The following is a 57,671-nucleotide window of genomic DNA, read 5'->3' as shown; positions in this document are numbered from 1 at the left end:
GCGCCTGGTTCAACGACCCGATGACCAACCTCGAGGTCAACTTCGTGCCGCAGGGCATCGGCGCCGACCTCATCGCCACCATCGAGGGCTTCTCCCGGCGGGACGTCGACGAGTACGCGGCGCTCTCCCAGGAGCGGGCCGCCACCGCGATGAAGGACGGCCGTTTCGAGCGGTCCGTCGTCCCGGTCAAGGACCGCAGCGGCCTCGTCGTCCTCGACCACGACGAGTTCCCGCGCCCCGGCACGACGGCCGACTCCCTCGCCAAGCTCAAGCCGTCCTTCGCGGACATCGGCGAACTCGGCGGCTTCGACGCCGTGGCCCTCCAGCAGTACCACTGGGTGGAGAAGATCGACCACGTCCACCACGCGGGCAACTCCTCCGGCATCGTCGACGGCGCCTCGCTCGTCGCGATCGGCTCCAAGGAGGTCGGCGAGCGCTACGGCCTCACCCCCCGCGCCCGGATCGTCTCCGCCGCGGTCTCCGGATCCGAGCCGACCATCATGCTCACCGGCCCCGCCCCCGCCACCCGCAAGGCCCTCGCCAAGGCCGGACTGACCATCGACGACATCGACCTCGTCGAGATCAACGAGGCGTTCGCGGCGGTCGTCCTGCGCTTCGTGAAGGACATGGGCCTGTCCCTGGACAAGGTCAACGTCAACGGCGGCGCGATCGCGCTCGGCCACCCCCTCGGCGCCACCGGCGCGATGATCCTCGGCACCCTCGTGGACGAACTCGAGCGCCAGGACAAGCGCTACGGCCTCGCCACGCTGTGCGTCGGCGGCGGCATGGGCGTCGCCACCATCGTCGAGCGCATCTGACCCCCTCCCGACGGATCACACGGAGCACCTCCACATGAGCACTGAGTCCACCACCATCCGCTGGGAACAGGACCGCACCGGCCTCGTCACCCTCGTCATCGACGACCCCAACCAGTCCGCGAACACCATGAACCAGGCGTTCCGCGACTCGCTGGCCGCCGTCACCGACCGCCTGGAGGCCGAGAAGGACTCCATCCGGGGCGTCATCATCACCTCCGCGAAGAAGACCTTCTTCGCCGGCGGCGACCTGCGCGACCTCATCCGCGTCACGCCCGAGACGGCCCAGGAGCTGTTCGACGGCGGCATGGCCATCAAGCGGAACCTGCGCCGCATCGAGACCCTCGGCAAGCCCGTCGTCGCCGCCCTCAACGGCGCGGCCCTCGGCGGCGGCTACGAGATCGCCCTCGCCTGCCACCACCGCGTCGCGCTCGACGCGCCCGGCTCCAAGATCGGCTGCCCCGAGGTCACCCTCGGTCTGCTCCCCGGAGGCGGCGGCGTCGTCCGCACCGTCCGCCTGCTCGGCATCGCCGACGCCCTGCTGAAGGTCCTCCTCCAGGGCACCCAGTACAGCCCGCGCCGCGCCCAGGAGAACGGCCTCGTCGATGAGGTGGCCGACAGCCGGGAGGACATGCTCGCCAAGGCCCGCGCCTTCATCGACGCCAACCCCGAGTCCCAGCAGCCCTGGGACAAGCCGGGCTACCGCATCCCGGGCGGCACGCCGGCCAACCCCAAGTTCGCCGCGAACCTGCCCGCCTTCCCGGCCAGCCTGCGCAAGCAGACGAACGGCGCCCCCTACCCGGCCCCGCGCAACATCCTGGCCGCCGCCGTCGAGGGCTCCCAGGTCGACTTCGAGACCGCCCAGGTCATCGAGGCCCGCTACTTCGTGGACCTCGCGGCGGGCCAGACCTCGAAGAACATGATCCAGGCCTTCTTCTTCGACCTCCAGGCCGTCAACTCCGGCGCCAACCGCCCCCAGGGCATCGAGCCCCGCAAGGTCCGCAAGGTCGCCGTCCTCGGCGCCGGGATGATGGGCGCCGGCATCGCCTACTCCTGCGCCCGCGCCGGCATCGACGTCGTCCTCAAGGACGTCTCCCTGGAGGCGGCCCTCAAGGGCAAGGGCTACTCCGAGAAGCTGTGCGCCAAGGCCGTCTCCAAGGGCCGTACGTCCCAGGAGAAGGCCGACGCGCTGCTCGCCCGCATCACCCCGACCGCCGAGGCGCAGGACCTGGCCGGCTGCGACGCAGTCATCGAGGCCGTCTTCGAGGACACCTCCCTCAAGCACAAGGTCTTCCAGGAGATCCAGCACGTCGTGGAGCCCGACGCGCTGCTCTGCTCCAACACCTCCACCCTCCCCATCACCGCCCTCGCCGAAGGCGTGGAGCGCCAGGGCGACTTCATCGGCCTGCACTTCTTCTCGCCCGTCGACAAGATGCCGCTCGTCGAGATCATCAAGGGCGAGCGCACCGGCGAGGAGGCCCTGGCCCGCGCCTTCGACCTGGTCCGGCAGATCAACAAGACGCCCATCGTCGTCAACGACTCGCGCGGCTTCTTCACCTCCCGCGTCATCGGCCACTTCATCAACGAGGGCGTCGCGATGGTCGGCGAGGGCATCGAGCCCGCCTCGGTCGAGCAGGCCGCCGCCCAGGCCGGCTACCCGGCCAAGGTGCTGTCCCTGATGGACGAACTGACGCTGACCCTGCCCCGCAAGATCCGGGCCGAGACGAGGCGCGCGGTCGAGGAGGCGGGCGGCACCTGGACGGCCCACCCCGCCGAGGCCGTCATCGACCGCATGGTCGACGACTTCGGCCGCACCGGCCGCAGCGGCGGCGCCGGCTTCTACGACTACGGCGACGACGGCAAGCGCACCGGCCTGTGGCCCGGGCTGCGCGAGCACTACACCAAACCGGGGTATCGGATCCCGTTCCGGGACATGCAGGAGCGCATGCTGTTCTCCGAGGCGCTGGACACCGTCCGGCTGCTGGAGGAGGGCGTGCTGACCTCCGTCGCCGACGCCAACATCGGCTCCATCTTCGGCATCGGCTTCCCGGGCTGGACCGGAGGCGTGCTCCAGTACATCAACGGCTACGAAGGGGGCCTGCCCGGCTTCGTGGCACGCGCGCGTGAACTCGCCGAGCAGTACGGGGAGCGCTTCGACCCGCCCGCGCTGCTGGTGCAGAAGGCGGAGAAGGGGGAGCGGTTCAGCGACTCAGCCCGCGGCTGACCCGCCGGAGCCCGACGGCCCGGTGAGCCATTCGCCCAGCTCTTCCTTCAGCGACCGCTGAAAGGCGGTGAGGAGCGCCTGCACCACCAGAGGGTGCATGTGCGCGGACAAGGAGCGCACGTCCTGCGCGTCGCGCTCCGCCACCTCGCCGCGGAAGAGCTGGGACAGCTCCCGGGCCGCGGCGCGCGTGTGTTCGACGAGGACCTTGCGCGCCGCGAAGATCGCCTCCTGGGAGAGCGGCACGTCCAGTAGCCCGGCGCCGAGCCGGAGCAGGCCGAGGTCGGCCTCGTACCCGCCGTCCGCGGGCCGGATCACGCCCATCGCGACGAGCCGCTCGACGTCCTCGTCGCCGAGCATCCGTCCGGCCCGCCGCTCCAGCTCCGCCCGCGTGACCGTCTCGACGCTCTCCGGCGCCCAGGAGGCCACCACGGCCCGGTGGATGGCGAGGTCGTGCGCGCTCAGGTCCGACGGCAGCTGCCGCAGGTAGCGCTCGATGCCGGCCAGCGTCATGCCCTGCTGCTGCAACTCCTCGATCAGCGCCAGTCGCGCCAGATGCTCACGCCCGTAGTGCCCCACGCGCCGCGGACCGAGCACCGGCGGCGGCAGCAGCCCTTTGGTGCCGTAGAAGCGGACCGTGCGCACCGTGACGCCGGTCCGGGCGGCCAGCTCGTCGATCGTGAGGGTCGGCTCCTCGGTGTCGGTCGTCATGTGCAGCAGTATCGCTGTCTCACCAGTGCTGTGAAACCTCCGGCGCCGAACGTGAAGGCCCTGTGAGAAGTAGCGCTCTGTGACGTGTGCCATCGCGTGAGCCGCGCAGGGCGGGGGAAGGTGGCCCCTTGGTCTGTGCCCTGACAGAGGGCCCAGACCTTATGTACGTCCGGAAGCCGAGCGTGACCCGCTCGGGCGCACCAGAGAAGTGGATCCACCGTGAGCAAGGACGCCGTGAACACGGCTGCGGCCACGCCGCGTACCGATGCGGCCGCAGTGCCCGCGGACGCGGGCGACGCCGGCTACAGCAAGGACCTCAAGGCCCGCCACGTCAACATGATCGCCATCGGAGGCGCGATCGGCACCGGGCTCTTCCTGGGCGCGGGCGGCCGCCTGCACAACGCGGGCCCGGCGCTGGCGATCGCCTACCTGGTCTGCGGCATCTTCGCCTTCTTCGTGGTCCGGGCCCTCGGTGAGCTCGTGCTCTACCGCCCCTCCTCGGGTTCCTTCGTGTCGTACGCGCGCGAGTTCCTCGGCGAGAAGGGCGCATACATCGCCGGCTGGATGTACTTCCTGAACTGGTCGACCACCGGCATCGCCGACATCACCGCGATCGCGCTCTACACGCACTACTGGAGCATGTTCACGGACATCCCGCAGTGGGTGCTCGCGCTGGTCGCCCTCGCGGTCGTCCTGGCGGTGAACCTGATCTCGGTGAAGTACTTCGGCGAGATGGAGTTCTGGTTCGCGATCATCAAGGTCGCCACGCTCGTCGGATTCATGTTCATCGGCATCTTCCTGCTCGCCACACAGCACGAGGTGGGCGGCCAGACCCCGGGCCTGGGCGTCATCACCGACAACGGCGGCGTCTTCCCGCACGGCATGATGCCCGTCGTCCTGGTCATGCAGGGCGTGATCTTCGCGTACGCCGCACTGGAGCTGGTCGGTGTCGCCGCGGGCGAGACCGCCGAGCCGGAGAAGGTCGTCCCGCGCGCGGTGAACTCGATCATGTGGCGGGTGGGTCTCTTCTACGTGGGCTCGGTCGTCCTCCTCGCCCTGCTCCTGCCCGGCTCGGTCTACTCGGCCGACCAGAGCCCCTTCGTCACGGTGCTGTCGAAGATCGGCGTCCCGGCCGCGGGCGACGTGATGAACCTGGTCGTCCTGACGGCCGCCATGTCCTCCCTCAACTCCGGCCTGTACTCCACGGGCCGCATCCTGCGCTCCATGGCGATGGCGGGCTCCGCCCCGAAGTTCACCGCGCGCATGAACCGCAGCCAGGTCCCCTACGGCGGCATCCTGCTGACCTGCGGGGTGTGCGTGCTCGGCGTCGGCCTGAACTTCCTCGTGCCGGCCCAGGCCTTCGAGATCGTGCTGAACGTCGCCTCCCTCGGCATCATCAGCACCTGGGTGATCATCATGGTCTGCCACCTGGTCTTCGTCCGCCGCGCCAAGGACGGCCAGGTCACCCGCCCCTCCTTCCGCCTTCCCTTCAGCCCGGTCACCGAGATCACCACGATCGCCTTCCTGCTGGCCTGCCTCGGCATGATGTGGAACGACCCCGAGGTCGGCCGCAAGACCCTCCTCCTCATCCCCCTGATCGCGGCCATGCTGGTCGCGGGCTGGTTCGGCATCCGCCGCCGCGTCTCCCGGGCGGCGGACCAGGAGCTGTCGCAGCTGACGAAGTAGCGGGTCGCGGCCTGTCGGGCGCCCGGCGCTGTCGGGCCCCGGCGCGGAGCGGGCCGGCTCAGCCCTGGCTGTCGAAGGCCCGTACCAGGCAGTCGACGAGGCGTCGGGCGAGGCTGCCGTCGGGGTCCAGGCGGGGGTTGAAGATCGCGACGGTGAGGCCCGCCGCCCCGCCGCCCGTCAGCGCCGTGCGCAGGACGGTCTCCAGCTCCTGCCAGGTCAGCCCGTCCGGCTGCCGGTAGTCGACGGCCGGCATGATCGCGTCGTCCAGCACGTCGACGTCGAGATGGATCCAGTACCCGGCACCTGTGCCGTCACCGGTCAGCACCCGGACGGCGCGCCGGGCCGCCTCGGCCGCCCCCAGGGCGCGCACGGTGTCCAGCTCCAGCGCGTGCAGCGCCGACGGCAGCGGCTGCATCCCGTACCCCGCCGACTCCTCCGCGTCCCGGAACCCCAGGGCGACGACGTCCGCGTCGCGCACGAGCGGGCCCCGGCCCTCCAGGTCGGCCAGCACCCGCGGTCCGCGCCCGGTGGCCAGGGCGAGCTCCATGGAGGCCACCTCGCCGGCGGGCTCCGCGGCTGGTAGAAGTCGGTGTGCCCGTCCAGGAAGAGCAGGCCGTGCCGGTCGTCGCGGCGGCGCAGTGCCAGCAGGGTGCCGAGCAGCACGCTGCAGTCGCCGCCGAGCACGACGGGGAACCGGCCGTGGCCGAGGACGGTGCCCACGGCGTCGGCCAGCGCGACGGAGTACGCGGCGATGCCGCCGGGGTTCAGGAGCCCCGTCGCCGGATCCCGCTCCGGGTCGTACGGGGGCGGCTCGACCCGGCCCGAGTGCCGCGCACCGAGCCCTTCGGCCAGCCCGGCCCCGAGGAGCGCCGCGGGCAGGTCCTCGACGCCGGTGGGGCGCAGCCCGAGCACGGACGGTGCCTCGACGATCGCCAGCTTCCGCACGTCCGGCTCCCTCGTCAGCAGCCTCGCCCTCACACGTCACGGTGTACGGGCCCCACCGTAGACGGCGGGGCCCCGTTCGGCAGGCCGGGCGTCACCCTGACGGGGCAGCGCATCGGCGCCCCCGTGCGGGAGCCGCCCGCCGCCCGGTCGAGCGGGGCGGCGGTCCGTGCGGCGGGCTTACCGCCGCCGGGTCGCGCCGGACGCCTCAGTGCCGGGCTTCCCGCCGCCGGGTCGCGCCGGAGGCCCCTGCGCCGGATGCCCCCTGCGCCGGGCTTCCCGTCGGCGTGTCGCGCCGGGCACCCCCGCACGACACGCGGGTGTCAGTGCCCGCGCACCTCCGCCGATACGCGGGGGCCAGCGCCCGCGCCCCCGCCCGACCCGTGGATATCAGTGCCCGTGCACCCCGTTCGTCGCGGCGATCCGCTTCCACGACCTGGGCTGGGACACGCCCTTCGCTCCCTTGGCGCCCTTGGCCACCGCGGCGGCCCGGGCCGCCGGCACCCCCGGCTTCGACGGCTGGAACAGCCACGTGTCGAAGAGCGCGGCCAGCGGCTTGCCCGAGACCTCCTCCGCGTACCGCCGGAAGTCCGCCACCGAGGCGTTGCCATGGGCGTACTTAGCGGGCCAGCCCTTGAGGATCGCGAAGAACGACTCGTCACCGATCTTGTTGCGCAGCGCCTGGACGGCCAGTGCGCCACGGTCGTAGACCGCGATGTCGAACTGGTTCTCCGGGCCGGGGTCCCCGGGCTTCACCGTCCAGAACGGGTCGTCGGCCGGATGCGAGGCGTACACGTAGTCGGCGAGGTCCTGCGCCGTGCCCTCGCCCTCGTGCTCGGACCACAGCCACTGCGCGTACCGCGCGAACCCCTCGTTGATCCAGATGTCCTTCCAGCCCTTGAGCGACACGTCGTCGCCGTACCACTGGTGGGCCAGCTCATGGACGACGACCGACACGTTGGACCCGTTCGCGAACTGCCGCGGGCTGTAGAACGGCCGGGTCTGGGTCTCCAGCGCGTACCCGGTGTTCGTGTTCGGCACGTATCCGCCGAGCGCGCTGTAGGGGTACGGCCCGAAGTAGCCGGCCAGCCAGTCCGCGATCTCCCCGGTCCGTTCGATGCTCGCCCGCGCCGCCCCGGCGTTCGCGCCGAGGTCCTTGCTGTAGGCGTTGAGGACCGGGATGCCGCCCTCGGTCGTGCCGGTCGTGATGTCGAACTTCCCGACCGCGAGCGTGGCGAGGTACGTGGCCTGCGGCTTGTCGGACCGCCAGTTCCAGCGGGTCCACCCGAGCTTCGAACTCGTCGACTGGAGCGTGCCGTTGGAGATGGCCTGCGTACCGTCCGGGACCAGCACGGAGACGTCGTAGGTCGCCTTGTCCAGCGGATGGTCGTTGGCCGGGAACCACCACGCGGCCGCCTCGGGCTCGTTCGCCGCGACACCGCCGTCCGGAGTGCGGTGCCAGCTGGTGAAACCGAAGGCCTGCTTCGACGACGGCACCCCGCGGTAGCGCACGACGACCGTGACGGGCGCGCCCTTGGCCAGCGGGGTCTTCGGCGTGATCTCCAGTTCCTGCTCGCCCGAGGTCCGCAGCGACGCCTTCGCGCCGTTGACGCGGACCTCGCCGACGTCCAGCAGGAAGTCCAGGTTGAAGCTCGTCAGGTCCTGCGTGGCGCGGGCCACGAGGGTCGCCGTGCCCTCCAGTTCGTCCGTGGCCGGCTGGTACTTCAGCCGGAGGTCGTAGTGGGAGACGTCGTAGCCGCCGTTGCCGTAGGCCGGGTAGTAGGGGTCGCCGATACCCGGCGCGCCGGGGGAGTGGGGGGCGGCCGATGCCGGGATCGCCAGCAGGAGAACGGCCGCTGCCAGGGCTCCCGGCGCGATGATTCTGCGGTGCACGCAAGGCTCCAAGTCGTAGGGTCCCGGGGTCTGTCCGGGATCTGTCCGGGGTCTTGTCCGGGGTCTGTCCGGAGCCTATTGACTCCCTGTGCCTCTGATCATGTCCATGGCCCCTGCTGTCACACGATCGCCATTCGGCCGACATGAGACACCCGGCCCGCGGGCGCGTCGATGACACGCCGGTCCGTCAGCTGCCCTCTTCTGAACAGGAGTTCACCGATGTACCGTCCGGCGCATGCCGAAACGCACGCGCTTCACGACCTGGAGACCGCTCGCGACGGCGGCCACGGCCGCCCTCTTGGCCACCCTGCTCACCCCGGTGGCCGCACAGGCCGCCCCGCGCGGGAGTGAACCCGTCCACTCCTACGAGGACGCCATCCGCGAGGCCGTCTGGGTGGACACCGGTCTCGACGAGGACCGGGACGGAAAGCCCGACCGGGTCGCCGTCGACATCGTCCGCCCCCGCGAAACCGCCCGGCAGGGCCGCAAGGTCCCCGTCATCATGGACGCCAGCCCGTACTACTCCTGTTGCGGGCGCGGCAACGAGAGCCAGAAGAAGACCTACGACGCGCAGGGCCGTGTCGCACAGATGCCGCTCTACTACGACAACTACTTCGTCCCGCGCGGCTACGCCTTCGTCGGCGTGGACCTGGCCGGAACCAATCGATCCGACGGCTGCGTGGACGTCGGCGGCCGCTCCGACGTCCAGTCCGCGAAGGCCGTCGTCGACTGGCTGAACGGCCGCGCGAAGGCCTACACGACCCGCACCGGCGCCACCCGCGCCCAGGCCGGCTGGACCAACGGCCGCACCGGCATGATCGGCAAGAGCTGGGACGGCACCATCGCCAACGGCGTCGCCGCCACCGGCGTCAAGGGCCTGAAGACCATCGTCCCGATCAGCGCCATCTCCTCCTGGTACGACTACTACTTCCAGCAGGGCGCCCCCCTCTACGACTCCGGCCCCGAGTGGCTGTCGGACTACGTCGACAGCCCCGATGCCCGCGCCAAGTGCGCAGCCGTTCAGCGCAAGCTCGTCGACGGCGCACCGCGCACCGGCGACTGGACCCCGCTGTGGAGCGAGCGCGACTACGTCAAGGCCGCGCGCAAGGTCAAGGCCAGCGTCTTCCTGGTCCACGGCATGCAGGACCTCAACGTCCGCATGAAGCACGTCGGCCCGTGGTGGAACGCCCTCGCGAAGAACGGCGTCGAGCGCAAGATCTGGCTGTCCCAGACCGGCCACGTCGACCCCTTCGACTTCCGGCGCGGCGCATGGGTCGAGACGCTGCACCGCTGGTTCGACCACGAACTCATGGGCATCGACAACGGCATCGACCGCGAGCCCATGGCCGACATCGAGCGCGCCCCCGGCCAGTGGGACACCTCCCGGGTCTGGCCGCCGAGCGGCACCCGCACCGCCACCCTGCGCCCCGACCGGGGCACCCAAGCCGGCGTCGGCACCCTCGGCCTGCACCGCGGCCACGGCACCGCGAGCTTCACCGACGACCCGAAGCTGAGCGAGACTGACTGGGCCGCGCAGATCGACAAGCCCACAGCGGAGAAGGCCGGTTTCACCACGCGGACGCTCACCCGGGACCTGCGCGTGTCCGGCTCCTCCGAGGTCACCGTCACCGCGACGCCCTCCACCCCGACGGCCCACCTCTCCGCCGTCCTCGTGGACCTCGGCCCCGCCACGATCCGCGACTACGCCGACGCGGGCGAAGGGATCACCACCCTGACCGACCGCACCTGCTGGGGCGCGAGCACCACCGCGGACAGCTCCTGCTTCAAGGAGACGAAGGCGAGGACCGCCGACGTTGACTACACGGTCGTCAGCCGCGGCTGGGCCGACCTCGGCAACCACGCCTCCGACCACAAGGGCTCCCCGCTCACCCCGGGCAAGCGGTACACGATCACCCTCGACCTCGCGGCGACCGACCATGTCGTTCCGAAGGGCCACCGCCTGGCGCTGATCGTCGCGGGCACCGACCAGGGCCTCATCGATCCTCCCGCCGACAAGCCGAAGCTCACCCTCGACCTCTCCCGCACCTCGGCGCGCGTCCCGTTCACCGGCGGAGCCACCGCCTTCGCCCGCGCCACCACGGGCGCCGCCACCGCCACCCCCGGCGCCACGTTCCTGGACGGCGTTCGGGAGCCGCGCACCACCCACCGTGTCCCGGAGGCGAGTCAGTGATCCGTGCAGGCGCCCTGATAGCGACCACCGCGGCCCTCACGGCCTCCCTGGTCGCCGCACCGGCCCAGGCGGCCACCGACACCCTGCCCCGCACCGGCTTCGAGCAGTCGAACGGCGCCCGCTGGACCACCCAGCCCGAGGAGCAGGAGTTCCTCAAGGCCGTCGACCGGGCCGGCGCCCGCGTCTCCATGACCCGCTTCGGCACGACGAAGCAGGACCGTCCGCTCCAGCTCGTGCGGATCGGCAACCGTGCGAGTCACAACAAGGTGCTGCTCGTGTGCAGCCAGCACGGCGACGAGCCCTCCGGCCGCGAGGCCTGCCTGACCACCGTCCGCGACCTCGCGTACGCCCACGACAGCCGCACCCGGCGCTTCCTGGACCGCACCACGGTCCTGGTCGTGCCCACCGCCAACCCGGACGGCCGGGCCGCGAACACGCGCGGCAACAGCGACGGCGTCGACATCAACCGCGACCACCTCGCCCTGAAGACCGCCGAGGGGCGCGCCCTGGCCGCCGTCATCCGCGACCAGCGCCCCGACATCGTCTACGACCTGCACGAGTACGGCGCCACACCCCGGTACTACGACAAGGACCTCTTCGACCTGTGGCCGCGCAACCTCAACACCCACGAGGCGGTCCACGACGAGGCGCGGACCCTGTCCGAGGCGTACGTCCGCCCCGCCGCCGAGCGGGCCGGCCACTCGACCGGCACCTACGGAATCTGGACCGACCCGGAGACCGGTGAGCCGGTCAAGCAGGTCGCCGGAGACGGACAGGAGCGCATTCTGCGCAACATGTCCGGTCTGAAGCACTCCGTCGGGCTGCTCATCGAGAGCCGGGTGGACCCGCTCACCGACGAGGAGAAGGCGGACCCGGCCCTGAACAACCGGCGCCGGGTCACCTCCCAACTCGACGCACTAAAGGGGCTGTTCGGCTACACCGGCCAGCGCCGCGCCCGGATCGAGACGGCGACGGCCCGGGCCCGCCTCTCGGGCTGGACCGCGACCGGCCCGATCTACACCGGCGGCGCCGACAACGAGGCCCCCGAACCGGATGAAATCATCCTGAACCCACCCTGCGGCTACCGGCTCACCGCCGCCCAGTACGCCGAGGTGGGCGACGAACTCGCACTGCACGGAGTGCGCGTGCGCAAGGACGGCGAGGGCGTGCTCGTGCCCCTGCGCCAGCCCCTGCGGGCGCTCGTGCCGCTGCTGCTCGACGACCGGGCCGAGTACCACCTGACAGGAGGTTCATACGAAACCGCATGTTGAGAGGGGTGAAATTCCGCCACACGTGGTAGCAGCGTTTACGGAGGACCTACATCCTCCTTCGCTGTCCCGATGAAAGGTTCCGCCTGTGACGCAAGAACGACCAAGCGACAAGGACTCCCCGGAGGGAGCCGCGCTGCCGGGGTCGGAAGCGGGGCTGCCAGGTCAGGACCGCCCGCAGACCGACCGCATCGTCTTCGGCGTCACGGCGGTGCTCACCCTCGCCTTCGTGGTCTGGGGCGCCACCGCGACCGACTCGCTCGAAGACGTCTCCACCACGATGCTCAGCGGGCTGATGCACAACGGCGGCTGGGCGTTCATGCTCGCGGCCTCCGGCTTCGTCGTCTTCGCCCTCTGGCTCGCCATCAGCCGCTACGGCCGTATCCACCTCGGTGCGGAGGGTGAGGAGCCCGAGTTCCGCACCGTGTCGTGGGTCGCGATGATGTTCAGCGCCGGCATGGGCATCGGCTTGATGTTCTACGGCGTCAGCGAGCCGCTGTCGCACTACGGCACGCCCCCGCCGGGGACCAACCCGGCCGACTCCGGCGATCGCATGGAGACGGCCATGGCCACCACCCTGTTCCACTGGACGCTCCACCCCTGGGCGATCTACGCGGTGGTCGGCCTCGCCATCGCCTACAGCACCTTCCGCAGGCGGCGCAGGCAGACCATCAGCGCCGTCTTCACGCCGCTCATCGGCAAGAAGAACGCCAACGGCGGCATCGGCCGGGCCATCGACGTCCTCGCGATCATCGCGACCGTCTTCGGCTCCGCCGCCTCCCTGGGGCTCGGCGCGCTCCAGATCGGCTCCGGCGTGCAGGAGCTGAAGTGGATGGACAAGGTGAGCACCGGGCTGCTCGTCACGATCATCGCGGTGCTGACCCTGGCCTTCGTCGCGTCCGCCATCTCCGGCGTGGAGAAGGGCATCCAGTGGCTGTCCAACACCAACATGGTGCTGGCACTGATCCTCGCCCTGTTCGTGTTCGTGGCGGGCCCGACCATCATCGTCCTGGACCTGCTGCCCACCTCCGTCTTCGCCTACCTCGGCGATCTGCCCCAGCTGGCCGGCCGGACCGAGGCGAGCGGCGGCGAGGGCGTCGCCGACTGGCTGGGCAGCTGGACGGTCTTCTACTGGGCGTGGTGGATCTCCTGGACGCCGTTCGTCGGTATGTTCATCGCCCGCATCAGCCGGGGCCGTACGATCCGCCAGTTCGTCGGCGGTGTCATCCTCGTGCCCAGCACGGTCAGTCTGATCTGGTTCGCGATCTTCGGCGGCTCGGCGATGAAGATGCAGGCGGAGGGGCAGCTCGGCAAGGAGGCCACCCCGGAGGGCCAGCTCTTCGACGTGCTCCAGCAGTTCCCCATCGCCACCGTCACGAGCCTGCTCGTGATGGTCCTCGTCGGCATCTTCTTCGTCTCGGGCGCCGACGCGGCCTCCATCGTCATGGGCACCCTGTCGCAGAAGGGCGCTCTCGAACCCGGCCGCTTCGTGGTCGTGTTCTGGGGCGTGGTCACCGGTGCGGTGGCCGCGATCATGCTCATGGTCGGCAGCGGTCAGGGCGACGCACTGACCGGTCTGCAGAACCTCACGATCCTCGCGGCCGCGCCGTTCGTCATCGTGATGATCTTCATGTGTGTCGCCCTCATGCGCGACCTGCGCCGCGACCCGGTGATCGTGCGCGAGCAGATGGGCTCCGAGGCCGTTGAAATGGCCGTGATGGAAGGCCACAAGAAGTACGACGGCGAGTTCGAGTTCCGCGTCGGCCCGGGCCGCGGCCCGGACGTGGAGGGAGACCCGATCGGCAAGCACTGATCCGAACGGCGTGGGGCGGCCCGGGTTCCTGAAACCCGGGCCGCCCTCGCGTTTTGGCCGGAGGCTCGCGCCTGGGCCCGTGGCTGGCGCCGGGCGGCTCGGCATGCGCGGCGCGCCGCCGAGCTGCAGGATCCGCACTCGTGCCTGAGCTTGCGGCTCGCGCCCGGGCCTGCGTCTGGCGCCGGGCGGCTCAGCATGCACGGCGCGCCGCCGAGCCGCAGGATCCGCACCCGGGCCCGAGCCTGCGGCTCGCGCACGGGCCCGCGGCTGGCGCCTTGATCTGCGGCTCGCGCCTGGGTCTGCGTCCCGAGCTTGGGTCTGCGTGCCGCGCCTCGGCCTGCGCCCCCCGCCTCGGCCCGCCTCGACCGCCTCAGCCCGAGACCAGCCGGGCGGCCTCCTCCGCGCATCCCCAGGCCACGGTGACGCCCGCGCCGCCGTGGCCGTAGTTGTGCACCAGCAGCCGTCCGTCCGGCAGGGCGTCGCGCTCCAGCCGGACCGACGGCCGGGTGGGCCGGAGCCCCACCCGGTGCTCCAGCACCCGGGCCCCGGCGATCTCCGGCCTGAGTGCCGCACAGCGGCGGATGATCGCCTCGGCCGTCGCGGGGTCGGGCTCCAGCGACCACGCGTCCTCCTCGGACGTACCGCCGAGGACGAGTCCGCCCGGCTGCGGGAACAGGTACGCGTGCTCCCCGGCCGCGTCGGTGGTGACCAGCCAGGTGTCGATCCCGGGGTTCTCCACGACGACCAACTGGCCGCGCACGGGCCGTACGGAGGGGTCGGGCACGAGTCCCCGCGCGGCGAGCCCCGCGCAGTTGACCACGACCGGCGCGTCCACCTCGGCGAAGGAGGACACCGTACGCGTCTCGATCACGCCGCCCGCGGCGACGAACCGCTCCCGCAGCCACGGCAGATGGGCCGGCATGTCGATGAGCGGCAGCCGTGCCCGGACGCCCGTACCCGCGTACTCGTCGGTCGTGGACGCCCGCAGCCCCGGCACCCGGCCCGCCAGCCACCCGTCGGCCTCGTCGAGGCCGGTCTCGCCCAGTACCCCTTCGACCATGCGTACGCCGGCCGGCGCGGCCCGTGCCACCAGGTCCTCGTACACCTCCAGGGACCGCAGCGCCCACGCGCGTGCCGCCGCGACCGGTTCGATCCGGTACGGCCACCACAGCGCGCCCGCAACGGCGGAGGTGGTCGCCTCGACGGCGTCCCGCGTCCACACCCGCACCGACGCCCCCCGCTCCGCGAGAATCAGGGCGGTCGTCAGCCCGACCACCCCACCGCCGACCACCACGATCTCGCCACGCGACTCACTCGTCATGCCCGGACCGTAGCGGAATGTGTCATGCCGTGCTCACATCACGCGCAGTGTGGGGATACTCACCGTATGTGTGCCGAGTACGCGACCTTCGGCCTGGCTCCCGCGATGCGAGCCGGGGGAGTCCTCAACGACGGCGGTTACCAGGTCCACCGGGACTTCGTGGACTTCATCGTCGACGGACGCCCACTGCTGTTCCAGCTCTCCGACCTCGACGCGGTCTCCCCGCTCGCGTCCGACGTCCCGCCCGCGATCTTCACCGCGCAGGTCCGCAGCCTGCTCCTGGAGAGCCCGGCCCCGTTACCGGGCGGCCGGTACGTCGTCTACGGCTGCCCCGAGTGCGAGGACCTGGCCTGCGGCGCCGTCACCGCCGTCATCCAGGGCGACGGTGAGGACGTCATCTGGCGGGACTTCGCCTGGCAGACCGACGACCAGGCCGACCTGGAGCTCAACGGCTACCACGGCATCGGCCCGTTCCGCTTCCGCGGCGCCGAGTACCGCACGGCACTGAGCGCCCTGCTGAACGGCTCCGCGCCCGACCCACGGCGCCGCGTCCTGCTGATCGGCGCCCGCGTCGCCGTCCTCGCCAAGCTCGCCGCGGCCCTGCGCACCATCGGCGTCGGCGCCGACATCGCCCATGACGCCGACGGCGTACCCGCCGACGAACTCCGCGGCTACGGGGCCGTCGCCTTCGGCCACGCGGCCGGCGAGCAGGAACGTGCCGCCGTCCGCCGCGCCTTCGAGCGCGCCGGGGTCCCGGTCGCCCATGTCGACGGCCTCGCCCCGATCGTCCCGCTCCTCGTCGCCCAGATCGAACACGCCCTGGACCGCAGCCCGGCCGACCGGCGCCGCCTCACCGGCCTCACCGCGACCGACGACGGCGCGGACATCGAGGTCACCTCCACCTGCCGCGTCACCCTCACCGCGTACCGCCTGGACCGGCTCTCCCGCACCCACACCCACGAGATCTTCGACGGCGTCCTCGAAGCCGGCCGACACCCCGTCGTCCTCGACGCGAAGGCCGTCAGGGGCCGGTCGTTCGTCGTGGCGCGCACGTCCGGAAGCGTCCTGGTGACGGCCGTGAACCACTGAGCGGCCCGGCCGTTAGGATCGGCGCTCTGATGACTGCCACCCTCGTCGCCAAGAACCTCGCCGCCGGCCACGGCGACCGCTCCCTGTTCACCGGACTCGACCTCGTCGTCGCGCCCGGCGACGTGATCGGCCTGGTCGGGGCCAACGGCGCGGGCAAGTCCACCCTGCTCAGGATGCTCGCCGGACTCATCGCGCCCGAGCAGGGCGATCTGCGCCTGTCCCCGCCGACCGCCACCGTCGGCCACCTCCCGCAGGAGCCGGACCGCCGCCCCGGTGAGACCGTCCGGGAGTTCCTGGCCCGCCGCACCGGCGTCGCCGAGGCCCAGCGGACCATGGACGAGGCCACCCAGGCTCTGGTCGACGGGGCACCCGGCGCGGACGACGCCTACGCCACCAGCCTGGAGCGCTGGCTCGGCCTCGGCGGCGCCGACCTCGACGAACGCGCCGAGGAAGTCGCCGACGGCCTCGGCCTCGCCGTCGGCCTGGACCAGCCGATGACGTCCCTGTCCGGCGGCCAGGCGGCCCGCGCGGGTCTCGCCTCCCTGCTCCTGTCCCGCTACGACGTCTTCCTCCTCGACGAGCCGACCAACGACCTCGACCTGGACGGCCTGGAGCGCCTCGAACGCTTCGTGAGCGGCCTGCGTGCCGGCACGGTGGTCGTCAGCCACGACCGCGAGTTCCTCACCCGCACCGTCACCAAGGTCCTCGAACTCGACCTGGTCCAGCGGCAGATCAACCTCTTCGGCGGTGGCTACGAGGCCTATCTGGAGGAGCGGGACGTCGCCCGCCGGCACGCCCGCGACGAGTTCGAGGAGTACGCCGACAAGAAGGCGGCCCTCCAGGACCGCGCGCAGATGCAGCGCTCCTGGATGGACAAGGGCGTGAAGAACGCGCGCCGCAAGGCGAGCAACGACAACGACAAGATCGGCCGCAAGTTCCGCAGCGAGGCCAGCGAGAAGCAGGCCGCGAAGGCCCGCCAGACCCAGCGCATGATCGAGCGGCTCGACGTCGTCGAGGAGCCCCGCAAGGAGTGGGAGCTGCGCATGGAGATCGCGTCGGCCCCGCGCTCGGGCGCCGTCGTCGCGACCCTGCGGGACGCCGAGGTGCGCCGCGGCGGCTTCGTCCTCGGCCCCGTCTCCCTGCAGATCGACTGGGCGGACCGGGTGGCGGTGACCGGCGCGAACGGCGCCGGCAAGTCCACGCTGCTCGCCGCCCTCCTCGGCCGCGTCCCGCTGGACGCCGGGCACGCCGCGCTCGGCTCGGGCGTCCTCCTCGGCGAGGTCGACCAGGCCCGCAAGCTGTTCCACGGCGAGGAGTCCCTGCTCGACGCCTTCCGCGCGGCCGTCCCGGACACCGAACCGGTCGAGATCCGCACGCTCCTGGCCAAGTTCGGCCTCAAGACGGAGCACGTCCTGCGCCCCGCGGCCAGCCTCTCCCCGGGCGAGCGCACCCGCGCCGCCCTCGCGCTGCTCCAGGGCCGGGGCGTCAACCTCCTGGTCCTCGACGAGCCGACCAACCATCTCGACCTGCCCGCCATCGAGCAGCTGGAGTCCGCCCTCGACGCCTACGAGGGCACCCTCCTGCTGGTCACCCACGACCGCCGCATGCTGGACGCGGTGCACGTCACCCGCCGCCTGGAGGTGGCGGACGGCAAGGTGACGGAGCGCTAACGGGCCGTCAGGCGCGTGGCCAACTGCGGGTAGTCGGCGACGAAGCCCTCCTCGTCGAACTCCAGATCGCTGCGGAAGTCGCCCGAGGTGAAGCGGACGCGCCCCGGTCGCAGATGCGTGTAGGTCTGCCGCGACGGCCGCACGGCCAGGTCCGGCACCGACACCCAGGCCATCAGGAACTCCCGCTCACCGGGCCCGCGATGGAGCCCGTGCCGCAGCACCGGCATGGTGTTGGTGAGCGGACACAGCCCGAGATCGCAGTCGAGAGCACCGTCGAGGTCCGGGAGAGGGTCGCCGTTCGCGGTCCAGCCGCCCCCACCGTCGTGGAGCAGATCGAGCGTGCGGCTGCCGTCGGCGGACTCGACGGTCACCCGGAGCCGACGGGTCACGAAGCGGTCGGCCGTGTCGAGTTCGTACGTGACCCAGTAGGGCTCGGGATCGGTGCCGACAGCCCGCCCACGCGCCCGCAGCACGGCTTCCCCGAGCTCCGGCCAGGCGGTCTCGAACCCCCTGCTCGCGAACACTTCCCAGGTGATGGCAGACATGCCCTCACTCTAGGTCTGAAAGGGGAGCGAAGCTCCCTTTCCAGGGGCGCGGGGAACTGCGCGACCAGCCACGACGGACCCGCAGCTCCCCACGACATGAACGGGCATCACGCCCCGGCGAAGCCGTCAGCGACGCCCGTTCTTCGGATCGGCCAGACCCGCCCGACGCAACGCGTCAGCCATCGCACTGTTGGCCGGCGGCGGAGCCTGCCGCTGACCCCCGCGACCGCCGCCGCCCTGGCCCCCACGGCCACCGCCCTGCCGCTGCTGCGGCGGACGCCCCCCGCGCTGCCGCCGCTCACCCGAGCCGCCGCCACCCTGCTGTCCCTGCCGGGCCGCCTCGTCCTCCAGGCGCAGCGTCAGCGAGATCCGCTTGCGGGGGATGTCGACGTCGAGCACCTTCACCTTGACGATGTCGCCGGGCTTCACCACGTCCCGCGGATCCTTCACGAACGTCTTGGACATCGCGGAAACGTGCACCAGACCGTCCTGGTGGACGCCGATGTCGATGAACGCCCCGAACGCGGCGACGTTCGTCACGACGCCCTCCAGGATCATCCCGGACGACAGGTCGGAGATCTTCTCCACGCCCTCCTTGAAGGCGGCCGTCTTGAAGGCCGGGCGCGGGTCGCGGCCGGGCTTCTCCAGCTCCTTCAGGATGTCGGTGACGGTGGGCAGACCGAACGTCTCGTCCACGAAGTCCTGCGGCTTCAGCGAGCGCAGCACCCCGGTGTTGCCGACGAGCGAGGCGACCTCCTGCCCGGCGGTCTTCACCATGCGCCGGACCACCGGGTACGCCTCGGGGTGCACGCTCGACGCGTCCAGCGGGTCGTCGCCGCCGCGGATCCGCAGGAAGCCCGCGCACTGCTCGTACGCCTTCGGGCCGAGCCGCGCCACCTTCTTCAGCTCACCGCGGGCCTTGAACGGTCCGTTCTGGTCCCGGTGCGCGACGATGTTCTCGGCGAGCCCGGAGGTGATGCCGGAGACCCGGGCGAGCAGCGGGGCCGACGCCGTGTTGACGTCCACCCCGACGCCGTTCACACAGTCCTCCACCACCGCGTCCAGCGAGCGCGACAGTTTCACCTCGGACAGGTCGTGCTGGTACTGGCCGACGCCGATGGACTTCGGGTCGATCTTCACCAGCTCGGCCAGCGGGTCCTGGAGCCGGCGGGCGATCGACACGGCGCCGCGCAGCGACACGTCCATGTCGGGCAGCTCCTGGGAGGCGAACGCGGACGCCGAGTACACGGACGCCCCGGCCTCGGACACCATCACCTTCATGAGCTTCAACTCGGGGTGTTTGGTGATCAGTTCTCCGGCGAGCTTGTCGGTCTCGCGGGACGCCGTGCCGTTGCCGATGGCGACCAGCTCGACCGCGTGCTCCTTCGCGAGCCGGGCCAGCTTGGCGATGGCCTCGTCCCACCGGTTGGCCGGCACGTGCGGGTGAATGACGTCGGTGGCGACGACCTTGCCGGTGGCGTCGACCACGGCGACCTTCACACCCGTGCGGAAGCCGGGGTCCAGGCCGAGCGTCGCGCGCGTGCCCGCGGGGGCGGCCAGCAGCAGGTCGCGCAGGTTCGCGGCGAAGACCCGCACCGCCTCGTCCTCGGCGGCCGTGCGCAGCCGCAGCCGCAGGTCGATGCCGAGGTGGACGAGGATGCGGGTGCGCCACGCCCAGCGGACCGTGTCCTTCAGCCACTTGTCACCGGCGCGGCCCCGGTCGGCGATGCCGAACTTGTGGGCGACGATCCCCTCGTACGAGGAGGGGCCGTCCGTCTGCTCCTCGGGCTCCAGGACGAGGTCGAGGACCTCTTCCTTCTCGCCGCGCAGCATCGCGAGGATACGGTGCGAGGGCAGGTCGGTGAACGGCTCGGCGAAGTCGAAGTAGTCGGAGAACTTCGCCCCCGCCTCCTCCTTGCCGTCCCGCACCTTGGCGGCCAGCCGCCCGCGCACCCACATGCGCTCGCGCAGCTCGCCGATCAGGTCGGCGTCCTCCGAGAACCGCTCGGTGAGGATCGCCCGGGCACCGTCCAGGGCGGCCTGCGGATCGGCGACGCCCTTGTCGGCGTCGACGAACGCGGCGGCCGCGGCGAGGGGCTCGACCGACGGATCGCCGAGCAGCCCCTCCGCCAGCGGCTCGAGTCCGGCCTCACGGGCGATCTGCGCCTTGGTGCGCCGCTTGGGCTTGTACGGGAGGTAGATGTCCTCCAGGCGCGCCTTCGTCTCGGCGCCCCGGATGCTCGCCTCCAGCTCCTCGGTGAGCTTGCCCTGCTCGCGCACCGAGTCCAGGATCGCCGCCCGCCGCTCCTCCAGCTCCCGCAGGTAGCGCAGCCGCTCCTCGACGGTGCGCAGCTGCGCGTCGTCGAGCATCTCCGTCGCTTCCTTGCGGTAACGGGCGATGAAGGGCACCGTAGAACCGCCGTCGAGCAGTTCCACGGCGGCCCTGACCTGCCGCTCCCGTACGCCGAGCTCCTCGGCGATCCTGCCTTCGATGGACACTGCGTTGATGGACCCGATGGACCCGGGTGTCGTCACGATCCCGTACCGCCTTCTCCGCTGAGGTTGCGCGGCAATTGTGGCAGGTGGCACCGACACTCGGGGATCAGGGCGGCTTCCGGCAGGTCGGAATCCGGATCAGGCCCTGCGGCTGCGGGTGGAGGACGAGGCCCCGCCGAACAGCCGGGCCAGGGCCCGGAAAGGAAGCGTCACGACGGTGGCGATAGCGCCGCCGATCTGGCGCAGCACGTCTGCGATAGCACGGAACACGAAATTCCCCTTTCTCCACTCCCGGCCGCGACGGCCGGTGGAGAGCGGGTACCTCAGAGACGCGTCACTATGCGTCACCCTTGCCGATCAGATCCGCCGGGTAGGCCCCGGCCACGAGCGCGGCGTGGGCGAACACCCCGCCCAGCTCGGTCAGCCGGGCCACTCCCTCCGGGCCCAGGTGCTCGTAGGGGGCGCGGTCCAGGCGGTCCGTCTCGTCCTCGATCTCCCGGCGCAGGGCGACGCCCCGCTCGGTGAGGTCACCGGAGGCGTCCAGCAGCCCGCGTTCCCGCAGCCGCTCCGTCGCCGCGTCCCAGTCCTCCCGGCTCCAGCCCCGGGTGGCGCACACCCACTTCGGGGTCATGCCCTTGCCCGTCGCCGTGTGGGTCACCATCGCCTCCAGGCCGTCGAGACCCGCGGACATCAGGGCGGCCAGGTGCCCGTCGCCCCGGTGCTCGCGCAGCAGGGTCGCCGCGTGCCAGTAGGCGAGGTGCGGATTCTCGGGAACGGGCAGGTCGGCGTGGGCGGCGTACAGCGGCCGAGCCGCGCGTGAGCAGGCCTCGGCGGCGCGCAGCGCGAGCCGCGCGGCCTCGGTCATCTCGGCCGACGCCAGGGCCTCCTCGCCGAGCAGACGGCGCAGGGTCGCGTCGACCGCACGCGCACGTGCCGCGAGGACCTGCGCGGGTGCCGCGGTCTCCCACACCGCCGGCACGTGCCGCGCCACCAGCTCGTACTTGTAGTTGTAGAAGGCCGCCGCCACCGGGCCGGCTCCGACCGGACCGAAGGCGGCGGCCCGCACGGCGAAGTTCACGGCACGCGGATCGGTGACCCCGAGGGCGCCCAGCTCCCGCCCGAGATCGGGGGAGAAGTAGTGCGTCGAGTGCAGGGAGTTGAGCATGTTGTGGCAGCGTCGGCCGGCGCGCGGCTCCAGGGCGGCAGTCGTCATGCCCGGCAGGTTACCAACCGCTTGGTATGTCCTCCACGGCCCGTCGTCTCCTGGCAGAAAAGGTGGGGTACTCGTCCTTGCCGCCATACTCCGCACCCGCGAAGAATCGACGGCATGGTCCAGCGCACGGTTCTCGCCGTCCTCTTCGACGGCCTGCAGAGTCTCGACGTCACCGGGCCCGTGGAGGTCTTCGCGGGCGCGGAGCTGCTCTCCCCGGGCGCGTACCGGATCCGCACGGCGTCCCTGGAGGGCGCGCCCGTGCGGACCACCAGCGGCCTGACCCTCGTCCCCGACGAGTCCCTGACCACCGCAGCGGACCCGGACATCCTCCTCGTCCCCGGCGGAACGGGCAGCCTGCGGCCCGACCCGCGTCTGGTGACCTGGGTGCGCGAGCGGGGGCCGCGCGCCGGCCGCCTGGTCTCCGTGTGCACCGGCGCGGCCGTGCTGGCCGCGGCGGGCCTCCTGGACGGCCGCCGCGCCACGACCCACTGGGCGTACTGCGACCGGCTCGCCCGCGAGCACCCGGCCGTCGAGATCGACCCCGACCCCGTCTTCGTGCGCGACGGGCACATCGCCACCTCGGCCGGTGTCACCGCCGGCATCGACCTCGCGCTCGCCCTGGTCGAGGAGGACCTGGGCCGGGACGCCGCCCTCACCATCGCCCGCCACCTGGTGGTCTTCCTGCGCAGGCCCGGCAACCAAGCCCAGTTCAGCGCCCAGCTCGCGGCCCAGACCGCACAGCGCGAGCCCCTGCGGGACGTCCAGCGGTGGATCACCGACCACCCGGACGCGGACCTCTGCGTCGACACCCTCGCCGCCCGCGCCCGCCTCTCGCCCCGCCACTTCGCCCGCGCCTTCCGCGCCGAGACCGGCATGACACCGGGCCGCTACGTGGACCGCGTCCGCCTCGAACACGCCAGGCGTCTCCTGGAGGACACCGCAGGCGGCGTCGAGGAGATCGCCCGCACCAGCGGTTACGGCACGCCCGAGGCCATGCGCCGGGCCTTCGTCAGGACCCTGGGGACGCCCCCGGCCGAGTACCGCCGCCGCTTCCGCCCCACCACCACAGCCTGAACGCATCGACATCAGCCGACCGAAAGGACCCCATGCAGATCGCCATCGTCCTCTACGACCGCTTCACCGCCCTCGACGCCATCGGCCCCTACGAGACCATCGGCCGGCTCCCGGACGCGGAGACCGTCTTCGTCGCCGAGGAGGCCGGCCCCGTGCGCAACGACTCGGGGAACCTCGCGCTCATCGCCGACCGGACCCTCGCCGACGTGCCCCGCCCCGACATCATCGTGGTCCCCGGCGGCCCGGGCCCGCTCCCGCTGGCGACGGACGGGCCCCTGCTCACCTGGCTGCGCACCGCCGACGCCACCAGCACCTGGACCACGTCCGTGTGCACCGGCTCCCTGCTGCTCGCCGCCGCCGGACTCCTGCGGGGACGCCGCGCGACCTCCCACTGGCTGGCCCTGGAGGAGCTGAAGCGCCACGGCGTCGAGCCGACGGGGGAGCGGGTCGTCACCGACGGCAAGTACGTCACCGCGGCCGGCGTCTCCTCCGGCATCGACATGGGACTCACCCTGCTCGGCCGGATCGCGGGCGACGACCACGCGCAGCTCGTCCAGCTCGGCACCGAGTACGACCCGCAGCCGCCCTACGACGCCGGTTCACCCGAGAAGGCCCCCGCGCACCTCGTCGCACTCTTCCGCGAGCACTCCGGCGTCATCCTGACGTAGGCACGCTCCAGCCGAACCGCGGCTGCCGGCGCTCCAGGAACGCGGCGACACCTTCCGCGGTGTCGCCGCTCCCGCGCGCCTGTCCGGCCCAGTACGCGTCCCGGTCCGTACGCCCGTCCGCGAACTCCTTGGCCGCCGCCTGCGTCAGCTGCGAACGCGACACCAGCACCCGGGTGAACTCCGCGACCCGCTTGCCGAGTTCACCCTCCGGCAGCACCTCGTCCACCAGCCCGGTGCGCAGCGCCCGCTGCGCGTCGATCAACTCCCCGGAGAACAGCAGGTACTTGGCGGTGGCCGGCCCCACCAGGGACACCAGCCGCCGGGTCGAGGACGCCGGGTACACGATGCCGAGCTTCGCGGGCGTCACACCGAACAGCGCGCCCTCCTCGGCGAACCGCAGATCGCAGGCCGCCGCCAGCTGCGCACCGCCGCCCACGCAGTGCCCCCGGATCGCGGCCAGCGTCGGCTTCGGGAACGCGGCCAGCGCCTCCTCGGCCCGCACGGCCAGCCCCTGCGCCTCCTCCGGCGAGCCCCGCAGCGTCGAGATGTCGGCCCCGGCGCAGAACGTCCGGCCCTCACCGGTCAGCACCAGCGCCCGTACCTCCGGGTCCCCCGCGAGCTCCTCCAGCAGTGGGGGGAGGGAGCGCCACATGGCGGCCGTCATGGCGTTGCGCTTCTCGGGATGACGTATGACGACCGTCGCGACCGAGTCGGTCACGCGGTGCTCCAGCTGCGGCTCCATGCGCGGGATGCTATCCGCATGCCAAACCCGTACAACCCGAATAGTTCGCCGAGACGGCACAACAGGGACAGGACCAGTCCCACAACTGACCGTGTCATACGCCAACGGTCAGAAGTGCTCGATAGTTGCTGACTTCTGTTCAGTCCCGGGGTGTGAGGCGCATCGTTACCAACACTCGAGGTGTGGCGACAATCGAGCGCGAGGGTGGCGACCGGACGATGGACGACGACGGGCGTGGGTTCGGTCCGCGCCCAGAGGGCGGCGCGGCGCCCCTCGGACCCGGGCCCGCGGATCCGCTGCCGTACGAAGGGGTCTGGAGGTTCACCGCACCGGCGGTCGAGGCCTCGGTCCCCCAGGCACGGCACGCCGTACGGGACCTGCTGCTGCGTCAGGGGGTGCCGGTCTCGGACGACCTGGCCCAGGGACTGCTGCTGATCGTCTCGGAGCTGGTGACGAACGCCGTGAAGCACGCGGCGGTGCTGTCCCCGACGATCGCCGTCGAGCTGGCCGTCGGCGCCGAGTGGCTCCGGGTGTCCGTGGAGGACAACCATCCGTACCGGCCCACCGCCCTGGAGACCGACCACGGCCGGACCGGCGGGCGCGGACTGCTCCTGGTGCGCGAGGTCACCCGGGAGGCAGGCGGTCTGTGCGACGTGGAGTACACCGCGAGCGGCGGCAAGGTGATCTGGGCCGCCCTGCCGCTCAAGCCCGCACGCTTCGCCTGACCCCCCGTTCCGCCGGTGCCGGGATCACCAGCCGGCGGACGGGCCCGTCAGCTCCCTGATCGCCGGCCGGGCCGCGTCCAGGACGGTCATGAACCAGGCCGAGAAGGTGTCCTTGGCGTGCCGCTCCGCCAGCTCCGGCGGGGTCACGAAGACCGTCGACGCGACCTCCTCGGGGTCCGGCCGCACCACGGCCTGCACCATGCCGACGAAGAGGTGGTTGTACTCCTGTTCCACCAGACCGGACTCCGGGTCCGGGTGGTTGTAGCGGACCGTGCCCGCCTCGGCCAGCAGGGACGGCGAGGCGCCGAGCTCCTCGAACGTGCGCCGTGCCGCCGCCGCGAAGGGCGCTTCGCCGGGGTAGGGGTGGCCGCAGCAGGTGTTGGACCACACACCGGGGGAGTGGTACTTGCCCAGCGCGCGCTGCTGGAGCAGCAGCCGGCCGTACTCGTCGAAGAGGAACACGGAGAACGCGCGGTGCAGCTGTCCGGGCGGCTGGTGGGCGGCGAGCTTCTCCGCGGTGCCGATCGTCACGCCGTCCTCGTCGACCAGTTCCAGCAAAATCGCGTCTGCGGTGCCGTTCGACGGGTTGTGCGTCGCGGTGGCAGGTGTGATCGGCATACCCATCCTTCACATCGGTCTTCGCGCCCCAAGTCTGCCGTACGAATCCGGCACTCCCGGCACTTCGCGGCACGCCCGCATGTCCCGCGCGGTGACGCGGACCGCGGCCGGCACCGGTCCGACACCGGAAAAGGGACCCGGTAGATGATCGTGCCCGGCCAGGCAGGCGGAAAATCGTCCCCACCGGAGCTGTGGGGCTCAGGACGTGGGCGTACGGCGGAGGGTTGCGTTCCCCGGCGCACTCTCATCGGCGTGCGCCCCACCTGTTCTCACGCACCCCGGAAGCCACCCACGTCAGTGGCAGAGCCGTGCCTCGTGCTCCGCGTGCCCGACCGGTTCCAGCTGGAAGGTGCAGTGCTCCACGTCGAAGTGGTCGCCGAGGCAGCCCTGGAGTTCGTGGAGCATCTTCTCGTGGCCTATGGCGTTCAGGGCCTCCGAGGTGACGACGACGTGCGCCGACAGCACGGGCATGCCGGAGGTGATCGTCCAGGCGTGGAGGTCATGGACGTCCTCCACGCCGTCCGTCGCGAGGATGTGCGAGCGCACCTCCGCCATGTCGACGCCCTGGGGAGCGGCCTCCAGCAGCACCGACAGCGTCTCCCGCAGCAGCTTCCACGTCCGGGGCGCGATCATCAGCGCGATCACGAGCGAGGCGATCGGGTCGGCGGCCTGCCAGCCCGTGAGCATGATCACCACGGACGAGACGATCACCGTGACCGAACCGAGTGCGTCGGCCGCGACCTCCAGGAACGCGCCGCGCACGTTCAGGCTCTCCTTCTGCCCGCGCATCAGCAGCGACAGCGACACCAGGTTCGCGACCAGGCCGATCACACCGAACAGCAGAGCCAGCCGGCCCTCGGTCTCCGCGGGCGTGATGAAGCGCTGGACCGACTCGTAGACGACGTACCCGCCGGCCCCGAGCAGCAGCAGGCAGTTGGCCAGGGCTGCGAGGATCTCGGCCCGGGCGTAGCCGAAGGTGGCCCGCTCGCTCGGCGGACGGTTCGCGAAGTGGATCGCGAGCAGCGCCATGCCCAGGCCCAGGGCGTCCGTCGCCATGTGCGCCGAGTCCGCGACGAGCGCGAGCGAGTCGGCGAGGGTGCCACCGACGATCTGCACGACCACGATGCCGAGCGTGATCGCCAGGGCCGCCCGCAGCCTGCCGCGGTACGCCGAGGTCGCCGTACCGCCGGCCGCGCCGTGCGCGTGCCCAGCCCCCATGAGAAGTCAGCCTCCTGTGTCCGCGTGATCGTGCCCGGGCACCCCAGTGAACTACGGGGAGGGGGTATGTGCAACGCGGCACTGAACACCGTTGTCATGTGCCCTGACCTGCGGAAACGATGCGCAGGTCAGAGCGGGTCGGCGGGTCAGGAGCCGTGGTGCAGCAGCCAGCCGCGCCAGGCCGACTCGGTCATCTCGCGCACCCCGCGCCGGGCAGTCCAGCCGAGCTCATCGGCCGCCCGGGCGGCCGATGCCACCGCCCGCGGGGCGTCGCCCGGGCGGCGCTCCTCGACGAGCGGGGGCCGGCGGTCGCCCGTGACCTCGCCGATGACCGTGATGAGCTCGCGGACCGAGACACCCTCGCCGCGGCCGATGTTGACCGTCAGGTCGCCCGTGATGCCGCCGCCGGCCAGTCGCCGGGCCGCCGCCAGATGGGCCTCGGCCAGGTCGGCGACGTGAATGTAGTCACGGACACAGGTGCCGTCCGGGGTCGGGTAGTCGTCGCCGAAGATCCGGGGCGCCTCGTCGCGCGTCAGCCGGTCGAAGACCATCGGGACGATGTTGAAGACACCGGTGTCCGCGAGTTCCGGCGCGGCGGCACCCGCCACGTTGAAATAGCGCAGACATACGGTGGAGATCCCGTGCGCCTTTCCCGCCGCCCGCACCAGCCACTCCCCGGCGAGCTTGGTCTCGCCGTAGGGATTCACCGGCGCGCAGGGCGTGTCCTCCGTGATGAGGTCCACACCCGGGTCGCCGTACACGGCCGCCGACGAGGAGAACACGAAGCGCTCGATCCCGGCCGCGGCGACCGCGTCCAGCAGGGTCACCAGACCGCCGACGTTCTCCCGGTAGTAGCGCGTGGGCTGCGCGACGGACTCGGCGACCTGCTTGCGCGCCGCGAGGTGCACCACACCCGTCACGCCGTGCTCGGCGAAGACCCGCTTCAACAGCTCCCCGTCCAGCGAGGAACCCCGCACGAGGGGGACCTGTGCCGGGAGCCGCGCGGGCACCCCGGCCGACAGGTCGTCCAGGGCGAGGACGCGCTCCCCGGCCTCGGTCATGGCCCTGGCCACATGTGCTCCGATATAGCCGGCACCGCCGGTGATCAGCCACGTCATGGTCGCCCACCCTATGCGGACACGGTGGCCGCCTGTGCAATGTCCCCGATGTCCGCATAGGAGGGGCACGGTTTGTGGGGCGGCCCCCGGATCCACGATGATGATCGCGGCAAGGGCTTGTGCGAACCACGTCGATCCATCCGCCGAACGGGCGGTGAACGTGGCCTTCCCTGCATCCGATAGCCTCTGCCGACATGCCGCCCGGGAGCCACCGGAGAAGGCGCCCCCACCATGCACATCACCGGCGCGGACGCGTCGGTACCCAGGGAGTGAATTCGGTTGTCGACCGCCATCCTCACCGGCCAGCCGGTCCCCGGATCGTCGATCGAGGCCGACCTGCGATCCCTCGGGTTCGATCTCCGGACCGCGGCCGACGCCGCCGAGGCCGAGACCCTCCTCGCCGAGGTGCCGGGCGACGAGCGGGTCGCCCTGGTCGACGCACGCTTCGTGGGGCACGTGCACGCGCTGCGCCTCGGCCTCACCGACCCCCGCTTCCCGCTCGCCGGGATCCCCGGTGCCGTCACGGCCCAGCCCGCCGGGCGCCAGGCCCTGACCCGGGCGATGGCCCGCGAGAACTCCGCGGGCGGCGGGACCACCCTGGTCGACAGCCTCGCGGACCGCATCCTCAGCGCCCTCGACGCCGACGGCACCGGCGTGCACCGCCCCGAGCTGGGCAGCCTGGTCGCCGCCGTCCCCGCCGACCCGCAGGCCCGCAACGAGGCGCGTCAGTCGGTGGCGGACGTCGACGACGAGGCCGTCCGCCTGAAGTCGGCCGTGAAGGCCCGCGACGGTTTCTTCACCACCTACTGCATCAGCCCCTACTCCCGCTACATCGCCCGCTGGTGCGCCCGTCGCGGCCTGACCCCCAACCAGGTCACCACCGCCTCGCTGATCACCGCCCTCATAGCGGCGGCCTGCGCGGCCACCGGTACCCGCGGCGGCTTCGTCGCGGCCGGCGTCCTGCTGATCGCGTCCTTCGTGCTCGACTGCACCGACGGCCAGCTCGCCCGCTACTCCCTGCAGTACTCCACGCTCGGCGCCTGGCTGGACGCCACCTTCGACCGGGCCAAGGAGTACGCCTACTACGCGGGCCTCGCCCTCGGAGCGGCCCGCGGCGGGGACGACGTATGGGCCCTCGCCCTCGGCGCCATGGTCCTGCAGACCTGCCGGCACGTCGTGGACTTCTCCTTCAACGAGGCCAACCAGGACGCCACCGCCAACACCAGCCCCACCGCCGCCCTCTCCGACAAGCTCGACAGCGTCGGCTGGACGGTCTGGGTCCGCCGCATGATCGTCCTGCCCATCGGCGAGCGCTGGGCGATGATCGCCGTGCTCACGGCGGTCACCACCCCCCGCATCACGTTCTACGCGCTGCTCATCGGCTGCGCCTTCGCCGCGACGTACACCACGGCCGGCCGGGTGCTGCGCTCCCTGACCCGCAAGGCCGGGCGGACCGACCGGGCGGCCGGGGCCTTGGCCGATCTCGCCGACAGCGGCCCGCTCGCCCAGGGGTTCGCGGAGGCGCTCAAGAAGCCCGCCCGCAGGCTGCCGGGCTTCACCGCCCCCGTCATCGCCCTGCTCGGTGGTCTGGCCGTCGTCCTCACCGCGGCGCTGACGGACTTCGGCGGCCCCTGGCCGGTCATCGCGGCCCTCGGCTACGCCCTGACCTCGGGCCTCGCCGTCGCCCGCCCCCTCAAGGGCGCCCTCGACTGGCTGGTCCCCCCGATCTTCCGCGCCGCCGAGTACGGCACCGTCCTGGTCCTGGCGGCCAAGGCGGACGTGAACGGGGCCCTCCCCGCGGCCTTCGGGCTGGTGGCCGCGGTCGCCTACCATCACTACGACACCGTCTACCGCATCCGCGGCGACGCCGGAGCGCCCCCGGCCTGGCTGGTGCGCTCCATCGGAGGGCACGAAGGACGGACGCTGCTCGTCACCGTCCTCGCCGCGCTGCTCACCGCCTCGCAGTTCAAGGTCGCGCTCACGGCACTGGCCGTGGCCGTGGCCCTGGTGGTGCTCGTCGAGAGCATCCGCTTCTGGGTCGCCGCCCATCAGGGTGGCGCACCCGCCGTACACGATGAAGGAGAACCCGCATGATCGGCCTCGTGCTCGCGGCCGGCGCCGGACGGCGTCTGCGCCCCTACACCGACAGCCTCCCCAAGGCACTGGTGCCGGTGGGCCCCGCGGGCATAGAAGGCGAACCCACGGTCCTCGACCTGACCCTCGGTAACTTCGCCGAGATCGGTCTCACCGAGGTCGCGATCATCGTCGGCTACCGCAAGGAGGCCGTGTACGCGCGCAAGGAGGCCCTGGAGCAGAAGTACGGCCTCAAGCTCACCCTCATCGACAACGACAAGGCCGAGGAGTGGAACAACGCCTACTCCCTGTGGTGCGGGCGTGACGCCCTCAAGGACGGGGTGATCCTCGCCAACGGTGACACCGTCCACCCGGTCTCCGTCGAGAAGACGCTGCTCGCCGCCCGCGGCGACGGCAAGAAGATCATCCTCGCCCTCGACACGGTCAAGGACCTCGCGGACGAGGAGATGAAGGTCGTCGTCGACCCCGAGAAGGGCATGACGAAGATCACCAAGCTGATGGACCCCGCCGAGGCCACCGGCGAGTACATCGGCGTCACGCTGATCGAGGGCGACGCCGCCCCCGAGCTCGCCGACGCCCTCAAGGCCGTGTGGGAGACCGACCCGCAGCAGTTCTACGAGCACGGCTACCAGGAACTGGTCAACCGCGGCTTCCGCATCGACGTGGCGCCGATCGGCGACGTCAAGTGGGTGGAGATCGACAACCACGACGACCTCGCCCGCGGACGGGAGATCGCGTGCCAGTACTGACCCGTCTCATCCCCTCGCCGCTCGTCGTCGACATCCGCCCGGGTGCCCTCGACGACCTGGCCTGCGTACTCGCCGATGAGCGCATCTCGCCCTCCGGCCGCCTCGCCGTCGCCGTCAGCGGCGGCTCCGGCGCCAGGCTGCGCGAGCGCATCGCGCCGAGCATGCCCGGCGCCACCTGGTACGAGGTCGGTGGCGGCACCATCGACGACGCGGTCCGGCTGGCGAGCGAGATAAAGGCCGGCCACTACGACGCCGTCGTGGGCCTCGGCGGCGGAAAGATCATCGACTGCGCCAAGTTCGCTGCGGCGCGGGTCGGCCTCCCCCTGGTCGCCGTCGCCACCAACCTCGCGCACGACGGCCTGTGCTCGCCGGTCGCCACCCTGGACAACGACGCGGGCCGCGGCTCCTACGGTGTGCCGAACCCGATCGCGGTCGTCATCGACCTCAACGTGATCCGTGAGGCCCCCGTCCGCTTCGTGCGCTCCGGCATCGGCGACGCCATCTCCAACATCTCCGCGGTCGCCGACTGGGAACTCGCCAACCGCGTCAAGGGCGAGAAGGTCGACGGCCTCGCCGCGGCGATGGCCCGCCAGGCCGGCGAGGCGGTGCTCCGGCACCCGGGTGGTGTCGGCGACGACGCCTTCCTGCAAGTGCTGGCCGAGGCACTGGTCCTCACCGGTATCGCCATGTCCGTGTCGGGCGACTCCCGCCCGTCCTCCGGCGCCTGCCACGAGATCAACCACGCCTTCGACCTGCTGTTCCCCAAGCGGGCTGCCGCCCACGGCGAGCAGTGCGGACTGGGCGCGGCCTTCGCGATGTACATGCGCGGCGCCCACGAGGAGTCGGCGTACATGGCCGAGGTGCTGCGCAAGCACGGGCTGCCCGTGCTCGCGGAGGAGATCGGCTTCACCACGGACGAGTTCGTCAAGGCCGTCGAGTTCGCCCCGGAGACCCGACCCGGCCGCTACACCATCCTCGAACACCTCGACCTGAACACCGAACAGATCAAGGACATCTACGCCGACTATGTCAAGGCCATCGGTAGCTGAACTCCGTCCCGTCGTTCACCCCCCGGGGGTGAAGGACCGGCGCAGCGGTGAGCACTGGATGGGACGCCTCTACATGCGTGAGGTGTCCCTGCGGGTCGACCGTTACCTGGTCAACACCAGGGTCACGCCCAATCAGCTCACCTACCTGATGACCGTCTTCGGTGTGCTCGCGGCCCCGGCACTGCTCGTGCCGGGGATCGCGGGCGCCGTGCTGGGCGTGGTGTGCGTCCAGATGTATCTGCTGCTGGACTGCGTCGACGGCGAGATCGCGCGCTGGAAGAAGCAGTACTCCCTCAACGGCGTCTACCTGGACCGGGTCGGCGCCTACCTCACCGACGCCGCGGTGCTCACCGGCTTCGGCCTGCGCGCCGCCGACGTGTGGGGCAGCGGGCGCATCGACTGGCTGTGGGCCTTCCTCGGCACCCTGGCCGCCCTCGGCGCCATCCTGATCAAGGCGGAGACCGACCTCGTCGGTGTCGCCCGGCACCAGGCCGGCAAGCCCCCGGTCAAGGAGGCCGCCGCCGAGATGCGCTCCTCCGGCATGGCGCTGGCCCGCAAGGCCGCCGCCGCCCTGAACTTCCACCGCCTCATCCTCGGCATCGAGGCGTCCCTGCTGATCCTCGCGCTGGCGATCGTCGACCAGGTCCGCGGCGACCTGTTCTTCTCCCGGCTCGGCGTCGCCGTGCTCGCCGGCATCGCGCTGGTGCAGACCCTGCTGCACCTCGTGTCCATCCTCGCCTCCAGCAGGCTGAAGTGAGCGGCATGAAGGTCGGCGCCGTCATCATCACCATGGGCAACCGGCCCGAGGAGCTGCGCGCCCTGCTCGACTCCGTCGCCAAGCAGGACGGCGACCGCGTCGAGGTGGTCGTCGTCGGCAACGGCTCGCCCGTCCCGGACGTCCCCGAGGGCGTCCGCACCATCGAGCTGCCCGAGAACCTCGGCATCCCCGGCGGCCGCAACGTCGGCATCGAGGCCTTCGGTCCCGCGGGCCGGGACGTCGACGTCCTGCTCTTCCTGGACGACGACGGACTGCTCGCGGCCCACGACACCGCCGAGCTGTGCCGCAAGGCGTTCGAGGCCGACCCGAAGCTCGGCATCGTGAGTTTCCGCATAGCCGACCCGGAGACCGGCGTCACCCAGCGCCGCCACGTCCCCCGGCTGCGCGCCGCCGACCCGATGCGTTCCTCGCGCGTGACGACCTTCCTCGGCGGCGCCAACGCCGTCCGCACCCGCGTCTTCGCCGACGTCGGCGGACTCCCGGACGAGTTCTTCTACGCCCACGAGGAGACCGACCTGGCATGGCGGGCCCTCGACGCGGGCTGGATGATCGACTACCGCTCCGACATGGTGCTCTACCACCCGACGACCGCTCCCTCGCGGCACGCGGTCTACCACCGCATGGTCGCCCGCAACCGCGTCTGGCTGGCCCGCCGCAACCTCCCCGCGCCGCTCGTCCCCGTCTACCTCGGCGTGTGGCTGCTGCTCACTCTGGTGCGCCGCCCCTCCCGCAGTGCGCTGCGGGCCTGGTTCGGCGGATTCCGTGAGGGCTGGACCACCTCGTGCGGCCCCCGCCGGCCCATGAAGTGGCGTACGGTGTGGCGGCTGACCCGGCTGGGCCGGCCCCCCGTCATCTGACAAGCTCGTATCCGGGAAATCCCGGGAGCCCCCGGGCCGTACCCTGGCCCCGGCTCATGCCGGACCCGGCACAGGCCGAGCATCTCGAAGACGAAAGTTTCCACTAGTGAGTGAGACAACGCACGACGCCACGGTCGCGATGAGCGCGCCCGCGGCGCCCGACGAGGGCCTCACGGCGAGGGAACTCGCCGCCAAGCACGGGCTCACCGTGAGCGGCGCCCGGCCGACCCTCATCGAGTACGTCCGTCAGCTCTGGGACCGGCGGCACTTCATCCTCGCCTTCTCCCGGGCGAAGCTGACCGCCCAGTACAGCCAGGCCAAGCTCGGCCAGCTGTGGCAGGTGGCCACGCCGCTGCTCAACGCGGCCGTGTACTTCTTCATCTTCGGCCTGCTCCTGGAGGCCGACCGGGGCCTGCCCCGCGAGGTGTACATCCCGTTCCTGGTCACGGGCGTGTTCGTGTTCACCTTCACGCAGAGCTCGGTGATGGCGGGCGTGCGCGCGATCTCCGGCAACCTCGGCCTGGTCCGGGCCCTGCACTTCCCGCGCGCCTCGCTGCCGATCTCCTTCGCGCTGCAGCAGCTCCAGCAGCTGCTGTTCTCGATGATCGTGCTGTTCGCCGTCGCGGTCGGCTTCGGCCACTACCCGGATCCGTCCTGGCTGCTGATCGTGCCGGTGCTGGTCCTGCAGTTCTGCTTCAACACCGGCCTCGCGCTGATCATGGCCCGGGCGGGCGCCAAGACCCCCGACCTCGCGCAGCTGATGCCGTTCGTGATGCGGACGTGGATGTACGCGTCCGGGGTGATGTTCTCCATCCCGATCTTCCTGGAGGGCAAGCCCCAGTGGATCGCGAACGTCCTGCAGTGGAACCCCGCGGCGATCTACATGGACCTGATGCGCTTCGCCCTCATCGACGAGTACGACTCGACGTACATGCCCGACCACGTCTGGGCGGCCGCGGGCGGCTGGGCCGTGCTGTTCGCCATCGGCGGCTTCGTGTACTTCTGGAAGGCGGAGGAGAGGTACGGCCGTGGCTGAGCAGCAACAGGACGCACGCATTCCCACCGTCGTCGCGGACGACCTCCACATCGTCTACCGCGTGAACGGCGCCAAGACCGGCAAGGGCAGCGCCACCGCCGCCCTCAGCCGCATCATCAAGCGCGGCGAGGAGCGGGGCGTGCGCAAGGTGCACGCCGTGCGCGGTGTCTCCTTCGTGGCGTACCGCGGTGAGGCCATCGGCCTGATCGGCTCCAACGGCTCCGGCAAGTCGACCCTGCTGCGGGCCATCGCCGGACTGCTCCCCGCCGAGCAGGGCAAGGTCTACACCGACGGCCAGCCGTCGCTGCTCGGTGTCAACGCGGCCCTGATGAACGACCTCACCGGCGAACGGAACGTCATATTGGGCGGGCTCGCCATGGGCATGTCCCGCGAGGAGATCAAGGAGCGCTACCAGGAGATCGTCGACTTCTCCGGCATCAACGAGAAGGGCGACTTCATCACCCTGCCCATGCGCACGTACTCCTCCGGCATGGCGGCCCGGCTCCGCTTCTCCATCGCCGCGGCCAAGGACCACGACGTCCTGATGATCGACGAGGCGCTGGCGACGGGCGACCGCAAGTTCCAGAAGCGCTCCGAGGACCGCATCCGGGAGCTGCGCAAGGAAGCCGGCACGGTGTTCCTGGTCAGCCACAACAACAAGTCCATCCGCGACACCTGCGACCGCGTCCTGTGGCTGGAGCGCGGCGAGCTGCGCATGGACGGCCCCACCGACGAGGTCCTCAAGGAGTACGAGAAGTTCACCGGCAAGTAGTCCGGATTCGGCCAGGGCCCCGACGGAACTGCTCCGGCGGGGCCCGGCGTCTGCAAAGGAAACGTCAACTCCGGCCCATCTCAGGAATCTTGGGGCCAATCGGTGTGTTCTCGTGATGTGTCGGAACACCCTGACGAACCGTGTCGCGTTGTACAACGTAAGCTGTACCGGTCCCGAAACACGGCAATCAGGGCAATAATGCGCGACACCGCCCGTCGGACCACCGTGCGGACGGCTGGGCGGCGTGTCCGAAATAGTGTGTATTGGGTCGGCAGTGTAGAACGGGAGATGTGACGGCGATGGCTACGGAAACTCCCCAGCTCCACGCAGCACGTGCCGTCCCCGCGCCGGGCAGCCCACGGTGACGGGAACCGGCACGGCGCGCCCCCTCGATGCGGAGCGCGGCACGCTCGACAAGGCCGCCGGCGAGAACTTCCCGGTGGCCCCCTTCTTCCTGCCCCGGGCCTGGCGCACCGACCTCATGGCCGTCTACGGCTTCGCCCGCCTGGTCGACGACATCGGTGACGGCGACCTGGCCCCCGGCGGCACCGACGCCCGCCTGCTCGGTGTGTCCCCGCGGGAGGCCGAGGACCGCCTGGTCCTGCTGGACGCGTTCGAGGCCGACCTGCGCCGCGTCTTCGACGCGACCCCGCGCCATCCCCTGCTGCGCCGTCTCCAGCCAACCGTGCGCCGCTGCGCGCTGACCCCCGAGCCGTTCCTCGGCCTGATCGCCGCCAACCGCCAGGACCAGCTGGTCGGCCGCTACGAGACCTACGACGACCTGCTCGCCTACTGCGAGCTCTCCGCCAACCCCGTCGGCCGCCTCGTCCTCGCCGTCACCGGTGCCTCGACGCCCGAGCGGATCCGCCGCTCCGACATGATCTGTACGGCCCTCCAGATCGTCGAGCACCTCCAGGACGTCGCCGAGGACCTCGGCCGCGACCGCGTCTATCTGCCCGCGACCGACATGAAACGCTTCCACGTCCAGGAAGCGGATCTCGCCACGAAATCCGCCGGAGCGTCGGTCCGTGCGCTGATTGCGTACGAAGCGCAAAGGGCCCGGGATCTCCTGAATGAAGGCGCCCCCCTGGTGGGTAGCGTCCACGGCAGGCTGAAACTGCTGCTCGCGGGGTTCGTGGCGGGGGGAAGGGCGGCCGTCCACGCGATCGCCGCCGCCGAGTACGACGTACTTCCCGGCCCGCCCAAGCCCGGCAAGCTCCGGTTGCTGCGTGAGGCGGGCGTGACTCTGCGAGGAGAGGGGTGATCCGGACCGTGGAGTCGGAACCACACGCGTCCCCACCGGTACTCGCCGCCTACAGCTACTGCGAGGCCGTCACCGGGCGGCAGGCCCGCAACTTCGCCTACGGCATCCGGCTGCTCCCGACCCCGCAGCGCCGCGCGATGTCGGCGCTGTACGCGTTCTCGCGGCGGGTCGACGACATCGGGGACGGCGCGCTCGCCGACGACGTCAAGACGGCCAGGCTGGAGGAGACCCGGGCGCTGCTCGCCCGGATCCGCGAGGAGGAGGTCGGCGAGGACGACACCGACCCGGTAGCCGTCGCCCTCTCGCACGCGGCCGGGCACTTCCCGATCCCGCTCGGAGGTCTGGACGAGCTCATCGACGGCGTCCTGATGGACGTCCGCGGCGAGACCTACGAGACCTGGGACGACCTGAAGGTCTACTGCCGTTGCGTGGCGGGCGCCATCGGGCGTCTCTCGCTCGGCGTGTTCGGCACGGAACCGGGGGCGTGTGGCGTGGACCGCGCGCCGGAGTATGCCGACACGCTCGGGCTCGCGCTCCAGCTCACCAACATCCTCAGAGACGTCCGCGAGGACGCCGTGGGCGGGCGGACCTATCTGCCCGCCGACGATCTCGCCAAGTTCGGCTGCTCGGCAGGCTTCAGCGGGCCGCGGCCGCCGGAGTGCTCCGACTTCGCGGGCCTCGTGCACTTCGAAGTGCGACGGGCCCGCGCACTGTTCGCCGAGGGCTACCGGCTGCTCCCCATGCTCGACCGGCGCAGCGGCGCCTGTGTCGCCGCCATGGCCGGCATCTACCGCCGCCTCCTCGACCGCATCGAACGCGACCCGGAGGCCGTGCTGCGCGGCCGGGTCTCCCTGCCCGGGCGGGAGAAGGCCTACGTCGCCGTGCGCGGTCTGTCCGGTCTCGACGCCCGGCACGTGACCCGGCGGACCGTCAGGAGGCGTGCGTGAGGGACACACGTGCCGCCGTCGGCGGAAAGCGGCGGGCAACCCTCCGGCGCGGGGCCGCGTCCCTGACGGAGACGGCCGGCCGTGCACCGTGCGAGGAGCGCGCTCCGGCCATGGGGGAGGGTTCGCGATGACCCACGGCACACGGCCCGGGGGACCGGCGGCACAGGCGCGGCACACCGTCGTGGTGGGCGGCGGGCTCGCCGGTGTCACCACCGCGCTCGCGCTCGCCGACGCCGGAGTGCGCGTCACCCTGCTGGAGGGCAGGCCGCGGCTCGGCGGGCTGGCCTTCTCTTTCCAGCGCGGCGATCTCACCGTCGACAACGGCCAGCACGTCTACCTGCGCTGCTGCACGGCCTACCGCTGGTTCCTCGACCGCATCGAGGGCGCGGCGCTGGCCCCGCTGCAGGACCGGCTCGACGTACCCGTCCTGGACCTCGCCCGGCCCGAGGGACGCCGCCTCGGCAGGCTCCGCAGGGACGCCCTGCCCGTGCCGCTGCACCTCGGGCGCAGCCTCGCCTCCTATCCGCACCTGTCGCTCGCCGACCGCGCCAGAGTGGGCCGGGCCGCACTCGCGCTCAAGGGGCTCGACCTCGCCGACCCGGCGCTGGACACCCAGGACTTCGGCAGCTGGCTCGCCGCGCACGGCCAGTCGGCACGCGCCGTCGAGGCCCTGTGGGACCTGGTCGGGATCGCCACGCTCAACGCGGTCGCCTCCGACGCCTCCCTGGCGCTCGCCGCGATGGTGTTCAAGACCGGCCTGCTGTCCGACCCGGGCGCGGCCGACATCGGCTGGGCCCGGGTCCCGCTGGGCGACCTGCACGACCGGCTGGCCCGCAAGGCCCTCGACTCCGCGGGTGTCCGCACCGAACTCCGCACCCGCGTCACCTCGCTCTCCGCGAACACGGACGGACAGTGGAGCGTCCAGGTCCCCGGCGAGACGCTGGAGGCCGACGCGGTGGTCCTCGCCGTACCGCAGCGCGAGGCGCACGACCTGCTGCCGGCGGGCGCCCTCGACGCGCCCGAGCGGCTCCTGGAGATCGGCACCGCGCCGATCCTCAACGTCCATGTGGTGTACGACCGCAAGGTCCTGGGCCGGCCGTTCTTCGCCGCCCTGGGCAGCCCCGTGCAGTGGGTCTTCGACCGGACCGACGCGTCCGGGCTGCGCGAGGGCCAGTACCTCGCCCTGTCGCAGTCGGTCGCCCGGGACGAGATCGACGAGCCCGTGGCCGTGCTGCGCGAGCGGTATCTGCCCGAGCTGGAGCGGCTGCTGCCCCTGGCCCGCGGCGCCGACGTGAGGGACTTCTTCGTCACCCGGGAGCGCACCGCCACGTTCGCTCCCACCCCCGGCGTCGGGCGCCTCAGGCCCGCCGCCCGCACCAAGGCATCCGGCCTCTACCTGGCCGGAGCGTGGACCGCCACCGGGTGGCCCGCGACCATGGAGAGTGCGGTCCGCAGTGGTGTGAGCGCGGCGGACGCCGTGCTGGGCGCCCTGGGCCGGCCCCGTCCGCACGCCCTCTTCGAGTTCGAGGAGGCGGCATGATGCCGGCCCAGGCCGGCGCGGCAGGCGGCCCCCGCACCCCCGGTACCGCAACAAGAGGAGAGACTGTGCCCACTGTGCCCCCGGCCTCGAAGACTGCCGAGGCGGTGGACGTGACCGCGCTGCTGGAGCGCGGCCGGACCCTGGCCACTCCGGTACTGCGGGCGGCCATCGACCGCCTGGCACCTCCCATGGACACTGTTGCCGCCTACCACTTCGGCTGGATCGACGCCCAGGGCAGGCCCGCGGAGGGGGACGGCGGCAAGGCCGTGCGCCCCGCCCTCGCGGTGCTGTCCGCCGAGGTCATGTCGGCCGCCCCCGAGACCGGCATCCCCGGCGCCGTCGCCGTGGAGCTCGTCCACAACTTCTCCCTCCTCCACGACGACCTCATGGACGGCGACGAGCAGCGCCGTCACCGCGACACGGTCTGGAAGGTGCACGGTCCCGCCCAGGCCATCCTGGTCGGTGACGCCCTGTTCGCCCTCGCCAACGAGGTGCTCCTCGAACTCGGCACCGTCGAGGCCGGCCGCGCCACCCGCCGCCTGACCACCGCCACCCGTGCCCTGATCGACGGTCAGGCCCAGGACATCTCCTACGAGCACCGCGACCGCGTCAGCGTCGAGGAGTGCCTGGAGATGGAGGGCAACAAGACCGGCGCCCTGCTCGCCTGCGCCAGCTCCATCGGCGCGGTCCTCGGCGGCGCCGACGACCACACCGCCGACACGCTGGAGAAGTACGGCTACCACCTGGGCCTCGCCTTCCAGGCCGTCGACGACCTGCTCGGCATCTGGGGCGACCCGGTCTCCACCGGCAAGCAGACCTGGAGCGACCTGCGCCAGCGCAAGAAGTCCCTGCCGGTCGTGGCGGCCCTCGCGGCGGGCGGCCCGGCCTCCGAGCGGCTCGGCGAGATCCTCGCCGCCGACGCCAAGAGCAGCGACTTCGAGAACTTCTCCGAGGAGGAGTTCGCGGCCCGCGCCGCCCTCATCGAGCAGGCCGGCGGTCGCGAGTGGACCGCCGACGAGGCACGCCGCCAGCACACCATCGCCATCGAAGCCCTCGACGCCGTCGACATGCCCGACCGGGTGCGGGAGCAGTTCACGGCCCTCGCGGACTTCGTCGTCGTACGGAAGAGATGATCACTATCGGCCGAATAGCCCTCGCGTAGTCGCCGGCCGGTGCCGCGAGTCATCACGGAGCACCGGCCGACGGCGGACCCACAGCAGCTGCACACCTTGCACCACTGCACGAAGGGGAAGCCATGACAGCGACGACCGACGGAAGCACCGGGGCTCTGCCACCCCGCGCCGCCGCGGCCAGCGACACCGACACGCACACCCCCGGGGCGGCCGGGGTACCGGAAGCCGCCGCACACGCCGCCCGGCGTGCCACCGACTTCCTGCTCTCCCTGCAGGACGCCGAGGGCTGGTGGAAGGGCGACCTCGAGACCAACGTCACCATGGACGCCGAGGACCTGCTGCTCCGTCAGTTCCTCGGCATCCGCGACGAGAAGACCACGCAGGCCGCCGCCCTCTTCATCCGCGGCGAGCAGAACGAGGACGGCACCTGGGCCACCTTCTACGGCGGGCCGAGCGAACTGTCCGCCACCATCGAGGCGTACGTCGCCCTCCGCCTGGCCGGTGACGCCCCCGACGCCCCGCACATGGCCAGGGCCTCCGCCTGGATCCGCGCGCAGGGCGGCATCGCCGCCGCCCGGGTCTTCACCCGGATCTGGCTGGCGCTGTTCGGCTGGTGGAAGTGGGAGGACCTGCCCGAACTCCCGCCGGAGCTCGTCTTCTTCCCGAAGTGGGTGCCGCTCAACATCTACGACTTCGGCTGCTGGGCGCGGCAGACCATCGTCCCGCTGACGATCGTCTCCGCGAAGCGGCCGGTACGCCCCGCACCCTTCCCGCTCGACGAGCTGCACACCGACCCGGACCTTCCCAACCCGCCCAAGCCCCTGGCGCCGCCGTTCAGTTGGGACGGGGCGTTCCAGCGGATGGACAGGGGCCTGCACGCCCTGCGGAAGGTCGCCCCGCGCAGACTGCGCAGAGCCGCCATGAACAGCGCAGCCCGCTGGATCATCGAGCGGCAGGAGAACGACGGCTGCTGGGGCGGCATCCAGCCGCCCGCCGTGTACTCCATCATCGCCCTGCACCTGCTCGGCTACGACCTCGAACACCCCGTGATGCGCGAGGGGCTGGCGTCCCTGGACCGGTTCGCCGTGTGGCGCGAGGACGGGGCCCGGATGGTCGAGGCCTGCCAGTCGCCGGTGTGGGACACCTGCCTGGCCGCGATCGCCCTCGTCGACGCCGGACTGCCCGCCGATCACCCGCAGTTGGTGAAGGCGGCCGACTGGATGCTGGGCGAGGAGATCGTCCGGCCCGGCGACTGGTCGGTGAAGCGGCCCGGACTGCCGCCCGGAGGCTGGGCGTTCGAGTTCCACAACGACAACTACCCCGACATCGACGACACCGCCGAGGTGATCCTCGCGCTGCGCCGGATCGCCCACCACGACCCGGAACGGCTGGACCGGGCCGCCGCGCGCGGCATGCGCTGGACGCTCGGCATGCAGTCGAGGAACGGCGCCTGGGCCGCCTTCGACGTCGACAACACCAGCCCCTTCCCGAACCGGCTGCCGTTCTGCGACTTCGGCGAGGTCATCGACCCGCCCTCCGCCGACGTCACCGCGCATGTCGTCGAGATGCTCGCGGTCGAGGGACTCGCCCACGATCCGCGCACCCGCCGCGGGATCGAGTGGCTGCTGGCCGAGCAGGAACCGGACGGCTCGTGGTTCGGACGCTGGGGCGTCAACTATGTCTACGGCACCGGGTCCGTCGTCCCCGCCCTCGCCGCCGCAGGCATCCCCGCCGCGCACCCGGCGATCCGGCGGGCCGTGGCCTGGCTGGAGTCGGTCCAGAACGACGACGGTGGCTGGGGTGAGGACCTGCGCTCCTACAAGCACGTCAGGCAATGGAGCGGTCGGGGCGCCTCGACCGCCTCGCAGACGGCGTGGGCGCTGATGGCCCTGCTCGCGGCGGGGGAGCGGGGCTCCAAGGCCGTCGAACGCGGCGTCGAGTGGCTGGCCGAGACCCAGCGGGCGGACGGCTCCTGGGACGAGCCGTACTTCACGGGGACGGGCTTCCCGTGGGACTTCTCGATCAACTACCACCTCTACCGGCAGGTGTTCCCGCTCACCGCGCTCGGCCGCTATCTGCACGGCGAGCCCTTCGCCGAGAAGCTCCGCGGGAGCGGGCAGGCCGGGGCTCTCCCGGGGAGCGGGACCGGCCTGCCGCTCGTCGAGGCCGAGGGGAGCTGATGAGCGCACAGGCCGCCCCGGTCCCGCTGCTGATCGCCTGCGCGCTCGGCATCGAGCAGTTCGCCCTGCGCGCGGGCGGCCGGGGCGGGGCCGACGGGCCGGTCACGGTCCTGCGGACGGGCATGGGACCGGCCGCCGCCGAGCGGGCCGTCACCCGCGTGCTGGCCGACCCGGCCCTGCGCGACGCCGCCGTCCTGGCCACCGGCTTCTGCGCGGGTCTCGCGCCCGGCATGCACCCCGGCGATCTCGTCGTCGCCGAGGAGACCCGCGACCCGCGCGGCACGACCCCCTGCGTGGGGACCGAACTGCTGGTCAAGGCACTGACCCGCGCGCTGCCCGGGCGCACCGTGCACACCGGGCCGCTGACCTGCTCCGACCACGTCGTGCGGGGCCCCGAACGGGCCGCGCTGCGCGCGACCGGCGCGATCGCGGTCGACATGGAGTCCGCCGTCACGCTCCTGAGCGCCGTGCGGGCGGGCGAGCGCCCGGTTGCGGCCGTCCGGGTGGTCGTGGACGCTCCTGAACATGAACTCGTCCGGATCGGCACGGTGCGCGGTGGAATATCAGCTTTCCGTGTCCTTCGTTCCGTTCTTCCCGCTTTCTTCGAATGGCACCGTTCCTTGCTGCTCCCCAGGAGGTGAGCCAGATGGCCATGCCGCTCCGACAGTCCATCAAGGTCGCTACATACTTGGCTGAACAGAAGATCCGCCGACGGGACAAGTTCCCGCTGATCGTCGAGCTGGAGCCGCTGTTCGCCTGCAACCTCAAATGCGAGGGGTGCGGCAAGATCCAGCATCCGGCCGGGGTGCTCAAGCAGCGGATGCCGGTCGCCCAGGCCGTGGGGGCGGTCATGGAGTCCGGCGCCCCGATGGTGTCCATCGCCGGCGGCGAGCCGCTGATGCACCCGCAGATCGACGAGATCGTCCGCCAGCTCGTGGCCAAGCGGAAGTACGTCTTCCTCTGCACCAACGCGATGCTGCTGCGCAAGAAGATGGACAAGTTCACGCCCTCGCCCTACTTCGCCTTCGCGGTGCACATCGACGGCCTGCGCGAGCGGCACGACGAGTCGGTCGCCAAGGAGGGCGTGTTCGACGAGGCCGTGGAGGCGATCAAGGAGGCCAAGCGGCGCGGCTTCCGGGTCACGACCAACTCGACCTTCTTCAACACCGACACCCCGCAGACCATCATCGAGGTGCTGAACTTCCTCAACGACGACCTCAAGGTCGACGAGATGATGATCTCGCCTGCCTACGCCTACGAGAAGGCTCCCGACCAGGAGCACTTCCTCGGCGTGGAGCAGACCCGCGAGCTGTTCAAGAAGGCCTTCTCCGGCGGCAACCGGCGGCGCTGGCGGCTCAACCACTCCCCGCTCTTCCTGGACTTCCTGGAGGGCAAGGTCGACTTCCCCTGCACGGCGTGGGCGATCCCGAACTACTCGCTCTTCGGCTGGCAGCGCCCCTGCTACCTGATGAGCGACGGGTACGTGCCGACGTACCGGGAGCTGGTCGAGGACACCGACTGGGACAAGTACGGCCGCGGCAAGGACCCGCGCTGCGCCAACTGCATGGCGCACTGTGGCTACGAGCCCACCGCCGTCCTCGCCACCATGGGCTCGCTGAAGGAGTCGCTGCGCGCCATGCGCGAGACGGTCTCCGGGAACCGGGAGTGAGGCCATGACCGCCATTGAGCTGGGCGTCCCCGAGGTGCCGCTCCGGCCGATCGCCGAGCGGCGCGTCTCGCGCCGGATCCAGGTCGGTCCGGTGGCGGTGGGGGGAGGGGCCCCGGTGTCGGTGCAGTCGATGACGACGACCCGCACGTCGGACGTCGGTGCCACGCTGCAGCAGATCGCGGAGCTGACCGCGTCCGGCTGCCAGATCGTCCGGGTCGCCTGCCCCACGCAGGACGACGCGGACGCCCTGGCGACCATCGCCCGCAAGTCGCAGATCCCCGTGATCGCGGACATTCACTTCCAGCCGAAGTACGTGTTCGCGGCCATCGAGGCGGGCTGCGCGGCCGTCCGCGTCAACCCCGGCAACATCAAGCAGTTCGACGACCGGATCAAGGAGATCGCCCAGGCGGCGAAGGACCACGGCACGCCGATCCGCATCGGCGTCAACGCCGGGTCGCTGGACCGGCGCCTGCTCCAGAAGTACGGCAGGGCGACCCCGGAGGCGCTCGTGGAGAGCGCCCTGTGGGAGGCGTCCCTGTTCGAGGAGCACGGCTTCCGGGACATCAAGATCTCCGTCAAGCACAACGACCCGGTCGTCATGATCGAGGCGTACAGCCAGTTGGCCGAACAGTGCGACTACCCGCTGCACCTGGGAGTGACGGAGGCGGGGCCCGCCTTCCAGGGCACGATCAAGTCGGCGGTGGCGTTCGGGGCGCTGCTGTCGCGGGGCATCGGCGACACGATCCGGGTGTCGCTGTCCGCGCCGCCGGCCGAGGAGGTCAAGGTCGGCATCCAGATCCTGCAGTCCCTGGGGCTCAAGGAGCGCCGGCTGGAGATCGTGTCGTGCCCGTCCTGCGGGCGCGCCCAGGTCGACGTCTACAAGCTGGCCGAGGAGGTCACGGCCGGGCTCGACGGCATGGAGGTGCCGCTGCGGGTCGCCGTCATGGGGTGTGTGGTCAATGGGCCCGGCGAGGCGCGGGAGGCCGATCTGGGGGTCGCCTCCGGCAACGGCAAGGGGCAGATCTTCGTCAAGGGCGAGGTCATCAAGACCGTCCCCGAGTCCAGGATCGTCGAGACGCTGATCGAAGAGGCGATGAAGATCGCCGAGCAGATGGAGCAGGACGGCGTGGGGTCGGGGGAGCCGGCCGTCACCGTGAGCTGAGCAGCACGGCATTCGAAGGGGGCCCGACGTGACGATTCTGGAGAGCATCCGGGGACCACGCGACCTGAAGGCGCTGTCCGAGGCGGAACTGGGGGAACTGTCCGAAGAGATCCGGGAGTTCCTGGTGCACGCGGTCGCCAGGACCGGCGGCCATCTGGGACCCAACCTGGGCGTGGTGGAGCTGACCATCGCCCTGCACCGGGTCTTCGAGTCGCCGGCCGACCGCATCCTGTGGGACACCGGCCACCAGAGCTACGTCCACAAACTGCTGACCGGTCGCCAGGACTTCTCCAAGCTGCGCGGCAAGGGCGGCCTGTCCGGCTACCCCTCGCGCGAGGAGTCCGAGCACGACGTCATCGAGAACAGCCACGCCTCCACCGCCCTCGGCTGGGCCGACGGGCTCGCCAAGGCCCGTCAGGTGCAGGGCGAGAAGGGCCATGTCGTCGCGGTCATCGGCGACGGGGCCCTCACCGGCGGCATGGCCTGGGAGGCCCTGAACAACATCGCGGCCGCCAAGAACCGCCCGCTGATCATCGTCGTCAACGACAACGAACGCTCCTACGCCCCCACCATCGGCGGCCTCGCCAACCACCTCGCGACCCTGCGCACGACCGACGGTTACGAGCGGGCCCTCGCCTGGGGCAAGGACGTCCTCCAGGGCACGCCCCTGGTCGGCAGCACCCTCTACGAGGCCCTGCACGGCGCCAAGAAGGGCTTCAAGGACGCGTTCGCCCCGCAGGGCCTCTTCGAGGACCTGGGCCTGAAGTACGTGGGGCCGATCGACGGGCACGACACCGGGGCCGTGGAGTCCGCACTGCGGCGCGCCAAGCGGTTCCACGGGCCGGTGCTGGTCCACTGCCTCACGGAGAAGGGCCGCGGCTACGAGCCCGCCCTCGCCCACGAGGAGGACCACTTCCACACCGTCGGCGTGATGGACCCGCTGACCTGCGCACCGCTCTCGCCGTCGGGCGGCCCCTCCTGGACCTCGGTGTTCGGCGAGGAGATCGTCAGGATCGGCGAGGAGCGCGAGGACGTGGTGGCGATCACCGCCGCCATGCTGCATCCCGTCGGCTTGGGCGCCTTCGCCGAGCGGTTCCCGGACCGGATCTGGGACGTCGGCATCGCCGAGCAGCACGCGGCCGTGTCCGCGGCCGGCCTGGCGACGGGCGGGCTGCACCCGGTCGTCGCCGTTTACGCCACCTTCCTCAACCGGGCCTTCGACCAGCTGCTCATGGATGTGGCCCTGCACCGCTGCGGGGTGACCTTCGTCCTGGACCGGGCCGGGGTCACCGGCGTCGACGGGGCCTCCCACAACGGCATGTGGGACATGTCCGTCCTCCAGGTCGTGCCCGGGCTCAGGATCGCCGCGCCACGGGACGCCGACCAGCTGCGCGCCCAGCTGCGCGAGGCGGTCGCCGTGGACGACGCGCCGACGCTGCTGAGGTTCCCGAAGGAGTCCGTCGGCCCGTCGATCCCCGCCGTGGACCGGGTGGGCGGACTGGACGTGCTGCACCGTTCCCCCCGGCCACACGTTCTCCTGGTGGCCGTCGGTGTGATGGCGCCGGTCTGCCTCCAGGCCGCCGAACTGCTCGAAGCGCGCGGCATCGGCTGCACCGTCGTCGACCCGCGCTGGGTCAAGCCCGTCGACCCGGCGCTCCCGGGCCTCGCCGCCGAGCACCGTCTGGTCGCCGTCGTCGAGGACAACAGCCGTGCGGCCGGGGTCGGTTCGGCCGTGGCGCTGGCCCTGGGCGACGCCGACGTCGACGTGCCGGTACGGCGGTTCGGTATCCCCGAGCAGTTCCTCGCACACGCCAAGCGCGGTGAGGTGCTCGCCGACATCGGCCTGACACCCGTCGAGGTCGCCGGACGGATCGGCGCGAGCCTGGCCGTCAAGGAAGAGCTGTCCAAGGAGCCACTGGAATGACAACCGCCGAGTCCGCGTCGGAGTCGTCGCAGGCCGGGGAGTTCGACCTCGCCAAGCTGCTGGCCGAGCGCGGGGCCGAGCGCTACGAGCTGCACACCCGGTACCTCAACCACCAGCTCCCGCGCATGCTGCACACCATCGGCTTCGACAAGGTCTACGAGCGCGCCGAGGGCGCCTACTTCTGGGACGCGGAGGGCAACGACTACCTGGACATGCTCGCCGGGTTCGGGGTGATGGGCCTCGGCCGGCACCACCCCGTGGTGCGCAAGGCGGTGCACGACGTCCTGGACGCGCAGCTCGCGGATCTCACCCGCTTCGACTGCCAGCCGCTGCCGGGCCTGCTGGCGGAGAAGCTGCTCGCGCACAGCCCGCACCTGGACCGGGTGTTCTTCGGCAACAGCGGCACCGAGGCCGTCGAGGGCGCCCTGAAGTTCGCCCGGTTCGTCACCGGCAGGCCCAGGATCCTGTACTGCGCGCACGCCTTCCACGGCCTGACCACCGGCTCCCTCTCCGTGAACGGCGAGTCCGGCTTCCGCGACGGCTTCGCCCCGCTGCTGCCCGACACGGCCGTCCCGCTCGGCGACCTCGACGCGCTGGAGAGGGAGCTGAGGAAGGGCGACGTCGCCGCCCTGATCGTCGAGCCGATCCAGGGCAAGGGCGTCCTCACGGGCCCGCCGGGCTGGCTGCGGGCCGCCCAGGAACTGCTGCACCGGCACAAGGCGCTGCTCATCGCCGACGAGGTGCAGACCGGCCTCGGCCGGACCGGCGACTTCTACGCCTACCAGCACGAGGACGGCGTCGAACCCGACCTGGTGTGCGTCGCCAAGGCGCTCTCCGGCGGCTATGTGCCGGTCGGCGCCACGATCGGCAAGGACTGGATCTTCAAGAAGGTCTACTCGTCCATGGACCGCGTCCTCGTCCACTCGGCGAGCTTCGGATCCAACGCGCAGGCCATGGCGGCGGGACTCGCGGTGCTGTCGGTGATGGAGAACGAGCAGATCGTCGCGAACGTCCGGGCCACCGGGGAGCGGCTCAGGTCCCGGCTGGCCGCGCTCACGGACCAGTACGAGATGCTCGCCGAGGTCCGGGGCCGGGGCCTGATGATCGGCATCGAGTTCGGACGGCCGAAGTCGCTGAAGCTGCGGAGCCGCTGGGCCATGCTCCAGGCCGCCCGCAAGGGGCTTTTCGCGCAGATGGTCGTCGTGCCGCTGCTGCAGCGGCACCGGATCCTCACCCAGGTCTCCGGCGACCACATGGAGGTGATCAAGCTGATCCCGCCGCTGATCGTCGGCGAGCGGGAGGTGGACCGGTTCGTCGACGCCTTCACGGCCGTGATGGACGACGCGCACAACGGCGGGCTGGTGTGGGACTTCGGGAAGACCTTGGTCAAGCAGGCCGTGGCCAACCGGTAGCGGTTTTGCCTGAGAGGCAAGAAATTTGCCGGTGAGGCAAAGGTCCGGCTGAATGGAGGCATGAGCCCCTCCGAGACCGAGCGGCCCTCCGGGGCCGGCTCGCCGGCCGAACCCGCGCCCGGTGCGCTGCCCGCCGTCGCGCCCCAGCTGCGGGCCCTGCGGCGCCAGGCCTCCCTCACGCTGGAGGCCGCGGCCCGCGCCGCCGGGCTGTCGCCCGCCCACCTCTCCCGTCTGGAGACCGGGCAGCGCCAGCCCTCGCTGCCGATGCTGCTCGCGCTCGCCCGTGTCTACGGTACGACCGTCGCCGAGCTGCTCGGCGAGACGGTCGCCGGACGGGACGCCGTCATCCGCGCGGCCGACATGGAACCCACGGCGGCCGGCGGCTGGACCTACTGGCAGGCCGGCGCCCCGGGCCGCGGGATGCAGGCCCTGCGGGTCCACGTCCCCCACGGATCCCAGGGCGACGTCGTGCGCGTCCACCCCGGTGAGGAGTGGCTCCATGTGCTGCGCGGCCGGCTGCGGCTGCGCCTCGGGGACAGCACGCACCGGCTGGCGGCCGGCGACAGCGCCCACTTCGACTCGCTCACCCCGCACCGGATCGCGGCCGAGGACCACGACGGCGTCGACCTGCTCTTCGTCCACACCCTGCTGCAGAGCCCCACGGCCGCCCTGTGCCTGGGCCCCACCCCTGGAGACGCGTCATGAGCGACATGGAGGAGAAGTTCCCCCGCGCCCTGTGGGTGAGGCTGTTCGTCTACCTCATCGCCGGCCACATCTTCGCCGCGTTCGTGTACCTGCTCTTCGCGCTCGGCGCGAAGTAGCCCCGTCCCGGCCCCTCAGTCGAGGAGCCGTTCGCGCAGCCGCTCCCGGGTCTCCGGGGTGAGGTCCAGCCCCTTCTCCAGGTAGGTGTCGACGCCACCCCAGGTCTCCTCGATGGTGTCGAAGGCCGCCGTCAGGTACTCGGCGCGCGCGTCGAAGAGGGGGCTGAGCAGCTCCATGACCTCGGGGGAGTAGGCCGAGGCGGCGGAGCTGCTGCGGTGCACCTTGTAACGGCGGTGCTTGGCGTTCGACTTCAGGTAGTCCTCGACGATCGCCTCGCGCTCGACGCCCACCGCCAGCAGCGTCACCGCGACCGACAGACCCGCGCGGTCCTTGCCCGCCGCGCAGTGCATCAGCGCGGGGACGCTGTCCTGCGCGAGCGCGTGCAGCACCCGGGAGTGCTCGTCGGTGCGGTGCTTGATGATCGTGCGGTACGAGGCGATCATGCGCCCCGCTCCCTTGCCGTCCGAGAGGATCTCGCGCAGCTGGTCCAGATCGCCGTCGCGGACCATCTTCCAGAACTCGGCGCCGTCGGCGGGGTCGCTCAGCGGCAGGTTCACATTGCGCACGCCGGGCAGCGCGACGTCCGGCCCTTCGAGCTTCTGGTCGGCCGCGTTGCGGAAGTCGAAGATCGTGTGCAGGCCCAGAGTCGTCAGGAAGGCGGCGTCCTCCCCGGTCGCGTGGGCGAGGTGGCCGCTGCGGAACAGCACTCCGTGGCGCACCCGCCGTCCGTCCACGGTCGGAAGTCCGCCCACATCACGGAAGTTGCGCACTCCGGCCAGCTCGGGCTCGGTCGACGGGACCTGCTGTGTCACGAGGGCTCCTCCCCTTCGGCGCCGCCGCCGCGGCTCGTCGGCGGGCACGACTCGACGATACGACATGCCTGCCTGGGGCAATGAGTTGTCCACAGGGCGTTGCCCGGAGCCCCCACAGCCCTTGATGATGTTGCCGCCTGGTCGCACCTGATCGGGCTTGTTCGAATCTGTGAGGGCGCGATGCTGGACATCTCCGAAGACGGTCGTACGTGGGTGCTCTCCGGGACGGCCAGCAGCTACGCCGTCCATGTCACCGAGCGGGACGAACTGCTGCATCTGCACTGGGGCCCCCGGATCGGTCTCGCCGACGCCGAGGCCCTCGCCGTCCGGCCGCTGCCGGACTACTGGCCCTTCGAGTCCCCGCTCGACGGACGCGAGGAGTACCCGGTCGAGGGCGGACCCCGATTCGTCCGCCCCGCGCTGTCGGTGCGCACGGCCGAGCGACGCGGCACCGAGTGGGTCCACGAGGGGTACGACACCGAGGACGGCGAGCTGCGGCTCCGGTTCCGTGACGGGGACCTCGCCCTCACGCTGCACTACCGGATGCGCTCCTCGACGGATGTCGTCGAGCGGTGGGTGACCCTGACCAACCGGGGGCCGGCCCTCGAACTGCTGCGCGCCGACTCCGCCACCTGGACCCTGCCCGACCGCGACGCCTGGCGGCTGTCCCAGCTGCACGGCCGCTGGGGCGCCGAGTCCCGGCTGACGCGCTCCGGTCTCACCCACGGCGAGAAGGTCATCGGCAGTCGCCGCGGCCACACCTCGCACCAGCACCTGCCGTGGGTCGCCCTCGACACCCACGCCACCGAGGAGCACGGCGAGGTCTACAGCTGCGCCCTCGGCTGGTCCGGGTCGTGGCGCATCGCCGTGGCCCAGCTGCCGGACGCGCGCGTGCAGATCACCGGCGGAGCCGGCCACGACGACTCGGGCCTGCTGATGCTGGGCACGGGGGAGTCGTACGCGACCCCCGTCTTCGCCGGGCTCTGGAGCGACGGCGGCTTCGGCGGGGCCAGCCGCGCCTGGCACGCCTACCAGCGGGCGCATGTCGTCCCGGACGCCGAGCGGGACCGGCCGGTGCTGTTCAACTCCTGGGAGGCCACGGAGTTCGACATCTCCGAGGAGCAGCAGCGGGCGCTCGCCGAGCGGGCCGCGGCCATGGGCGTCGAGCTGTTCGTGGTCGACGACGGCTGGTTCGGGGCGCGCACCAGCGACCGGGCCGGACTCGGCGACTGGACCCCCAACCCCGACCGCTTCCCGGGCGGACTGAAGCCGCTCGCCGACCATGTGCACGGCCTGGGCATGCAGTTCGGGATCTGGGTCGAGCCCGAGATGGTCAACCCGGACAGCGACCTGTACCGCGCGCACCCCGACTGGGCCCAGTACCAACCAGGACGAAAGCGGACGGAATTCCGCAATCAGCTCGTGCTCAACCTCGCCCGCGAAGACGTCCGGGAGTACCTCTGGGAGCAGCTCCACGGGCTTCTCTCCAGCGCTCCCGTCGACTACGTCAAGTGGGACTTCAATCGCTGCTTCACCGACGCCGGCTGGCCGGACGACCCCTACCCGCAGCGGCTGTGGGTCGACCACGTGCACGGCCTGTACGCCCTGCTGGACCGGCTGCGGGCCGCCCACCCGGGCGTGGCCTTCGAGTCCTGCTCGGGCGGCGGCGGCCGGATCGACCTCGGCGTGCTGAGCCGCACGGACCAGGTGTGGACCTCGGACAACACCGACCCGCTCGACCGGCTCGCCATCCAGCACGGCTTCAGCCAGATCCACCCGGCCCGGGTCATGGCCGCCTGGGTCACCGACAGCCCGAACGCCATGCTCAACCAGCGGGCCAGCTCCCTGCGGTTCCGGTTCGTCAGCGCCATGGCCGGGGTGCTCGGCGTCGGCGGCGACCTCACGCGGTGGACGCGGGAGGAGCTCGCCGAGGCGCGGGAGTGGGTGGCGCTCTACAAGGAGATCCGGCCCGTGGTGCAGCGCGGCGACCTGTACCGGCTGCGTCCCCCGGAGGGCGGGGTCAGTGCCGTGCAGTATGTCCTCGGCGACGAGACCGTCGTCCTCGCCTGGCTCCAGGCGCAGCGCTACGGCGAGCCCGTGCCGGCGCTCCGGCTGCGCGGCCTCGACCCGTCAGCCTCGTACGAATGCCTCGAAACGGGTGAAGTTCACCGAGGGGCCGTACTGGTGCATCACGGACTTCGCGTCGGCCTGCGCGGGGATCTGGATGCCGTGGTCGTCCGGCTTAAGCGGAAGTAGTCGTTCTGTCCGAATAGGGAGCTTAGGTCGCTAAGGGATAACGTGTCCCGATCGTAAAGGAGATGAGGTCGGGGTGCGTGACCATCGTCATATTCGTGACGATGTGTCGTCGCCATGTTCACGTAATCCTCGCGTTATTCAGGCCCATTGAGGAATGCGGGAGATCGGTAATCCACGCTCGGTGACGGCGTTTGTGTCGACGCGTCAAGAAAAACACCGTCACGGGCAACCGCAAGCTTGTCCTATTGCGTCGTGGTCGCTTACGTTCCACACCAATCCGGACGGACGCCTAATCCTGCCGCCGCCCGGAGCCCCACACACTGACCCGACGTACGGCAGGAGCGGGGGACCCACAGGTAAGACGCCTGTTCCGGTTCCCGGAACGGCTTGGGGTTAAGCCGCGCCACGGCGCGGCCGGGCATCTCCAGCTCGCACCCGACAGCTCACCTCGCAGGCGACGGAGAGGAATTCGCCATGCCCGCGAAGGGTAAGCACCGCCGCCCCAAGACCCAGCGTTTCACCCGCTCCATCGCCGTCGCCGGAACCGGCGGGGCCGCCCTCGCCCTGCCGCTCATGGGGGCCGCCGGCGCCCACGCCGCCACCCCGCAGTCGGCTCCGGAAAGGGCCGTCCAGTCCGCTCCGGCCGCCGAGAAGAAGGCCGCCGAAAAGGCCAACGGCGCCCGCACGTACACCGTGAAGGCCGGCGACTACCTCGCGAAGATCGCCGACGACCAGAACGTCAACGGCGGCTGGAAGAAGCTCTACTCGGACAACCGCGACGCCGTCGGCTCCGACCCGTCGCTGATCCACCCGGGCCTGAAGCTGTCGATCGGCAAGAAGGCCGCGAGCGCGCCGAAGGCCTCGGCCCCGGCGGCTCCGAAGGCCTCGGCCCAGAAGTCGTCCGCCGAAGAGTCGGCCCCGAAGGCGGAGACCGCCGCCAAGCCGGCCGCCGCCAAGCCCGCGGCCGAGAGCAACTCCAGCGGCTACACCCTCCCGGTGGACGGTGCCACCGTCGGCACCCCGTACCACATGTCCGGCAGCATGTGGTCCAGCGGTTACCACACCGGTGTCGACTTCGTCGTCCCGACCGGCACCTCGCTCAAGGCCGTCGGTGCGGGCGAGGTCGTCTCCGCCGGCTGGGGCGGCGCGTACGGCAACCAGGTCGTCATCAAGCTGAACGACGGCCACTACGCCCAGTACGCCCACCTGTCCCAGCTCTCCGTCTCGGCCGGCCAGACCGTGACGGCCGGGCAGCAGGTCGGCCTGTCGGGCGCGACCGGCAACGTGACCGGACCGCACCTGCACTTCGAGATCCGCACCACGCCGGACTACGGCTCCGATGTCGACCCGGTCGCCTTCCTGCGCTCGCACGGCGTCTCCGTCGGCTGACCGACCGCACGACCACCTGTCTGACACGCCTCCGAAGGCCGGACCCCGATCCCCGGGTCCGGCCTTCGGTGTGTGCGGGCCGCCGACCGTCCCGAAGGGCCGCCCGCCGCCCCAAGGGATCGACAGGCGGCGGCAGTTGGGACAGAGTGATCCCGACCGGAGTGCAAGCGCTTTCCCGAGCCTTCCCGGCCGACCCCGAGGAGCCGTGTCACCGTGCCGACCACCCGCAGGGCGTTCGGAGCCCTGGCCGCCGGAGCCGCCCTGGCGGCCCTCGCCCCCACGGCCGCCGCGCACGCCGCGACCCGCCGGCGCCGTCTCATTGCCCACGACGGCTTCTGCCACGGCCTCGGGCAGTGGGCGACCGAACTCCAAGGCGGCGGCACCGTCACCGCCTCCCGCGGCATCCTGGAGATCGACGTACCGAGCGGCGCGACCGTCTGGTTCAGGCAGCGGCTCGAAGGGCCGTACCTGCTCGAGTACACCGCGACCCCCGTCTCCGAGGGCGGGGTCAACGACCGGGTCTCGGACCTCAACAACTTCTGGAACGCGACCGACGTCCGCTCCCCGCACGACCTCTTCGCGACCCCGCGCGGCGGGGCCCTCGACGAGTACGACCACCTCACGACGTACTACGCGGGCTACGGCGCCAACTACAACACCACGACCCGGCTGCGCCGCTACGTCGGCGAGCCCGGTGTCCGTCCTCTGGTCTTCGACTACACCGAGCCGCTGCTGGTCCCGGGTGAGCCGAACCGGGTGCGGATCGTCTCCGACGGCTCCACGGTCCAGTGGTGGAACAACGGCCGGCTCGTCTTCGACCACACCGACCCGCAGCCGTACACGAGTGGGCACTTCGCCTTCCGGACCGTCTGGAGCCATTTCCGGATCAGCGGGTTCCGGGTCTGGCGGCTCACCCCGAAACATCCCTGACAAGCGGTGTATTCCGAAGTTGGCGAACACTTTAGGAGTGGCTTATCTCACCGCTCGTCAACCCTTTCCTACGGTCGCGTAGGTCACATTCGAAGGTGAATCATGAGCTGTTGTGGCAGACGATTCGAAGAGTGACAGCAGAGCAGTGATCGGGTCGTACGTGGCGCTGGGGGACAGCTTCACCGAGGGCGTCGGCGATCCCGGCCCCGACGGCGCGTTCGTCGGCTGGGCCGACCGGTTCGCCGTCCTGCTCGCCGACCGCAGGCCCGAGGGCGACTTCCAGTACACCAATCTCGCCGTACGCGGAAAGCTCCTCGACCAGATCGTGGCGGACCAGGTTCCGCGGGCCGTCGACATGGCCCCGGACCTCGTCTCGTTCTGCGCCGGGGGCAACGACATCATCCGGCCCGGCACCGACCCGGACGAGGTGGCCGAGCGTTTCGAACGGGCGCTGGCCCAGCTCACCGCCGTGTCCGGCACGGTCATGGTGACGACCGGTTTCGACACCCGTGGCGTGCCCGTGCTCAAGCACCTGCGCGGCAAGATCGCCACGTACAACGGACACGTCCGGGCCATCGCCGACCGGTACGGCTGCCCGGTCCTGGACCTGTGGTCCCTGCGCAGCGTGCAGGACCGCAGGGCCTGGGACGCCGACCGGCTGCACCTGTCGCCCGAGGGGCACACGCGCGTGGCACTCCGCGCGGGCCAGGTGCTCGGCCTCGACGTGCCCGCCGACCCCGAGCAGGCGTGGCCCCCGCTGCCCCCGCGCGGCGCTCTCGACATGCGGCGGGACAACGTCGCCTGGGCGCGGGAGTTCCTGGTGCCGTGGATCGGGCGACGGCTGCGCGGGGAGTCGTCGGGCGACCATGTGACGGCCAAGGGGGCGCTGTCGCCGGACGACATCAGGATGTGGATCGCGTCCGTGGCGTGAGAGCGGCACCTGCGTGTGCGGGCCGTGCCGGGTGGGACCCCGGCACGGCCCGCACGCGCAGGAGGGCGGGCTTCCGGGGGCGGGCCGCGGGAGCCGGGCGGGCCGGCGGCAGGCGCTGGCACAGCGGAGGTACGGATGCGGCGGAAGGCCCCGGAAGGTCACGGCCCCGTCCGGTTCGCGCCGTCGGCCGGGCGGGCCGGGGATGCCGGGCGTCGCGGGGCCGCTGCCGCTGCCGCGAGACCGTCAGGACGTCGGCCGCTCCTGCGTCAGGCCCAACTCGCGGGCCAGCGCCTCCTCCACCCACTCCTGGGCCCGGGCTCGCGGCACCGCGCCGGCGTAGGACGTCAGCTGCACGGCGAGACCGTCGAGGAGGGCGGTGAGCCGGAAGGCCGTGCCTGCCGGGTCCGGGCAGCGGAACTCGCCTGCCGCCACGCCCTCCGCGATGACCTCGGCGAGCGCCGCCTTCCACTGCCGGTCGAGGTCCTGGGCGACCTCCCGCAGCACGGGGTCGCGCAGCGCCGCCGCCCAGCCCTCGATCCACAGCCGCCAGCCCTTGGCCTGCCCGGTGGGGGCGTACCACCGCACGGCCGACCGCAGCCGGCGCAGCGCCGGCGAACGGCGGCCGAGCAGCTTGCGCAGATGCGCCAGGTCGCCCTCCGCCGCGTGCCGGAACGCGGCGGCGACCAACTGCTCCTTCGTGGAGAAGTGATAGAGGACCAGCGCGTTGCTCACGCCGAGCGCCGAGGCCACGTCGGCGATCCTGACCGCCGCCACGCCCCTCGCCTCGATCTGCTCGATGGCGGCCCGCAGCAGGTCCCCGCGCCGCTGAGCCACACTCAACCGGACTCTCGTCACGCCGTCACCCTACCCACGCGCGTGCGGCCCCTCGACGGGGCGTTTCGGCCTGTCCGGCCGGCCCGCGACGGTCGCTGTCGGGGAGGGCCGTTGCCTCAACGGAACCAGCCGAACCGCTCCGCGATCACCGGCAGCCGGTCCGCCGCGATGGCGTGGGCGGCGGCGCGCGGTGTCGTCCCGTCGGTCTGCGCGCGGTCCAGCATCCGCTCGACCAGCGTCCGCATCGAGCGGCGGGTGTACGCGAACGCCTCCTCGGCGTCGGCACCGATGTCCCCGAACAGCGTCCACCACCACCAGGCGTTCGTCCCCGAGTTGACCACGACGTCCGGCAGCACGGTCACCCCGCGCGCGGCCAGCAGCGGCTCCGCCTCCGGGCGTACGGGCATGTTGGCCGCCTCCACGACCCAGCGGGCGGTGATCCGCTCCTGGTTCACGGTGTCGATCGCGTACGACACCGCCGCCGGCACCAGCACGTCCGCGTCGGCCGACAGCCAGGCGTCGCCCGGCAGTTCGCGGTCGCCGGGGCGCAGCGCGGCGCGGTCCACCGTGCCGTGGGCGTCCCGCGCGGCGAGCAGCGCCTCGACGTCGAGACCCGCCCGGTTGGCGATCGTGCCCTTGAGGTCGGCGACGGCCACCACCGTGAGCCCCGCGCGCGTGAGGAAGCGCGCCGTGGCCCCGCCCATGGTGCCGAGCCCCTGGAGGGCGACCCGCGTCCCGGTGTACGGCACACCGGCCCGGTCCAGGGCGGCCAGGGCCGCCTCCGCCACACCGCAGCCGCCGACCAGCTCGCTCAGGCCGATGCCGTCGACCTCGACCGCGAACGCGTCCCGCAGCCGCCTCCGGGCCTCGGCCTCGTCGTCCAGCAGCGGATAGACGGCCTGGATCGAGGAGACCAGCCCCGCCTCGGCCGCCGCCCGGTCGACCAGGTCCTGGGTGAGCCCCAGGTCCTCGCCCGTCGTCCAGCAGCTCTCTATGTACGGCCGCATCGCGCGCAGGTAGCGCACCAGCAGCGGGTACGCCTCCGGATCCCGGGGATCGCAGTCGATGCCGCCCTTGGCGCCGCCGAGCGGGAC

50 protein-coding genes, 1 pseudogene and 1 riboswitch (2 of these 52 only partly in view) are annotated in these 57,671 nt (G+C 71.6%); of the genes and pseudogenes, 35 read left to right on the top strand and 16 right to left on the bottom strand.

Features of this window, described 5'->3' with window-relative positions:
* Together IE153_RS03125 and IE153_RS03120 are read left to right on the top strand one after the other, a co-directional pair.
* Positions 1-818 carry the 3' portion of an acetyl-CoA C-acetyltransferase gene (locus tag IE153_RS03125; protein WP_189588182.1) on the top strand. Its footprint begins 397 nt before the window's first position, so the window shows 818 of its 1,215 coding nt (coding positions 398-1,215); its start codon lies off the left edge, out of view; it ends in the stop codon at positions 816-818.
* A gap of 34 nt (positions 819-852) precedes the next feature.
* Positions 853-3,039: a 3-hydroxyacyl-CoA dehydrogenase NAD-binding domain-containing protein gene (locus IE153_RS03120; RefSeq protein WP_189588180.1), complete on the top strand. Its 2,187-nt coding sequence runs from the start codon at positions 853-855 to the stop codon at positions 3,037-3,039.
* Here the strand turns inward: IE153_RS03120 and IE153_RS03115 are convergent.
* Positions 3,025-3,747 (bottom strand): MerR family transcriptional regulator, encoded by a 723-nt coding sequence (locus IE153_RS03115; RefSeq protein WP_189588178.1) that lies wholly within the window; start codon positions 3,745-3,747, stop codon positions 3,025-3,027. The genes IE153_RS03120 and IE153_RS03115 overlap by 15 nt on opposite strands.
* A gap of 219 nt (positions 3,748-3,966) precedes the next feature.
* On the opposite strand from IE153_RS03115, the gene IE153_RS03110 reads away from it, so the two are divergent.
* Positions 3,967-5,433: an amino acid permease gene (locus IE153_RS03110; protein ID WP_189588176.1), complete on the top strand. Its 1,467-nt coding sequence runs from the start codon at positions 3,967-3,969 to the stop codon at positions 5,431-5,433.
* Positions 5,434-5,491: 58 nt separating this feature from the next.
* Here IE153_RS03110 and IE153_RS03105 read toward each other — a convergent pair whose 3' ends face one another.
* The 3 genes and pseudogenes from IE153_RS03105 to IE153_RS03100 form a co-directional block, all read right to left on the bottom strand.
* Positions 5,492-5,980: an arginase family protein gene (locus IE153_RS03105; RefSeq protein ID WP_268251706.1), complete on the bottom strand. Its 489-nt coding sequence runs from the start codon at positions 5,978-5,980 to the stop codon at positions 5,492-5,494.
* 83 nt (positions 5,981-6,063) lie between these two features.
* Positions 6,064-6,117 (bottom strand): annotated as a pseudogene (locus IE153_RS42280) (hypothetical protein); the annotation flags it as partial.
* A gap of 648 nt (positions 6,118-6,765) precedes the next feature.
* Entirely contained in the window at positions 6,766-8,268 is a 1,503-nt protein-coding gene (locus IE153_RS03100; RefSeq protein ID WP_189588174.1) for a M1 family metallopeptidase, read from the bottom strand.
* A gap of 235 nt (positions 8,269-8,503) precedes the next feature.
* On the opposite strand from IE153_RS03100, the gene IE153_RS03095 reads away from it, so the two are divergent.
* From IE153_RS03095 to IE153_RS03085, 3 genes are all read left to right on the top strand, one after another.
* Complete coding sequence (locus IE153_RS03095) at positions 8,504-10,459, top strand: Xaa-Pro dipeptidyl-peptidase (RefSeq protein WP_189588172.1); 1,956 nt, start codon at positions 8,504-8,506, stop codon at positions 10,457-10,459.
* Entirely contained in the window at positions 10,456-11,730 is a 1,275-nt protein-coding gene (locus IE153_RS03090; protein WP_189588170.1) for a M14 family metallopeptidase, read from the top strand. Before IE153_RS03095 ends, IE153_RS03090 begins: the two co-directional genes overlap by 4 nt.
* A gap of 85 nt (positions 11,731-11,815) precedes the next feature.
* Complete coding sequence (locus tag IE153_RS03085) at positions 11,816-13,540, top strand: BCCT family transporter (RefSeq protein WP_189588168.1); 1,725 nt, start codon at positions 11,816-11,818, stop codon at positions 13,538-13,540.
* 370 nt (positions 13,541-13,910) lie between these two features.
* Here IE153_RS03085 and IE153_RS03080 read toward each other — a convergent pair whose 3' ends face one another.
* On the bottom strand, positions 13,911-14,861 hold the full coding sequence (locus tag IE153_RS03080) for an NAD(P)/FAD-dependent oxidoreductase (RefSeq protein ID WP_189588166.1): 951 nt from the start codon (positions 14,859-14,861) through the stop codon (positions 13,911-13,913).
* A 66-nt stretch (positions 14,862-14,927) separates the two neighbouring features.
* On the opposite strand from IE153_RS03080, the gene IE153_RS03075 reads away from it, so the two are divergent.
* A complete protein-coding gene (locus tag IE153_RS03075) occupies positions 14,928-15,950 on the top strand; it encodes an oxidoreductase (protein WP_189588164.1) in 1,023 nt (340 codons plus the stop codon).
* A 29-nt stretch (positions 15,951-15,979) separates the two neighbouring features.
* The gene (locus tag IE153_RS03070) at positions 15,980-17,620 is read left to right on the top strand and encodes an ABC-F family ATP-binding cassette domain-containing protein (RefSeq protein ID WP_189588162.1); all 1,641 of its coding nucleotides are present in this window, start codon (positions 15,980-15,982) and stop codon (positions 17,618-17,620) included.
* On the opposite strand, the gene IE153_RS03065 is transcribed toward IE153_RS03070, so the two are convergent.
* From IE153_RS03065 to IE153_RS03055, 4 genes are all read right to left on the bottom strand, one after another.
* Positions 17,617-18,165, bottom strand: coding sequence for a putative glycolipid-binding domain-containing protein (locus IE153_RS03065; protein ID WP_189588160.1), 549 nt, complete (start codon positions 18,163-18,165; stop codon positions 17,617-17,619). The two genes, IE153_RS03070 and IE153_RS03065, sit on opposite strands and share 4 nt — an antisense overlap.
* Positions 18,166-18,291: 126 nt before the next feature.
* Complete coding sequence (locus IE153_RS03060; protein ID WP_189588158.1) at positions 18,292-20,700, bottom strand: Tex family protein; 2,409 nt, start codon at positions 20,698-20,700, stop codon at positions 18,292-18,294.
* A 99-nt stretch (positions 20,701-20,799) separates the two neighbouring features.
* Complete coding sequence (locus tag IE153_RS42275) at positions 20,800-20,931, bottom strand: LPFR motif small protein (protein ID WP_252100478.1); 132 nt, start codon at positions 20,929-20,931, stop codon at positions 20,800-20,802.
* Positions 20,932-20,998: 67 nt separating this feature from the next.
* Positions 20,999-21,874 (bottom strand): SCO6745 family protein, encoded by an 876-nt coding sequence (locus tag IE153_RS03055; protein WP_189588156.1) that lies wholly within the window; start codon positions 21,872-21,874, stop codon positions 20,999-21,001.
* Between the two features lie 114 nt (positions 21,875-21,988).
* Here IE153_RS03055 and IE153_RS03050 point away from each other — a divergent pair, with 114 nt between their 5' ends.
* Both IE153_RS03050 and IE153_RS03045 read left to right on the top strand, forming a co-directional pair.
* The gene (locus IE153_RS03050) at positions 21,989-22,948 is read left to right on the top strand and encodes a GlxA family transcriptional regulator (RefSeq protein WP_189588154.1); all 960 of its coding nucleotides are present in this window, start codon (positions 21,989-21,991) and stop codon (positions 22,946-22,948) included.
* A 32-nt stretch (positions 22,949-22,980) separates the two neighbouring features.
* Entirely contained in the window at positions 22,981-23,616 is a 636-nt protein-coding gene (locus IE153_RS03045; protein ID WP_189588152.1) for a DJ-1/PfpI family protein, read from the top strand.
* On the opposite strand, the gene IE153_RS03040 is transcribed toward IE153_RS03045, so the two are convergent.
* Positions 23,603-24,358 carry an enoyl-CoA hydratase/isomerase family protein gene (locus IE153_RS03040; RefSeq protein WP_189588150.1) on the bottom strand — a complete coding sequence of 252 codons (756 nt, stop codon included), beginning with the start codon at positions 24,356-24,358 and terminating at the stop codon, positions 23,603-23,605. The genes IE153_RS03045 and IE153_RS03040 overlap by 14 nt on opposite strands.
* Before the next feature lie 218 nt (positions 24,359-24,576).
* On the opposite strand from IE153_RS03040, the gene IE153_RS03035 reads away from it, so the two are divergent.
* The gene (locus IE153_RS03035; RefSeq protein ID WP_189588539.1) at positions 24,577-25,083 is read left to right on the top strand and encodes an ATP-binding protein; all 507 of its coding nucleotides are present in this window, start codon (positions 24,577-24,579) and stop codon (positions 25,081-25,083) included.
* Positions 25,084-25,107: 24 nt separating this feature from the next.
* Here IE153_RS03035 and idi read toward each other — a convergent pair whose 3' ends face one another.
* The 3 genes from idi to galE form a co-directional block, all read right to left on the bottom strand.
* A complete protein-coding gene (gene idi, locus IE153_RS03030) occupies positions 25,108-25,701 on the bottom strand; it encodes an isopentenyl-diphosphate Delta-isomerase (RefSeq protein ID WP_142157065.1) in 594 nt (197 codons plus the stop codon).
* Positions 25,702-25,995: 294 nt separating this feature from the next.
* Positions 25,996-26,919 (bottom strand): cation diffusion facilitator family transporter, encoded by a 924-nt coding sequence (locus tag IE153_RS03025; RefSeq protein ID WP_189588148.1) that lies wholly within the window; start codon positions 26,917-26,919, stop codon positions 25,996-25,998.
* 146 nt (positions 26,920-27,065) lie between these two features.
* Positions 27,066-28,037: a UDP-glucose 4-epimerase GalE gene (gene galE / locus IE153_RS03020; RefSeq protein ID WP_189588146.1), complete on the bottom strand. Its 972-nt coding sequence runs from the start codon at positions 28,035-28,037 to the stop codon at positions 27,066-27,068.
* Between the two features lie 279 nt (positions 28,038-28,316).
* Between galE and IE153_RS03015 the strand changes: the two genes are divergently transcribed.
* The 20 genes from IE153_RS03015 (at position 28,317) to IE153_RS02925 (ending at position 49,424) form a co-directional block, all read left to right on the top strand.
* Positions 28,317-30,131, top strand: coding sequence for a DUF5941 domain-containing protein (locus IE153_RS03015; RefSeq protein WP_189588144.1), 1,815 nt, complete (start codon positions 28,317-28,319; stop codon positions 30,129-30,131).
* The gene (locus IE153_RS03010; protein WP_030840917.1) at positions 30,128-30,880 is read left to right on the top strand and encodes a phosphocholine cytidylyltransferase family protein; all 753 of its coding nucleotides are present in this window, start codon (positions 30,128-30,130) and stop codon (positions 30,878-30,880) included. Before IE153_RS03015 ends, IE153_RS03010 begins: the two co-directional genes overlap by 4 nt.
* Entirely contained in the window at positions 30,868-31,929 is a 1,062-nt protein-coding gene (locus tag IE153_RS03005; protein ID WP_189588142.1) for an iron-containing alcohol dehydrogenase family protein, read from the top strand. The genes IE153_RS03010 and IE153_RS03005 overlap by 13 nt, the downstream gene beginning before the upstream one ends.
* A complete protein-coding gene (locus IE153_RS03000) occupies positions 31,907-32,686 on the top strand; it encodes a CDP-alcohol phosphatidyltransferase family protein (RefSeq protein ID WP_078885076.1) in 780 nt (259 codons plus the stop codon). The genes IE153_RS03005 and IE153_RS03000 overlap by 23 nt, the downstream gene beginning before the upstream one ends.
* A gap of 5 nt (positions 32,687-32,691) precedes the next feature.
* Entirely contained in the window at positions 32,692-33,564 is an 873-nt protein-coding gene (locus tag IE153_RS02995; protein ID WP_189588538.1) for a glycosyltransferase family 2 protein, read from the top strand.
* Positions 33,565-33,670: 106 nt separating this feature from the next.
* Complete coding sequence (locus IE153_RS02990; protein WP_189588140.1) at positions 33,671-34,600, top strand: ABC transporter permease; 930 nt, start codon at positions 33,671-33,673, stop codon at positions 34,598-34,600.
* Positions 34,593-35,372, top strand: coding sequence for an ABC transporter ATP-binding protein (locus tag IE153_RS02985; protein WP_097222056.1), 780 nt, complete (start codon positions 34,593-34,595; stop codon positions 35,370-35,372). The genes IE153_RS02990 and IE153_RS02985 overlap by 8 nt, the downstream gene beginning before the upstream one ends.
* 361 nt (positions 35,373-35,733) lie before the next feature.
* Complete coding sequence (gene hpnC, locus IE153_RS02980; protein ID WP_189588138.1) at positions 35,734-36,636, top strand: squalene synthase HpnC; 903 nt, start codon at positions 35,734-35,736, stop codon at positions 36,634-36,636.
* On the top strand, positions 36,633-37,583 hold the full coding sequence (hpnD, locus tag IE153_RS02975) for a presqualene diphosphate synthase HpnD (RefSeq protein ID WP_189588136.1): 951 nt from the start codon (positions 36,633-36,635) through the stop codon (positions 37,581-37,583). Before hpnC ends, hpnD begins: the two co-directional genes overlap by 4 nt.
* Complete coding sequence (locus tag IE153_RS42690; protein ID WP_356229844.1) at positions 37,580-37,714, top strand: DUF6380 family protein; 135 nt, start codon at positions 37,580-37,582, stop codon at positions 37,712-37,714. The genes hpnD and IE153_RS42690 overlap by 4 nt, the downstream gene beginning before the upstream one ends.
* Positions 37,711-39,123, top strand: a complete 1,413-nt coding sequence (gene hpnE, locus IE153_RS02970) for a hydroxysqualene dehydroxylase HpnE (protein ID WP_189588134.1) — start codon at positions 37,711-37,713, stop codon at positions 39,121-39,123. The genes IE153_RS42690 and hpnE overlap by 4 nt, the downstream gene beginning before the upstream one ends.
* Positions 39,124-39,188: 65 nt before the next feature.
* Entirely contained in the window at positions 39,189-40,256 is a 1,068-nt protein-coding gene (locus tag IE153_RS02965) for a polyprenyl synthetase family protein (RefSeq protein ID WP_189588132.1), read from the top strand.
* Between the two features lie 122 nt (positions 40,257-40,378).
* Entirely contained in the window at positions 40,379-42,436 is a 2,058-nt protein-coding gene (gene shc, locus IE153_RS02960; protein ID WP_189588130.1) for a squalene--hopene cyclase, read from the top strand.
* Positions 42,436-43,077, top strand: coding sequence for a phosphorylase family protein (locus tag IE153_RS02955; protein ID WP_189588128.1), 642 nt, complete (start codon positions 42,436-42,438; stop codon positions 43,075-43,077). Before shc ends, IE153_RS02955 begins: the two co-directional genes overlap by 1 nt.
* Before the next feature lie 5 nt (positions 43,078-43,082).
* Positions 43,083-44,105 (top strand): adenosyl-hopene transferase HpnH, encoded by a 1,023-nt coding sequence (hpnH, locus tag IE153_RS02950; protein WP_189588126.1) that lies wholly within the window; start codon positions 43,083-43,085, stop codon positions 44,103-44,105.
* Positions 44,106-44,109: 4 nt separating this feature from the next.
* On the top strand, positions 44,110-45,267 hold the full coding sequence (gene ispG, locus IE153_RS02945; RefSeq protein WP_189588125.1) for a flavodoxin-dependent (E)-4-hydroxy-3-methylbut-2-enyl-diphosphate synthase: 1,158 nt from the start codon (positions 44,110-44,112) through the stop codon (positions 45,265-45,267).
* Between the two features lie 28 nt (positions 45,268-45,295).
* On the top strand, positions 45,296-47,191 hold the full coding sequence (gene dxs, locus IE153_RS02940) for a 1-deoxy-D-xylulose-5-phosphate synthase (protein ID WP_189588123.1): 1,896 nt from the start codon (positions 45,296-45,298) through the stop codon (positions 47,189-47,191).
* A complete protein-coding gene (locus tag IE153_RS02935) occupies positions 47,188-48,603 on the top strand; it encodes an aspartate aminotransferase family protein (RefSeq protein WP_189588121.1) in 1,416 nt (471 codons plus the stop codon). Before dxs ends, IE153_RS02935 begins: the two co-directional genes overlap by 4 nt.
* Before the next feature lie 60 nt (positions 48,604-48,663).
* The gene (locus tag IE153_RS02930) at positions 48,664-49,308 is read left to right on the top strand and encodes a helix-turn-helix domain-containing protein (RefSeq protein ID WP_189588119.1); all 645 of its coding nucleotides are present in this window, start codon (positions 48,664-48,666) and stop codon (positions 49,306-49,308) included.
* Positions 49,305-49,424, top strand: a complete 120-nt coding sequence (locus IE153_RS02925; protein WP_037820178.1) for a DUF6126 family protein — start codon at positions 49,305-49,307, stop codon at positions 49,422-49,424. Before IE153_RS02930 ends, IE153_RS02925 begins: the two co-directional genes overlap by 4 nt.
* Positions 49,425-49,439: 15 nt before the next feature.
* Here the strand turns inward: IE153_RS02925 and IE153_RS02920 are convergent, their stop codons facing one another.
* Positions 49,440-50,237, bottom strand: a complete 798-nt coding sequence (locus tag IE153_RS02920) for a tyrosine-protein phosphatase (RefSeq protein ID WP_189588117.1) — start codon at positions 50,235-50,237, stop codon at positions 49,440-49,442.
* A 180-nt stretch (positions 50,238-50,417) separates the two neighbouring features.
* On the opposite strand from IE153_RS02920, the gene IE153_RS02915 reads away from it, so the two are divergent.
* The 4 genes from IE153_RS02915 (at position 50,418) to IE153_RS02900 (ending at position 55,743) form a co-directional block, all read left to right on the top strand.
* Positions 50,418-52,493 carry an alpha-galactosidase gene (locus IE153_RS02915; RefSeq protein ID WP_189588115.1) on the top strand — a complete coding sequence of 692 codons (2,076 nt, stop codon included), beginning with the start codon at positions 50,418-50,420 and terminating at the stop codon, positions 52,491-52,493.
* Between the two features lie 315 nt (positions 52,494-52,808).
* A riboswitch (cyclic di-AMP (ydaO/yuaA leader) is annotated at positions 52,809-52,963 on the top strand.
* Between the two features lie 4 nt (positions 52,964-52,967).
* A complete protein-coding gene (locus IE153_RS02910) occupies positions 52,968-53,882 on the top strand; it encodes a M23 family metallopeptidase (RefSeq protein WP_189588113.1) in 915 nt (304 codons plus the stop codon).
* 213 nt (positions 53,883-54,095) lie between these two features.
* Positions 54,096-54,812 (top strand): DUF6250 domain-containing protein, encoded by a 717-nt coding sequence (locus IE153_RS02905; protein WP_189588111.1) that lies wholly within the window; start codon positions 54,096-54,098, stop codon positions 54,810-54,812.
* 145 nt (positions 54,813-54,957) lie between these two features.
* Positions 54,958-55,743, top strand: a complete 786-nt coding sequence (locus IE153_RS02900; protein ID WP_189588537.1) for an SGNH/GDSL hydrolase family protein — start codon at positions 54,958-54,960, stop codon at positions 55,741-55,743.
* Positions 55,744-55,986: 243 nt separating this feature from the next.
* Here the strand turns inward: IE153_RS02900 and IE153_RS02895 are convergent, their stop codons facing one another.
* A complete protein-coding gene (locus IE153_RS02895; protein ID WP_189588109.1) occupies positions 55,987-56,598 on the bottom strand; it encodes a TetR/AcrR family transcriptional regulator in 612 nt (203 codons plus the stop codon).
* 95 nt (positions 56,599-56,693) lie between these two features.
* Positions 56,694-57,671, bottom strand: partial view of a Glu/Leu/Phe/Val dehydrogenase dimerization domain-containing protein gene (locus IE153_RS02890; protein WP_189588107.1) — the 3' portion only. 201 nt of this gene lie beyond the right edge of the window; the window shows 978 of its 1,179 coding nt (coding positions 202-1,179); its start codon lies beyond the right edge, outside the window; it ends in the stop codon at positions 56,694-56,696.

Source organism: Streptomyces massasporeus (genome assembly GCF_014648995.1).
GTDB classification, from domain to species: Bacteria; Actinomycetota; Actinomycetes; order Streptomycetales; family Streptomycetaceae; genus Streptomyces; species Streptomyces massasporeus.
Note: the sequence above shows the minus strand (reverse complement) of the source record. Positions and strands in the feature narration are given on the sequence as shown.

Excerpts from the sequence above, each read along its gene's own strand:
- IE153_RS03120 (WP_189588180.1), top strand. The coding sequence starts at position 853 with ATGAGCACTGAGTCCACCACCATCCGCTGGGAACAGGACCGCACCGGC.
- IE153_RS03115 (WP_189588178.1), bottom strand. The coding sequence starts at position 3,747 with ATGACGACCGACACCGAGGAGCCGACCCTCACGATCGACGAGCTGGCC.
- IE153_RS03105 (WP_268251706.1), bottom strand. The coding sequence starts at position 5,980 with ATGGAGCTCGCCCTGGCCACCGGGCGCGGACCGCGGGTGCTGGCCGAC.
- IE153_RS03095 (WP_189588172.1), top strand. The coding sequence starts at position 8,504 with ATGCCGAAACGCACGCGCTTCACGACCTGGAGACCGCTCGCGACGGCG.
- IE153_RS03080 (WP_189588166.1), bottom strand. The coding sequence starts at position 14,861 with ATGACGAGTGAGTCGCGTGGCGAGATCGTGGTGGTCGGCGGTGGGGTG.
- IE153_RS03075 (WP_189588164.1), top strand. The coding sequence starts at position 14,928 with ATGTGTGCCGAGTACGCGACCTTCGGCCTGGCTCCCGCGATGCGAGCC.
- IE153_RS03070 (WP_189588162.1), top strand. The coding sequence starts at position 15,980 with ATGACTGCCACCCTCGTCGCCAAGAACCTCGCCGCCGGCCACGGCGAC.
- IE153_RS03065 (WP_189588160.1), bottom strand. The coding sequence starts at position 18,165 with ATGTCTGCCATCACCTGGGAAGTGTTCGCGAGCAGGGGGTTCGAGACC.
- IE153_RS03055 (WP_189588156.1), bottom strand. The coding sequence starts at position 21,874 with ATGACGACTGCCGCCCTGGAGCCGCGCGCCGGCCGACGCTGCCACAAC.
- IE153_RS03050 (WP_189588154.1), top strand. The coding sequence starts at position 21,989 with ATGGTCCAGCGCACGGTTCTCGCCGTCCTCTTCGACGGCCTGCAGAGT.
- IE153_RS03045 (WP_189588152.1), top strand. The coding sequence starts at position 22,981 with ATGCAGATCGCCATCGTCCTCTACGACCGCTTCACCGCCCTCGACGCC.
- IE153_RS03040 (WP_189588150.1), bottom strand. The coding sequence starts at position 24,358 with ATGGAGCCGCAGCTGGAGCACCGCGTGACCGACTCGGTCGCGACGGTC.
- IE153_RS03035 (WP_189588539.1), top strand. The coding sequence starts at position 24,577 with ATGGACGACGACGGGCGTGGGTTCGGTCCGCGCCCAGAGGGCGGCGCG.
- idi (WP_142157065.1), bottom strand. The coding sequence starts at position 25,701 with ATGCCGATCACACCTGCCACCGCGACGCACAACCCGTCGAACGGCACC.
- IE153_RS03025 (WP_189588148.1), bottom strand. The coding sequence starts at position 26,919 with ATGGGGGCTGGGCACGCGCACGGCGCGGCCGGCGGTACGGCGACCTCG.
- galE (WP_189588146.1), bottom strand. The coding sequence starts at position 28,037 with ATGACGTGGCTGATCACCGGCGGTGCCGGCTATATCGGAGCACATGTG.
- IE153_RS03010 (WP_030840917.1), top strand. The coding sequence starts at position 30,128 with ATGATCGGCCTCGTGCTCGCGGCCGGCGCCGGACGGCGTCTGCGCCCC.
- IE153_RS03000 (WP_078885076.1), top strand. The coding sequence starts at position 31,907 with ATGTCAAGGCCATCGGTAGCTGAACTCCGTCCCGTCGTTCACCCCCCG.
- IE153_RS02995 (WP_189588538.1), top strand. The coding sequence starts at position 32,692 with ATGAAGGTCGGCGCCGTCATCATCACCATGGGCAACCGGCCCGAGGAG.
- hpnE (WP_189588134.1), top strand. The coding sequence starts at position 37,711 with ATGACCCACGGCACACGGCCCGGGGGACCGGCGGCACAGGCGCGGCAC.
- shc (WP_189588130.1), top strand. The coding sequence starts at position 40,379 with ATGACAGCGACGACCGACGGAAGCACCGGGGCTCTGCCACCCCGCGCC.
- IE153_RS02955 (WP_189588128.1), top strand. The coding sequence starts at position 42,436 with ATGAGCGCACAGGCCGCCCCGGTCCCGCTGCTGATCGCCTGCGCGCTC.
- hpnH (WP_189588126.1), top strand. The coding sequence starts at position 43,083 with ATGGCCATGCCGCTCCGACAGTCCATCAAGGTCGCTACATACTTGGCT.
- ispG (WP_189588125.1), top strand. The coding sequence starts at position 44,110 with ATGACCGCCATTGAGCTGGGCGTCCCCGAGGTGCCGCTCCGGCCGATC.
- IE153_RS02935 (WP_189588121.1), top strand. The coding sequence starts at position 47,188 with ATGACAACCGCCGAGTCCGCGTCGGAGTCGTCGCAGGCCGGGGAGTTC.
- IE153_RS02930 (WP_189588119.1), top strand. The coding sequence starts at position 48,664 with ATGAGCCCCTCCGAGACCGAGCGGCCCTCCGGGGCCGGCTCGCCGGCC.
- IE153_RS02925 (WP_037820178.1), top strand. The coding sequence starts at position 49,305 with ATGAGCGACATGGAGGAGAAGTTCCCCCGCGCCCTGTGGGTGAGGCTG.
- IE153_RS02915 (WP_189588115.1), top strand. The coding sequence starts at position 50,418 with ATGCTGGACATCTCCGAAGACGGTCGTACGTGGGTGCTCTCCGGGACG.
- IE153_RS02910 (WP_189588113.1), top strand. The coding sequence starts at position 52,968 with ATGCCCGCGAAGGGTAAGCACCGCCGCCCCAAGACCCAGCGTTTCACC.